Below are 56,614 nucleotides of genomic sequence, written 5' to 3'. Positions count from 1 at the left end.
AAGAACGTATCGCGCAGGCTCTCGCCCTTGCTCGCACTCGACGCGTTGCCACTGATATTGATGACATCGGCGCTCATGTACTTGCCCGCCGCCTCGAAGCTGGAGCGGGTGCGCGTGGAGTTCTCAAAAAACATCGTGATGACGGACTTGCCCCGTAGGGTCGGGACTTTCTTCACATCGCGACGCAGGACTTCAGAGAACGTGGTGGCGTTGTCGAGGATCATCTCGATGGCCTCACGCTCCAGCCCTTCCAGGCCCAGCAGATCACGTCCAGCTAAGTTCAATTGTCTTCTCCCTTGGCAATGGTGACGGCATCTTCGCCGTCGAGCTCGGCAAGCTTCACATTGATGCGCTCGGTGCGCTGGGTTGGAAGGTTCTTGCCCACAAAGTCGGCGCGGATCGGCAGTTCGCGGTGGCCCCGATCAATTAAAACAGCAAGCTGAACCGTGGCAGGGCGACCAAGGTCCATGAGAGCGTCTATCGCGGAGCGGACAGAGCGCCCCGTGAAGAGCACATCATCCACTAAGATCACCGTCTTACCCGTGATGTCAAAAGAGATGCTGCTCGCACGGGCTTCGTGGCGACGGACGGCGTAGTCATCACGGTAGAGCGCGATGTCAAGACCACCGCAGGCCACAGAATGGCCCTCAATACGCTCGATCTGGGCGGCGAGGCGCGCTGCAAGTGGCTCGCCGCGACGGAGCACCCCCACGAGCACGATTCCCGCTGCGCCTTTGTTGCGCTCGACGATCTCATGGGCGATCCGGGTCAGTGCCCGGCGAACATCGCCGCTATCCATCACCTGTGTTTCATTCATGTTTTTATCGCTCAGCCAGCAAAACGCCTCCCTGCCGAGAGGCAGGGAGGCGCAGAAGAAGCCGCTCCAACACCGGTGTTAGAACCAAAATCATCGTCTTACGCATCCTTGTCCGTCTCTCGGGGCGGCTCCCGCCTCACAGGGCGGTTAACAAGGCAATTACTAGTTGTCTGGAACAGTGTAGCACGCACCAAGCGCGCTTGCAAACATGAGCTATTCGAAGGTTTCTCGCTTGGGTTTCCCTGTCTCTTCCTTGGGCTTCTCGCGCTTGATCTCAGGAGCATTCGATGCCGCGATAGTCCCCATTTCCTGGGGGACAGCTTGTTGTGCAACGGCTTGCTGTGCGGCGACTGCCGTGGCGGGTACTGCCTTCGCAACCGCACGAAACGGCAGTGCAACATATAGCTCGACATCGCCGGAGCTCATATCCATCAAGGCAGTGACATTGGATGGGATACGTTTAGGCAGTACCCGATCGTCTACGTTGACCTCACGGTGCCCCATCTCGCCTCCCGGAAGCGACACCTGGTACTTCACACTACGGGCGTAGGTATCCCCATTGAGATTATCCGCAGAGAGAAGCCGTGCCATCACTGGTGCTCCGTTGGTGACGAGGTGCTCCGAGCGCATCAGGTGCTGTCTCAACCGAAAGGGGAAATAGACCAGTCCGGTGAACCCCGCGAGCATCAAAGGAATGCTAAGCGGGATGTTGCCACCGCTCTGCTGCGTGACGGCACGTAGATAGAGAAAAAATCCGATAACCAGCAAAGCCCCCGCGATCCCTGAAAAAAGCGGGACATTGGGGCGGTTACGATCCGGATAATCAGTAAACGACACAATCCGACGGGGTGCGGACTGCATGAGATCGGGTTCGGGAACCCAAGTCTCGTCTATGTTCACATTCATGGACATGGCGAAAAAATCCTCACGAGAGCAACAGGCCCACCGTAGTGAGCATCTGTGTTTTGAGGTGCATTATACGGCAACTACGCCGAATTTGGGAGAAGTTTCTCCATTACCTAGTGGTACCGGTAGTGCCGCCAGCCAGGTTGGCTATCAAGGGTAAGATAGGGAAGCTGTGCAGCCAGTACCGCGACGGCCGTTTCGGAGAGACAGAAGCCACGTGCCCGCGCACTTTCTTGAGCATCTCGCAGAAGATGGAGATGGAAGAGAATGTCCTCGGAGGCGAGAGACAGCACCTGACGGATCTGATAGCGCTCCAGAAGATCTATGGCCATCTGGCAGGCTTCTTGTAGCTCGTCGTCAGGCGCAAGCTCCAGCGTCCGGGTAAACGCCCGGCAAGACGCTGCTAGTAGCCCGGCCTGCTGTAAGATCACTCCACGCTTGAAGTGGTGCCCTGGGTCGTACGGATCTAGGCGTACCATCTCATCGGTGAGGCGTAGCGCTCGTTCATACTGCCCCCGGTGGAGAAAGGCAGTCGAGAGAATATCACGGGCATGGATTGAGCGTGGCTTCAGCGCGAGAAGTGCCTGACCGTGGGGGATCGCATCATCGTAGCGTCCGATCTCCACACAGACATCCGCGAGGGCTTCACGGGAAACGGGACAGTCGGGGACATGGGCCACAGCGGTCTCCAGAATCTCACGGGCCTCCCCTGCACGCCGTCGCTGGCGGAGCAAGTCAGCAAGCCGGAGGTAGCCTCGTGTGGAATCAGGAAGGGCGTGTACCAGTGTCCGTAGTTGTGCCACTGCCTCCTCCACTCTTCCTGATGCCACCAGCGCATCCGCTTGATGCAGCCAGCGCCACTCGTCCACAGGAAGCGGGAGAGCATCTTTTTCTGAAACTAAAATTGTTGCCTTGCCTGTCACCTGTTCTCCTGAAGGCATTATACGCTTTTTTTGATGAAATGCTTCTCTGGCACAGAAATTGCCGCACAATTGCGGGTTTTCTACCAGAAGTAAACAATAGGCACTCGCCCCTGAGAGCCAAAAACCACTCCCTCTAGTTCCAGGCGGCGGCGTTGTTCGGCAGCGAGCACGGGAGAGTAACGGGCAACACGCAACGTCCCATCGCTTCCAACAACCCGGTGCCACGGAACGTGATCCTCTTGGGCACAGTGCGCCATCGCACGTCCCACGGTTCGAGGCCGCACACCTACCCGATCCCCGACTTCTCCGTAACTAAGAACGCAGCCCGCCGGAATGGTTCGAACCAGCGCATAGATCGCCTCAAATCCGTCCATTTCCAGCGGGCTGATTTTTAGATCCTAGTCCAGAATCACGACACGGACACGCTTACGGCCATAGGCATTCGCCACACGGTCTGAGTCAAAGGCGAGGTCAATGCGCATGCCTTTAATGGCACTGCCCACATCCTCGGCAACGCACTCACCGTAGCCTTCGACATGGAGCCGGGTTCCTAGTTTAATGACACGCGGATCCACCGCGACAACACCGTAGCGAACACGGGTGCCCATTTTTGTCCGATTGCCCCACTGCCCATTTTCCCCCGGGCCATAGCCGGTAGCCGTCAGATTAAGGACGCGCTTGCCTTCGTAGCGAGAAAGATTACCCAGGGAACTTCGCGAGCTGAGAGTTCTGCGCGATGCTTCCGTGGTGGCCTTGACGACAATCTTCGCAGGCGCTTTTTTGATGTCACCCGCGAGTGCGACCTTGGGTTCGACCCAAACCTGCAGTCCCTCTGTGATCGGAGTGTGGAGCGGGGTGGAAGTCTGGAGCTGCTCGGTGAGTGAGACTCGCTGCTCCTGGAGAAGCTCGCTGACGGTGGTGGCCGTGGTTCGGAGCACGTGGCTCTCCCCCTTGACGACCAGAATCACGGTCTGCGTCTTGGTTGCGCTTGTCTGTGCATAGGCGGCAAGACTGGTCAGAGCGACCAGAGTTGCGATGCTAGAGCGCGTATAGTTTGTGAAGGGCATGATGCCTCTCTTTCTCGGTGGGGGGGCATGGTGCCACCCTCCGCAGTCAGAGACGAACGCCAATTTGGGTCCGCCAATCGGCAAGATTGCCGACATGGTTGGGTTTCAAAAAGAATTTCCGCTTTTCTTAAAACCGATAGAGTATAACCCTGGAAGATAGTAATGTCAAGTTCACGTTAACAATATACACAGTATCTAATAGTTATTCATAACCTAAACCTAACAAAAACCGTTAAAAAACAGGGGTTTGGCAGGAAACTATCTTCCTTCTGTCGAACCCTAGAATCGAGTATCTAAACCATGTCCTTTGACCCCAAGCGCTATCTCATCAAAGTCCAGGGAAACCGTGAGTACCTGCCTGTCTCTGCCCGCCTCATCTGGTTTCGCAGCGAGCACCCCGACTGGGGGATCGTCACGGAAGCTGTGGAGATCAACCACGAAAAGCAGTTCGCGGTTTTTCGTGCCAGTATCTTCAATGAAGAGGGCCGCCTGATCGCCACGGCAACCAAGAAAGAAGACGTAAAAGGCTTTGGTGACTTTATTGAGAAGGCGGAAACGGGCTCGGTAGGTCGTGCACTGGCAATGTGCGGCTACGGTGCACAGTTTGCCCCGGAGCTAGAGGAGAACGGCCCGCGCCGTGGAGGGGCTTCCGCGGCGCCTCGTATGGCTCCTCCCCCGCCCGGCCCAAGTGGCTACGGGCCGCCTCAGCGTGTTGCTCCCGCGCCTCAAGCCGTACCGCCGATCCCGCGGCCCACGGCCCCTCTCCTGCGCGATGAGATGCCACCGCCATTCGACGAAGACGAAGCCCCGCGTGCGCCGCAGCGATCTATACCCACACCGCAAGCACGACAGCAACCGCACGCCGATCTTCCCGCAGATCTGTCACTCCGCCCTGCGTCCTCTCTGCCTCGCCCCGCACCACGGCCTCTCCCCAGTGAGCCTGCCTCGATGCAGCAGGCTCGCCCTGCGCCCGCCGGTGGCTCGATCCAGCGCGTCCGTGAGCCGGAGCGCAACACGCCCGATCCTGGCGGTAATGAGGAGCTAGACGATCTCGACGATCCGTTCGCCGATGGAGATGCTCCCCCGCCGCCGCCACGGGCGGCGGCTCGTCCTCCTGCCCGCCCCGCCCCGCGTCAGCCCGGCGGAGACACGCTGCTTTAGTTGGAACTCACTCGTCCTTCTGAGCTGAAAGCCCTGCTGGAGAGACACGGGCTTCAGCTCGCCCGACGCTTTGGCCAGCACTTTCTCGTAGACCGCAACCATCTAGAAAAAATCCTCGCCGCCGCCGCGCTCACCCCAAGCGACACGGTTCTTGAGATTGGCCCCGGCGCGGGCGTGCTCACCCGTGAGCTCGCCAAGTATGCCGGGGCGGTGGTCTCTATCGAGCTGGACCGTCACTTGCCCCCCGTGCTCGCCGAGGTGATGGCGGAGTTTGAGAACTGGCGCTTAATCGAGGCCGATGCACTCAAATACAACTGGAGCGAGCTGGGCGCAACCAAAGTGGTGGCCAATATTCCCTATAACATCACCTCGCCGCTTCTGGTGAAGATGCTGGAGTTCCGTCCGGTGTTCTCCTCGATCACGCTGCTCGTCCAAAAAGAAGTGGCGGATCGGGCCAAGGCCACCCCGAACTCCGATGCCTACGGCTCACTCTCCGTGTTTATGCAGTTCTACGCCACCGTACACGTTCCCGCGCTCGTCCCGCGCAACGCGTTCTTCCCGCCTCCGAAAGTGGACTCTGCGATCCTGCATCTGATTCCGCACACCACGCCTCCTGTGGATGTCCCCTCCCCGGAGGCGTTCTTTGCCGTCAGCCGCGCCGCGTTTGGCCAGCGCCGCAAGATGCTACTCGGAGCACTCTCGCACGGAATGAACCGCCCGCGCGATGAGATCCTCGCCGCACTCAATACCGCTAGCGTCACTCCCGACCGCCGCGCTGAGACCCTAAGCCTGGACGAGATCGCTGCGATTGCGCGAGCGCTGGACGCCGATTTCAATCCGTAGTTATCAGGAATTCCACAGCGGCTTCTCGGACGCGCTCATTTGAAGCAGACTCCGTGGTAGCAAGCCACCTTGCAAGAGGTCGCATGGCTTCATCGTTCAGTGTTGCCAGCACCAGCAGTGCCTTGACTTTTTCCTCGGTCGTGCCTTCCTTGACCCAGGAGCGCAGCAGTGCCTTTTCCTGGTTCCGTAGCCCCCTCACTTGCTCAGGGAGAAAAAAGTTCAGACTCGCAAGTGTCTTCAGATGCAGGCTCTCGGCACCCGTACGGATTCCCAGTGTCGGCAGAAGGGCAAGCAGACGGAGGGCAGAGGGAATATCCTCGGTGCTCAGCTCTCGCTCCACCGCATCAACGAGCTGATTTCTTAGCTTCACCGGGAGAGTGACTCCCCAAAGAAATATCCACGTCAGCAGGCAGAGTGCCGGGAGTGTCAAGATGCGCAGTGTCCAAGATGGCCCCCACATAAAATTGATAACGAGTAGTACCAGTATCAAAGGACAAAGAAGCTGCACGACTCGCTTTCGGCGTTGCCAGGACTCTACCTGCCCCTCGATCTGCTTCAGCAGATCCTCCCATGTGAGTGTCCCATGCTTCAAAGGTACCAGTGACATCGCCTACTCCCCCATTGCTTTGAGAAAATCCGTCGCCGCTTCCCGCACCCTCTCGTCGGAGTCTGGGGTTTCCTGGGCAAAGCGTTTCGCCAGTACCGTAGATTTCGTATCCCGTGCGGTGGCGAGCACTAGTAGCGCAGCCACTTGCTGCTCGGGTCGCCTGTTTTTTGCCCAACCACGCAAGTAAGACCGGTGCGCTTTTGTCAGCGCGAGGCACTGAGCCTCATTGAGCTTGGGAAGCAGCCCCCGCAGTGTTGTCTCAAGCTGTTTTCTTGCCACCGAGACTTTCTCATCCAGCCCACCGATAAATTGTGTGACTGCCAGTGTCTTCAATACAAGGGCGACGTGGTCGGTTTTCAGCTCACCGTGCCGTGACGCTACATACAGCAAAAGCTGGTTCCCCTTCCGATGGATCAGGATCTGAACCACACCCGTGAGTACCGTCAGGATCGCTAAAGCCGCAAGTGCAGAACCAAAATACGGAAGTATGCCTGCCGACTGCCCCCGTAGAAACGGTACGGCAATTGCCCCCGCCAGCAGAAGCGCACCTTTGCAAGCCAGCACGCCCCAGAGAAGCCGCTCGTAGGTTCGGAGCGTCTTCAGAGATGCCTCGGTTTCGTCCCTGAGAGGTGGTTCGAGGAGAGTGCGTTGCTGGAGCATGGTTTTAATGCGCGTCGGTGGTCAACGTCTCCAGAGCCCTTCCAGCGTATCCTGCGGCTTCCAGCCCAGAAGGCGCTCGGCTTTGTCGGTGCGACACTGGTCATGGGGAAAGTCCGCGACGCAGTGGAACTCCTCGTAGGGGCTCGGCAGCGACGGCACCTCCAGAGCACACTTAATGGCCCGGGCAGCATCTTGCCACGAGAGCATCATTGCGCTACTGCCGTGCTCGCTCACGGCATCGGGCTGAGCGAAACCATTGAACATGACATTGGGCACTTCCAGATCATGCCACTCTGCAAAAACCCGTAGCGCCTCGTTGCCTAAAAACTTACTATGCCCGTAGAGATAGCGCCCGGGCCGGGTCGGGGAGTCACACGCCAGATGAAAATCGTCGGTGAAGTCGTTCTCACCGTGCAGCGTGATGAGCTGCGGCCCGGTCTGAACCACGCGCCGAATCCCCAGTTGCGCCGCCGCCCGCCCGATATTATAGGCTCCCAGCGAGTTCACCAGAAACGCCTCAATGAAATCGGGGCGCACGACGGTTAAGTTAATGATCGCATCGCAGCCGTTGCACGCCGCCAGCACGGAGCCAAAGTCACGCACATCGAGAAAGACCTCCTCATGCGGCAGGGGTAATGGCTGGGCGAGTGGCGCGTCCGGCGACTGGGACTTGGCCTCCAGCAGTGAATGCAGGTCCGCCAAACGGAGCGTGTAGTGGTCTTTGAGCACATCCGCGACCACGCGACCTATCGGCCCGCCCGCTCCCAGCACCGCCACTTTCTGGATAGGTCGTGACGCAACCGGCGCGACCGGCCCTAAGATCGTGCGCCAGGACTTGCCGTGGTCGCTCGCAGGCCGACCGGGGACGCTTCCCCTATGCACAATGCGCCAGGGAATACTGGCCACCGCAGCCACTTCGAGCAGCGCCTCCCGAAGCTGTACTTCCGCTCCCAAACGCAAAACCGTCACATGAAGCCCTGTCGCCCGTGCCACTTCCTGAAGCGAGAGTTCGCTCAGGTACGGGCAGAGCTGATCTAGTTCGGTCGAGGGCCGCGGTCGCCAGTTCGTACCCAGATGCCAGTTCTGCGGGATGCGGCCAAAAAACGCCAGCGACGAGCACAAGATGATATGCTTCACCCCAGCTTTCACGGCTTCCGTCGCCAGCACGTACATGCCACGTGTCGCACGATCGAAGTCCTCGATGCGACGGGGCACTTGGGCAACGGGCATGTGGATCAAGGTCTCTGCACCGGCAACGGCAGCAGCCACAGACGGACTATCACGGGGATCACCATCAAACAAAATCGTCTTATTCATAGTTATTATCAGTATGTACAGCGTCCACCGGAGAGATCGTAGCACTGCGCCGTCACAAAGCTCGCTGCATCGGAGCAGAGAAAATGCACCACGCTCGCCACTTCGTCCACGGTGCCTGGCCTCCCCATAGGAATTTTTGAGAGGAGTGTTGCCACCACATCGTGGCTCATCTGCTCCAGCATCGGGGTCGCGATCTGCGCGGGCGCGACACAGTTGACGCGAATCCCCTCTTTGGCCACTTCCTTGCCGACCGCCTTCGTGAAGCCAATCACCCCCGCCTTCGCACTGGAGTAAGCCGTCAAGTTCGGGTTGCCCTCTTTACCCGCCACCGACGCGATACTCACAATCGCGCCGCGCTGCGCCTGGCGCATGGGCCGAATCGCCGCCCGGCACAGCCGAAACACACTTGTCAGGCAGATTTCGAGCACAGCATCCCAGTTCTCATCCGTTTGCTCCCAGAGCGGCACACTCGCCCCGGTGATTCCCTGGCAGTTGATCAGTATATCGAGTCGGCCATGCGTCTGGAGCACCTGCGCCACCAGCGCATCCGCCGCGCTGGCATCGCGTAGGTCGGTCTGCAAGTCCGCCGTTGAACCAGGCCGGTCTGCCGTGATCACCGTCGCCCCGAACACCGACAGCCGCGCCGCCACCGCCTGCCCGATACTGCCTGCGCCACCTGCAATCAGCGCCACACGCCCCGTGAGAAGAAGATCGTCCGTCATGCAACCCAAGTTCGGCAGAGAGCCTTTGGCTTCCTCTATGACTGTTTTCGAAGGAACGCCGCCAGCTCCGACAGTTTGTCGGTGTTGAGATAGTCCACGCCCGCACGCCAGCAGACCTCCCAGCCTGCGGGGTTGTCTGGAGCGGCCCAGAAGCGAATCGTGCGGCCTTCGGTGTGGGCTTGCTCGACGAGACTTGCGAGTTTCTCGCGGTCGGCGCGGGTCATGAGGCCAGAGCCGTACCACTTGAACAGAGTAAACCAGCTCTCGCTGATCAGGGGAAAGAGCGCGACGGGCAGATTTTTGCCTAGGTCATCGGGGCGGCCATCGAGGGCAGCGAGGCGGCTACGCTCGGCGGCAAGCACTTCGCGTGGACGGTCGCCGGAGAGGATAATCGTAATGGCACGACGCTGGATTTTCCCGTTCTCGAAGCGCGTCAGCATCGGGGCGTAGGGCTTGAGTGTCTCTTTGAGGGCTGCATAGACTCTTGCCCCCTCAGTCTTAATATCAACGAGCAGTGTCACCGGCGCGGCATCGTGATAGACCTGGCCTCCGTTGGCCTTCACCTGTTGCCAGAGCGGTTCTAAATACAGCGCGGTGAGCGTCCGCTCCGGGCGCAGGTCTTTCTTGTCGTGGCCCACGAGGAGCTGGCCGTTTTCCAAGTAGACATCGGCCTCGACACTACAAAAGCCCTGCTCCAAGGCATCGAGCAGCGGACGGGTATGGGCGTAGTCGTTGTGTGCATGGGCACGCGGCAGAGGTTTGGGCATGGTTTTATCATCCATTCTTTTATGGCCATAATACCTGCGCGGTCACGGCACTGGTGCCGTGAGGGATGTAAAATACACATCATGTTCAAATCGCCCGATCTGATTGCCATTGCTGTCACCGCTCTACGTGATGCGGGGTTCACCCCCACGTTTCCCGACGCCGTAAAGGAGGCAGCGGCACAGAGAGTCGCCTTGCCAACTAACTTGCCGGACCTGCGCCACTTGCTCTGGTCGTCCGTGGACAATGCGGAGTCGCGGGATCTTGACCAGATCGAGGTGGCGGAGCGCCTGCCCGACGGCGATATTGTCCTGCGGGTCGGGATTGCGGAGGTGGACTGGCGCGTGCCTCAGGGCGGCGTGATAGATTCCCACGCGGCCAAGAACACCAGTAGCCTCTACACGCCCGGGCATGTCTTCCCCATGCTCCCCGAGGCACTTTCGACGGAGGCGACCTCACTCGTGAGCGGTGAAGACCGCGTGGCGATGGTGGTCTCGCTTCGTGTCAACCCCGACGGCACGCTGCAAGAGCGGAGCGCAGCTCCCGCGCTGGTGCGCAACCATGCCAAACTTACCTACGATAGAATCGGGCCGTGGCTGGAAGGTAACGCAGAGCTTCCCGACGAAATCGCTGCCGTGCCCGGTCTGGAGACGCAGCTCAAGCTCCAGAACGAGACCCTAGAGCGGTTTCTGGCTCTGCGCGAACGGCAAGGCGCACTGAACTTCGAGAGCGTCGAGACCCAGCCCATCACCGAGAACGGTAAGATCGTGGGCATGAAGACGATTCACAAGAACCGGGCGCGCTTACTCATTGAGAGCTTCATGGTTGCCGTCAATACCGCCGTGGCCGAGCTGCTGCACGAAAGTGGGCGGGCATCTATTCAGCGCATCGTCCGTGCCCCTAAGCGCTGGGATCGCATTATGGAGGTGGCAAAGGCGCTGAACGAACCCCTCCCCGAGACCCCCGACCCACGTGCCCTCTCTGCATTTCTGGAGCGTCGGCGTGCCGCCGACCCGCAGGGCTTTCCTGAGCTCTCGCTCACGGTAGTGAAACTTCTGGGGCCGGGTGAGTACACGCTGGTAAAAGCAGGCCGAGAGAGCGAGGGGCACTTCGGACTGGCCGTGGGCGGGTACACGCACTCGACCGCGCCCAACCGACGTTATGTGGATATTGTGGTGCAACGCCTCATCAAGGCCACACTCAATCAAGCGCCTGCGCCCTACACCCCGGAGGAGCTGGAAGCACTCGCCGCGCACTGCACCGAGCGGGCAAGTGTCGCCGATAAAGTTGAGCGCCGCCTGCGCAAGAGCGCAGCGGCGATCTTTTTACAGCCGCGCCTAGGAGAAATCTTCGATGCCGTCATTACCGGTGCCAAGAACGGGAAAGTCTACGCCCGCCTGCTGGAGCCGCCCATCGAGGGCCGCGTCACCCGCAACGAGCATGGGCTGGATGTGGGCGACCGCGTCTCGGTGAAGCTCATCAAGGCCGACCCCGAGACCGGCTTTATTGATTTTTTGCATCGGGATTAACTGCTCATGACCGATACAGACGATGTGGAGCGAATCGCCCTCTCTTTTCCGGAGACGGTTCACGAAGGGACGGGCTTTCGGGTTCGCAAGAAGGGCTTTTGCTGGTACTACGCCGAGAAAGTGCCCGGCCAGAAAGGCCGTACCCTGCACCTCGATGTACTGGCGGTGCGTGTCGCCAACGAGGACGAAAAACAAGCGCTCATTGCTTCTGACCCGGCCAAGTTCTTCACCGACGACCACTACCGAGGCTTTCCCGCTGTCCTGGTGCGCCTTCCTGCAATCGACACCGACGAGCTTGCGGAGTTGATTGAGGAGGCCTGGCGTATTCAAGCTCCCAAGACGGTAGCGCGGGCGTTTGACCGTCGCTAAACCTCCAATCCGTGACCGCAGGCTTCGCCGCGCTAAACTCCTCGGTGAGCGCCCCTCCTGCCGTCCGTAGCCCACCTAGCGCTTCCTGATCCGGATCCGCCTGAGACACAGCCGTCTTCTTCGCACTTGTTCGATGTCATTTTACGCCAGTTGAGGCGTCGGATTCTTGTTGCTTGTTTGGCACCCAGAGTACCAACGTACTCAACGCCGGGAAACTGTAGGGAAGCAATTGGAGTTTGAATGGCAGATTTTGCTTCAGTGCGTCTGCCAACAAGGTGTCAAGTAACTCGTGTTCCTCACAATACCGCGCAACAAGCTTCATGTAACGACGCAGAAGCAGAATGGAGGGAAAAGTGTTTTTGGTTTGGCACCAGTCCAGAAGATCACGGTCCCGCTTGGAGCTATTGCAGGATCGGCAAGCCCAAACAAGATTGTCCGAATAATCGGCACCGCCCTTTATCTGTGGAATCAGATGATCAATGCTGAGTGCCTCGGTAGTTCCACAGTAACAACATGCTTGCGAGTAGATGAGCTTGACCTTCTCATCATCGTACAGCGTCCGCATCTCCATCTTGCCTGTAGTAAGGCCTTTGAAGAGCCTCGCACGAATCATGTGGTGTACGCGTCCGTATGAGTCAGTGCCCGCTTCAACGGCCGCATGTGCCCGAGCGAGGTTTGCGTATGAGCACGCAATGTGTTGCCTTACGGTTTCGATTGGTGGTATCGGCATGGGTGATAATCGATCGATTTGACAGCGAACTAGTATTTCTGCCGCAGCGGTGTTTGCTTCCTCGTGGGGAGTATTATGCTGTAGCGGTCATAATGATGAACTATTTTACCCTATTTCTCGGTGGCTTTTCGGGATACAAGATAGATATGAGGGGCGGAGATGTCGGCAGGGCGTCTACAAGCAAACGAAGTCCGGGTACCCTTGGGTGCCGCCTAAAAAATCCCAGCCCGGAACGGGCTTTGTTCCCGTCGGAGACGCCTACTTCAGTGGGCGGCCCCGGGATTCATGAAAAAGGCTCGGGTTAAAACACAATCATCCCGCGCCCGACCGCGCCCCCCACAAGATCAGCGTAGGCCGTCTCGATCTGCCCTAGCGCGTAGGTTCGCGTAAGGAGCTTCTCCAGCGGCAGGCGGCCCTGACGCCAGAGTTCGGCGAACCTGGGGAAGTCCCGACGGGGATGGGCGGTTCCGTAGTAGGTGCCCGCGACGGTTTTCTCTTGGCGGGTCCAGGCCGCACCGGGAAGTGACGTGAGCGAGTCGGTGGGCGTGATGCCGGCAAAGACTGCCATGCCACCGGGCTTGAGGGCATCAAAGGCATGACGCTGTAGCTCGGGCAGGCCGACACACTCGAAGGCGAAGTCCACGCGTTTTTCGAGCTTGGGAGAGAGCGAGGTTTCCGTCGCGCCGAGCAGTTTTGCAAAAGCGAGCTTTTCTTCGGAGACATCCACGGCGACAATACGCCCTGCCCCTGCCGCCACCGCGCCTAGAATCGTGCAGAGGCCGACGCCACCGCAGCCAAAAACGGCCACGGAGTCGCCTGCCGAGACGCGGGCTTTATTCAAAACGGCCCCCACTCCGGTGGTCACGGCGCACCCGAGCACGGCAGCGATGGCGGGGGGAATGTCGGGAGGCAGCGGAACCGCGCAGCACTCCGGGACGACGGTGTACTCCGCAAAACAAGCCGTGGCGGTGAAGTGGTAGACCGGAGCGCCGTTCTGTGAGAGACGCGTCGTGCCGTCGAGAAGTGTCCCCGCCCATTTTTGGGCCAGATACTCCTGGCAGAGCGCCGGGAGGTTCTCCAGGCAGCACTCACACAGGCCGCAGTAGGGAGCCCAGTTTAGTGCGACCAGATCCCCCACTTTCACCTGGCTTACGCCCGGCCCGATGGCCTCCACAATCCCCGCACCCTCGTGGCCGGGAACGGTCGGAAGGGGAACCTTGGTCGCGCCGGTTACCAAGTGCCAGTCCGAGTGACAGACACCGGTGGCCTGCATCTTCACCAACACCTCACCAGGCCCAGGATCGGCAAGCTGAACAGACTCAATCACAAAAGGCCGCCCGACCTCACGGAACAGGGCAGCGAAAATAGTGGGCACTATCGAAATCCCTTCTCGCGGAGCAGAGCATCTGCCCAGTCCGCATCCCGCTCCTTCAGAGGGGGATTCGTCGCGCGACGGTAGTCCGTTGCACGAGCAAACGGGCCATCATCGTAGGTCCGGTCGAGCGCCATCTGCAGATCTATGACTTGGTTAGGCAGCCCATCAATCAGTGGCACATGAACCCGTGGGAGGCGCTGGCGCAGGTCAATTGGCCAGAACTCGTACTCCTCGCCCGTTCCGCCGTAGTGCAAACAAACCACATAATCCCATTCTCCCTCGGCTTCGAGATCTTCATAAGGAACAGCAACGGTGTACTCTCCTCCCCGAAGAAGATCAATCTCCAACAAGTGAACATCGCTTGCCAGCAGCTCCGATTGTTTATTTTTGTACTCCTCCCAATCCTTACCCGTGCGCTTATTAGTTGGACTCAGAACCTCAATCACCGTCACGAGTTCCCCACGCACTGTGCGAATCGCCACACGCCGCTGGGGTAAGGGAGTTTCATGTCGCACATAGATCGCAGGGTCAGCCGCGACGCTCGTCCGTGTGGCCGTTCCTCCCCCACTTTGTGGACGGTTCGGCGCGGTCGCAAAACGAATGATGGAGACATCAGGGTTCATACTTCGTTGCGATGAAATCACGACACGATCCTCCATTACCGCCATTAGTCCCACGGGCAGGCTAGTGTTAAGCTGGGACATCAGAGTTGTCAACAAGGCACCATGGACACTTCGCCAAGTCAGCGAATCTTCCAGGTAAGGATCCATTCCAGGGAAAGGCGAGGCCATGCTCTATTTTATCGTGGTGATGACGTATAATGCCTCCGATGAAAGGTATTATTCTCGCAGGCGGTAGCGGTACCCGTCTCTACCCCATGACCCTAGCTGTCTCCAAGCAGCTCATGCCTATCTACGATAAGCCGATGGTCTACTACCCCCTTAGCACGCTGATGCTGGCGGGGATTCGCGACATCCTCTTGATTTCCACGCCCGAGGATCTGCCGCTCTTTGAGCGCCTCCTCGGCGATGGCAGTGACTATGGAATCTCGATGCAGTACGCCGTCCAGCCACGGCCCGAGGGTCTGGCGCAGGCGTTTCATATCGGAGAAGCCTTTGTCGCAGGCGGCCCGGCGGCGCTGGTGCTGGGTGATAATATCTTCTACGGTCACGGGCTTCCCGAGCAGCTCCGTGGGGCCGCCGCGCGCACCGAAGGCGCGACAGTGTTCGGCTACCACGTGAAAGACCCCGAGCGCTACGGCGTCATCGAGTTTGATAAAACCGGCAAGGTCATCTCCCTGGAGGAGAAACCCGAACAACCAAAATCTCACTACGCTATTGTCGGGCTCTATTTCTACGACAGTCAGATCACGGAGATCGCCAAGAACATACAGCCCTCACCACGCGGGGAGCTAGAGATCACCGATGTCAATCGTGTCTATCTGGAGCGCGGGCAGCTACACGCCGATCTTTTTGGGCGTGGCACCGCCTGGCTCGACACCGGCACCCATGACTCACTTCTTGAAGCCAGTAACTTCGTCGCCGCCATTGAGCGCCGTCAGGATCTCCAGATAGCCTGTCTCGAAGAAATTGCCTACCTTTCTGGCTGGATCAGTGCCGATGGTGTCCTGACCCGTGCAGCAAAGCTAGGTAAGACAGAGTACGCGTCCTATCTTCGCCGCCTCGTCAAAGCCTGATCCCTGCGAATGCTATGTTATACTGCCCCTGAGAAAACTATGTCTGAATCGCTTAAACACGCTGACCTTGCGCCGGAATATGCCGCCGCCCTGACAACACAAGAATACACTCGTAAGACGCCTATCGAAGGTGTGCGTGTCCTCCCTCTCCACTTAATGACCGATGATGGAGGCAGTTTTGCGGAGCTTATACGTCTCGATGAGAGTGGGCACCTAATCGCCATCCCCGAGTTTCAAGTTCGACAGTCATCGTACTCTCTGGTGCTTCCAGGCGCAATCAAGGCGTTTCACTTGCACTACAGCCAAGAAGATGTCTGGTTCGTCCCCCCGACGGATCGACTTTTGGTCGGTCTTCTCGACTGCCGCAAAGACTCCCCTACCTCTGGCGTCTCGATGCGCATTATTTTGGGAGGAGGCCGCACACAGCTACTCTATATCCCCCGAGGAGTCGCGCATGGGGGTGCCAATATCGGCACACAAAATGCCACAATCTTATACTTTGTCAACCAGCACTTCAACTTAGACGACCCCGACGAGCGGCGTCTGCCTTGGGACATTCTAGGGAGTGATTTCTGGCAGATGACCCCTGGCTAAACGATGCGTCTTGCCTACGGGGACACCATCCGGGTCTGTGGACTGATCGCGGTCTTACTGATTCATGTCTGCGGCTTCGGGCGGCGCCCGCCCCTGTTGGAGGACACCACAGGCTGGTGGATCTGCAATGCCTTCTCGTCGCTTTCCCAGTGGGCCGTGCCGGTCTTTGTGATGCTCTCAGGGGCACTCTTGCTCAACCCGGATCGGCAGGAAACTCCCCTAGCATTTGCCCGCAAACGTTTCTTGCGCGTGGGCGTGCCGCTTCTCTTCTGGTGCTACTTCTACCTTTCCTGGAGCAATCCTAAGGGCATGAGCCCGCAGAGCTGGGATTTTTTGCGCCAGGGACGACCCTACTACCACCTCTACTTTCTCTTTATTGTCGCAGGGCTCTATCTACTCACGCCGCCGCTCCGCGCCCTGATACGCTTTCTGGGCGACCGAGAGCGCTGGTGGCTGGGAGCCACGGCACTGGGAATGGCGGGAGCGACAGTCTTTTGGCGTCCCGAGGCGGAGGGGCGTGTGGCTTGGATGCTGTTTGTTCCCTACTTGGGCTACTACATCCTGGGCTTCTCCCTCAAGCGACGCACCGGTGATCCGCTCACCCCTCTGCTGGGCCTTCTTGGCTGGCTGCTTGCAGCGGCCTACCTGGTCTTTGGCGAGTGGGTGCGTGCCGCAGATGCCGAGCCCACCGAGGCGCTACGCTACGTGATTCAGGGACATTTTTCGCCCGCCGTGATTATGGAGAGCCTGGGCGTCTTTGCCTGCCTGCGAGAGTGGGTTCGCCGGGAATCACGCTGGGTTCGTGAGCTGGCACAGCTCTCTTTGGGAATCTATCTGATCCATCCCTATCTGCTCGAAGAGCTTGCCAAGAGTGGGCTGAGCAACCGCTGGCATGGCCCCGCTGTCGGGGTGCCGGTTACGGTGGTGGTGCTGCTGGGCTTTAGCACGCTGGCGGTCTATCTCATCCAGCGTGCCCCGTTTGCCAAGCTCTTAATTGGTGGCTAGCTACTCTGGAAGGCCCAGCAGAGATTTCGGTGCCTTGTGCGGCGGCCCCGCCCAGTTCGACTAGGCGACATCGGTAGGCCCGGTGACATGCTCGATGGCTTTCCACTTCCCATGAACCTTCTTCAGAAGCGCGTAGGTCGTCGCTCCATCAAAGAAACCGTGCTCAATCTCGGATTTGTAGCGCGTTTTTTTAAAGTCAATCGGCTTATCGGCGGGCGCAACGCGTCCAGGAGCGGCTTGCGCAGCGGGTGCGTCGGGCCAATCTCGCTCGGTTCAGTACTCTGAAAAAACATAGTCAGATTGTACTCCAATTACGGTTGGCACATAAAGAATTTCAGGTCACTAACCTCAGATGTAGATTTTATAGGTTGCCTGCCCCAGGAGCAAGGAGAGCAGGCTCCAGAGCGCCCCCACGGTGTAGTCGCCGAGAATTAGGCCCAGGAAGAACGGGATGGCGCGACGGTGGGCCGTCATGCCGCCGTAGCGGATGAGCAGCAGCTTGGTAAACCAGGCAACGAAGACGCAGAGCCAGAAGTAGTTCATGGCGTAGCTCACCCCTAGTGCAAAGCCCGTCGGGTGAAACGGCCAGGTAACAAACGCATTGCGCAGCCCGGCGAGCGCGGCAACAACACCCAGCCCGCCCAGAAAGAAGTAGAGATTGGTCGAGCCTGCCGGCTGCCCCGTCTTGATCCAGGAGCTGAGCTGATCGAACGCCTCGCGCCCCACCCAGACTTTGTAGCCCGTCGCCTTGCCCTGCGCCCCGGCATCGTAGGTGACGATGTAGTTAGCGGCGTAAGTGGTAAAGAGCGACACCAGCGCCGCCACCACAAAGACCCCAATGAGCCGAGCCAGCCCCATCTTGCGGCCCTCCGCCATCTTCATACCCTCCAGAAAGTTGGGTATGGGGTGGCACCGGTAGCCCCGGTTGAACCAGTACATCGCCTGCATCCCGATAAGATTGGCATCGCCCAGCGCACGGGTTCCAAAGAGCGTCACCAACATATCGGCAGGCTTCACAAACACAATCTCGTGCGGCGTCCCGAACTCCGCCCGCACCCGCGTGATCGCTAGCGAGAGTGCCATGAGAACGAGGAAGAAGCCTGCGGTGACAGCCGGGCTCATGTTCAGTAAAAAGACACTCCAGCCTGCCAGCAGTGCTCCCGTAAGCGTCAGTCCCAGCCACGCGGCGCGGTCCCAGCGGGCATCGCTGGTCTTCTTTCCCTTCCCAAACGCCGCATCGAAGCCCGCCGTGAGGTGCCGACGGTTCGCCCAGAGAATCGCCGCAGCGACGCCCAGCCACGCCCCGGAGCTGATCTCTTTTAAAAACGGCCAGCCCTGCGCCGCACTGGGGCCATCAAGCCCGGTAAAGCGCCCGACGACGAAGTAGCCGCGTGCCAGCAAGTACGAAAACCAGCACGAGAACGCCAGATCCAAGGGGATGAAATACGCCAGCCCAATTGCGAAGGGGTAGAGCGAGGTCTGCATGCCGTAGGTGCGGATTGCCTCCCAGGGCTGGCTGGTAAAGAATGGCCCGATGTCCACCAGCTTGATCCAAGGTAAGTTAGGCACCTGCGGGTAGAGTTCGTGTGTCCCGTTGAGGAGCCCAATGAGAAATGCGATCCCAAACCCCATCCACATCAGCGGCTGCTTAAAGAGCTGACCACTTGGCTCCGTCATGGCAAGCGGGAGCTGGATCACGGGAAAAGCGAGGCGCTCACTCTCGGTCCATGCACGGCGCACGAGCAGCGTGACAAAGAGAAAGTGTGCAGTGAGTGTCAGAAAAAACAATCCCCAGAGCGTAAGAGGCACGATCCAGTGCACCAGGAACCCCGGCATGCGCTCCAGCGGTATATTGCCTCGGTACCAGGCATTGAGTGCCGCTTCATCACGGACAAACAGCCCGGCGGGGAGCTTGGCGATAAAGACTTCCTGCCACTGGTTCTGTGCCGCAAAATAATACGGGTGCGTGATCACGCCAAAGAGATTCTGAAGCATGTCGTGGCCCGCAAAGGTGTTGGAGATCACCGCCATTAAATAGGCAGTGAGTAGCTCCTCTTGGCGCAGTTTTCGCGTTCCAAGAAGCCTATTGCCCGCCACGAGTAATAGCAGCAAGAAAATAGGCGTGACAAAGAGCGGCAGAGACGAGCCATCGAGAATGTAGTAGCGTACCTCGACTGCCGTCACCCAGATAGCATTCAGTGCCGCCAGAAGCGCCCCGAGCAGCACAGCCCGGAGTGTAATCCCTTGCATCTTTCGATTGTACACGCTTTCCGGAACCCCTGTGGATCGGGTAGTCTTACGGGCATGGAACTCAAGACAAAAGTCAGTGACGCCTCCGTGATAGAGCATCTCGACGCACTCGAGAACGAGACCCGCCGCGCGGACTGCCAGACCCTCTGCCGCTTAATGCAAGACGCCACGGGCGCGGAGGCAAAGCTCTGGGGTAGCAATATTATCGGCTTTGGAAGCTACCGCAGTCAATTCGGATGGCCCGAAGCGGCCTTTGTAGCCGCAGGCTCGATAGCCCTGCCGTTCTGATCGGCAGGGCGGCACAGGCGGTAAAATAGCCCTTGTGAGCTTAGAGTCGTTAGAGATTTTGCGTAATGTCGTGTGCGGCACGAAGTACGAGGGGAAGATTTTTCTCGTCGGGGGGTGGGTGCGCGACAAGCTCTTGGGCAAGCAAGTAGATGTCAGTGACATTGACTTGGTGCTGGAAGGCGATGCGCTAGAGCTGGCTGAGTGGCTCTGGAAGAAGCGTGTTTCGAGCCACGCGCCAGTGCTCTACCCCAGCTTCGGAACCGCCATGGTGCATGTCGGCGACGCACAAGTGGAGCTGGTGACGGCGCGCGCCGAGACCTACCGCCAAGGCTCACGCAAGCCGATTGTGACACCGGGGACACTCTTTACCGATGCGCAGCGCCGGGATTTTACGATCAACACGTTTCTGGAGAGCCTCGACACCGGCGAGATCATTGATCCGCTGGGCGTCGCCTACGATGACCTCCGCGCAGGGATTCTGCGCACACCGCTCGATCCGGTGATCACGTTCACCGACGATCCGCTACGCATGCTGCGCGCCTGCCGCTTCGCCGCAAGATTAGGGTTTGTGATTGCCCCCCCCACCTACCAGGCTCTCAAAGACAATGCCTTTCGGCTCTCACCCGAGCACGGCATTAGTTTTGAGCGGGTGCGTGAGGAGCTGAATAAGACACTGCTCGCGCCCGGTGCCTCGATCGGGCTGGAGCAGCTCCGCGAGACGGGACTCTTGGCGCAATTTGCTCCTGAGCTCGCGGCGATGCACGGTGTCACGCAGAATACTTGGCACGCCTACGATGTCTGGACACACACGCTCAAGGCGCTGGAAAATCTTCCCAGAGAGGCCGATTTGCTGCTACGCCTCGCCACGCTCTTTCATGACATAGGCAAACCGAGCACGCGCACGGAGGATACCAGTGGCGTGCATTTCTATGAGCATGAGCACGTCGGTGAGAGACTCACCCGCGAGGTGCTGGCCCGCCTGAAGTACGCCAACGACGAGATCAAGCAGGTTGCCACGCTCGTCGGGCTACACATGCGCTACGGCTCGTACAAGCCCGACTGGACCGATGCCGCCGTTCGCCGCCTCATTCGCACCGTGGATAGCCACCGCGCCGCACTCTTTACCCTTGGTCATGCCGATATCGCCGCCTGTCGCCCGGATCTGCCGCCGCAGGTGGAGCTTTCGAGCCTTGCGGCCCGGATGGCGGAGATTGATGCGCGCATTGACATCCGCACCGCCGACTCTCCGCTCTCCGGACTTGAGCTCATGGAGCGCTTGGCACTTCCTGCGGGGCCATTGGTAGGAAAACTCAAAAAAGCTCTCACGGATGCCGTCGTTTCAGGGGAGCTTGCGGAAGGCGACAAAGACGGTGCCGAAGCGCTGGCAAGACGGCTGAGGGACAACTAAAAATGCAAAACACGATTTTCGTCACCGGCGGCGCGTCGGGAATTGGACTGGCCGTTGTCGAGGCGGCGCTAGAGCGGGGCTGGCAAGTGGTGGTCGCCGATGTCCAGCAAGCTGCGCTGGAGAGTGCCCGTGAGAAACTCACCCCGTATGAGAGCCATGTACGCTGTGAGTGCCTGGATGTCACTGATGAAGCCGCAGTGATCGCGACAATCACTCGGTGCGATGCAGCGTTCGGGCCGCTGACCGGACTGGTCAACTCCGCCGGGATCGGGCGCGATGTCCCTTGTCTGGAAACCTCAACCGAGCTCTTCCGGAAAATTCTGGACGTCAACCTTATTGGCAGCTTCGTGGTGGCCCGGGAAGTGGCGCGCTGCCTTCAGGCGCGTGGCTGCGCTGGCTCTCTGGTGAATATCGCGTCAGTCTCAGGGATACGCGGAAACGTCGGGCGCGTAGCCTATGGCTCTTCGAAGGCAGCGGTGATCAATATGACCCAGGTCATGGCAGTCGAGCTTGCTCCGTTTAGCATTCGGGTAAATGCCATCGCGCCCGGCCCCATTGAGACGCCGCTGGTGGTGGGAATGCACTCCGCCGAGCGCCGCCAGCAGTGGCTGAGCTCCACCCCACAGCACCGCTACGGCCAAGCGGAGGAAGTCGCTCGCGCCGCACTCTTTCTCTTAGACGAGCGTGAGTCGAGCTTTATCACGGGGCACACACTCTGTGTGGATGGCGGTTTCACGGCAGTTGGGCTGACATGATAGGATAATCCCCGATGGCAGGCAGTAGCTTCGGCACCCTTTTTCGCGTCACCACGTTCGGTGAATCCCACGGCCCGGCAGTAGGCTGCATCGTGGACGGCTGCCCGGCGGGGATTCCCTTTGATCTGGCACAGATTCAGCACGACTTAGACCGGCGGCGGCCCGGCCAGAGCAAGCTCACCACACAGCGCAAAGAGGGCGATGAAGTGGAGGTGCTCTCCGGCGTCTTTGAGGGCTTCACGACGGGAACTCCCATTGCGATGCAGGTGCGTAACACCGACCAGCGCTCCAAGGACTACAGCGAACTAAAAGACTTGTTCCGGCCCAGCCACGCCGACTTTACCTACCACACCAAGTACGGCCCCGGACGCGACTGGCGCGGCGGGGGGCGGGCGAGCTACCGCGAGGCAATCGGTAGAGTGGCGGCGGGTGCCGTCGCGCGGCAGCTTCTGACGCACTGGCACGGCGTTGAGATCGTCGGCTATGTGCTGCAAGTTTCTGATATTCGCGGGGAGATCAACCAGGCCACGGTCACGCAAGCGCAAGTCGAAGCCGAGATCACACGCTGCCCCGATACAATCGCTTCCGAGAAGATGATCGCCGCGATTGAGCAAGCGCGTAAAGATGGCGACTCGCTCGGAGGAGTTGTCGAGTGTGTCGTGCGCAATGTCCCCGCCGGGCTAGGCGAGCCGGTTTTTGATAAGCTCACGGCGAGCTTAGCCCATGCGCTGATGTCGCTGCCCGCAACCCGTGGCTTTGAGATCGGGGAGGGCTTTGCCGCAGCAACGATGCGCGGCACCACCCACAACGACGCTTTCGAGACACGCGACGGCAAGACGCGCACGCGCACCAACCACTCGGGCGGGATTCAGGGTGGCATCTCCAACGGCGAGGATATTATTTTGCGAGTCGCTTTCAAGCCCACCGCGACCATTCATGCCGCGCAAGAAACGGTCACCGTAGATGGTGAACCCACCACGTTCCAGGCCAAAGGCCGCCACGACCCGTGCGTGCTTCCTCGCGCCGTCGCCGCCGTCGAGGCCATGATCGCGCTGGTTCTCGCCGACCACGCGCTCATGCAACGGGCGATGGGTTCGGGCGCATAAATGGGCCCGCTGTTGCGGCAAGACCCATGAATGGGCCTCCAGAGGTGCGTGGATGAGGGCTTGGTTGGAGCACGAGGGGCAGGTGTTTTGGGCGGCAGCTCCCACCGGGCTTGTGCCGGAGACGGCGGTCTCGCGTCTGATCCAGGGGATTTATGAGCACTATCCGCAGCAAGCGCGCTCGATGGTGCGCAATCGTATTTATCTTTCGGGCTCAAAAACACCGTTCTGCGATGGCGTGATCCGTGTCGCAGCCAAGCGCATCACCGTGGGACAGCACTATCCCGGAACTCTGCTAGGCGAGGAGCTTCCCTCGCTTCTGCCCGAACGCACCATGGATACTTTCAATCCCATTTCCCTGGCGCTTTCGGAGGCGTTTGCGCTCTGCAACCAGCTTGAGGCCGAGATTCCACGCCACGAGTCCGAGCGCTACAAAGCGAACCGTCCTGTTGCAGCGCTCGTTCTGGATAGAGACGGCAGGCTTCTGGGGCAGGCGATCAACTCCGGCTCTCAGAACCGCACGCGCCATGCGGAGCTGGAAGCGATCCGCGATGCCTGGGCCAACACCGGGCAGCGCATCCCCGCAGGCGCGACTCTCCTCTCCACCCTCAAACCCTGCCGCATGTGCGCCGGACTCGTCTGGTGGTTCTGCGAAGACCCGTCGCAGCTTCGCGTGATCTACCGCGACTTCGATCCCGGCACCAATGGCCGCGCCACGGTTTTGGATGTGGGGACAGCGGATCGAGTGCGCTGGGCTACACAGGAGCAGCTCGCCATCGAAATCCAGCACCAGGGCTTTGGCACGGCGACGTAACCAAACCACGGAAAATCACGTTACACTATCATATGAGCCAGCCACATCACCCGCACTACGAGCCGCCGAAGCCGTGGATCAAAATTAAACCGATAGAGGTGGTTTTCTGCGTCGCAATTATCGCAATTCTTGCCGCGACACTTATTCCCATAATAAGAAGTGTTTCGATCTCGAATGGTGAAGAAAAATGCATGGAGACAGCACGCCAGCGCTCCCAAGCAACGCTGATGTATGCCGCTGACTACGACCAGACCTTGATGCCTGCCACCCGCTGGCAAGATGCGCTCATACCGTTCCTGCCCGATAAAGCGCTAGAGAACCGCTCTTGCTTGGAGGTGAATTTCCTCGACAAAAACGGCCTGGGTTTTGCAATGGATAGCCATCTGAGTGGTGTCTCTCTGAACAGCCTTGAGAGTTCTTCCCAACGCATCCTCTTTTTTGAGACCAGTCTGCTCCAGCGAAATGCCCACACGCCCGGTACACAGTTCGCGGCCCGGCACCGAGACATGGTCACGAAACAGCCACATCATGGCTATCTCATCACCCTGGAGGGCCAGGTCAGTAGCGCTACACAGCAAGAAGGCGACGCGGCGACCCTACGGGGCATGCGCTAGAAATAACAGTCGGCGTGTGGAAAGTAACTCTGATTGTGTTAAGTGTAACTCCTGGCACGATGAAAACAATGTTGGATGAGTCAACTATTACCCATGACGCACTCGAAGTAACACGCGACGCGGCTGATGCAGCCTCGGGCTTGACAAAAATAAAAGTCAGCGAGATAATTTTAACAGCGCACGCATCCCGTGCAGGAGGTTTATAACATGGCACGACAGCGACGATCTTCGGCGACACTCGACGCGTTCAAGGCGCGGCTCCAGGGAATCAAGCAGATATCCCCCGTTCCCAACCTTCCCCCCAACCTCAGCCTGGCTGCACTCGATACTGCCGCGCTCAGCGCCCAGCAAGCCCTTGATGCTCACAACGCGCTCATTATCGCCCTCGACGACAGCACCAACCAGCTCGCGGCCAAAGAGAGACAGCTTGAAAAGCTCTACACCCAGGCACTCTCCGCCATCGCCGCCCAATACGGCAAAGACTCCTCCGAGTACGAGCTAGCCGGAGGCACCCGCACCAGCGAGCGCAAAAAAAGCACACACACACCGCCAAAACTATGAGCCAACCCCGGCCCCGCTACGAACCTCCCAAGCCTTTGCTGAAACTGCCGCCCAAGGAGGTTCTGGCATGTGTGGTCACTGTCTCCCTACTGACCATAATTCTCCTACCCGTTTTCCGTCAAGCACAGGACATGGGTCGGCAGGCGAGCTGTTCTTCCAATCTACGTTCACGAAGTAATGCCCTGCTCCAATACGCCACCGATAACGACGGCAATCTCCCTCCCGCCTCGCAGTGGCAGACCGTTTCGTCAAACTATTTGAAGGAAGAAAAAGGCTCTTGCCCCTCACTTTCGCACTCTGTTCCCAGCGTGTTGGGCTATGCGATGGATAGCCGCCTCTCAAGCAGGTCACTGGAAAAGATCGGCGCACCGCACGAGACACGCGTTCTCCTCTACGAATCCTCCAATCTCACTCCCAACGCCAACGACCCTGGCATCAGCTTCACCGTCAGGCATGGATACGCATCCATCGCCTTCGTGGATGGTCACGTAAAAATGTACGAACAAGAGCCCGGCGAACAACTGGTTCGGAAAGGCATCCTCGCCCCATGAATACCCCTCGGTACCAACCACCACAGCCACAGCGACGAACGGGATTATTCACGTTCAATCTTAAGGAGCTACTCGTCGTTCTGGGAATCCTGGGAGTTCTCACCGCATTCCTAAAGCCCATCTTTGACCAAGCATCAAGCGCTAGTCGTCCGGGCTGCCTTAGCTATGGGAAGCAACTCAGTCTTGCAGCCATGATGTACACGCAGGACTACGACGAGCACCTGCCTCTTGCCAGCAATTGGTACGACGCGACCTATCCCTACTACAAAAACAAGGCACTAGTTTGCCCTGAGCGCCCTTCGGGTCACGGAGTCGGCTATGCAATGGACGACCGCCTCTCGGGGCGCTCGCTTGACAATGTTGGAGCGCCCCACGCGACTCGCCCCCTGCTCTACGAATCCTCCAACCTCAAACCCAACGCCCACGATGCAATGAGCAGCTTTGCCGGGCGGCACAAAAACAAGACGGGCTGGATAGGATTCGTGGACGGCCACGTAAAAGGCGGCTTCACGAAGCTGCCCTAACAAATAGGCGCGATTCTGAGAGCGAGCCCGACGCGGTACAATAATCCCCGTGAATACATTTAGCGCCCCCCTCTCCCAGTCCGACCCCGATATTTTTGCCGCCATCTGCGCGGAAGACCACCGCCAGGAAGATAAGCTGGAGCTGATCGCCAGCGAGAATATTGTCTCCCGCGCCGTGCGTGAGGCCCAGGGCTCCAGCCTGACCAATAAGTACGCCGAGGGCTACCCCGGACGGCGCTACTACGGCGGCTGTGAGCACGTGGACGTGGTCGAGAACCTCGCCATCGAGCGGGCGTGCAAGCTCTTTAACGCCGAGTACGCCAATGTCCAGCCCCACTCCGGTGCCAACGCCAACATGGCCGTTTTTTTTGCCCTGATGAAGCCCGGCGATAAGTTTCTGGCGATGGATCTTGCGCAAGGCGGCCACTTAACGCACGGCTCCCCCGTGAACTTCTCCGGTTTTATCTATGAGCCCATTGCCTATGGCCTCAACGCCGACGAGACGCTCGACTACGATCAGATTCGCGATCTCGCTAAAAAACACAAGCCCAAGATGATCCTGGGCGGCGCGACGGTCTATCCTCGCATCATTGACTGGAAGATTCTGCGCGAGATCGCCGACGAAGTCGGGGCGGCGTTCTGGGTGGACATGGCCCATATCGCCGGACTCGTGGCGGGTGGCGAGCACCCGTCGCCGCTGCCCCACGCGCATGTCGTGACCACCACAACCCATAAAACCCTGCGCGGTCCGCGCGGCGGATTAATACTCGCCGGAAAAGACACAGAGAACCCGCTGGGCATCAAGAATAACAAAGGTGAGACGCGCCTGCTCTCTGATCTGCTCAACATGGCGGTCTTTCCGGGGATGCAGGGCGGCCCGCTGATGCACGTCATCGCCGGTAAAGCTGTCTGTTTCAAAGAGGCGATGGACCCGAGCTTTGCCACGTACCAGGCCCAGATTCGCAAGAATGCTAAAGCGCTGGCCGAGGCCGTCGTCAGCCATGGCTTCCGGCTTGTTTCGGGTGGCACCGACAACCACCTGATGCTCGTGGACCTGCGTGCCAAGAAGCTCAATGGCAAGCGCGCCCAGGAAGTGCTGGATCTGGCCGGGATCACCGCCAACAAAAACGCCATCCCCAACGACCCCAATCCCCCGTTTAAGACCAGCGGCCTGCGCCTCGGGACGCCTGCCGTCACCACGCGCGGCATGACCGAGACCGAGATGCCGATTATCGCCGAGCTGATCAACCGCGCTCTGGAGCAGCGCCACGACGATGCCCTGATCGCCGGAATCCGCGAGGAAGTCAAGACCCTCTGTAATAAATTCCCGGCATGGGGATAAATCCAGATGGGTTCCCCCGCTGGGCGGGGGTTAGGGGGTTGGATGCGCCCATCGTGGGATGAGTATTTTCTGAGCATTGCCCGTGAAGTGGCGACGCGCTCGACGTGCGAGCGTCGGCATGTCGGAGCAGTGATCGTAAGGGATCGGCGTATTCTCACGACGGGCTACAATGGCTCGCCGCCGGGGCAGCCGCACTGCACCGAAGTGGGTTGCTTACTCGAAGACGGGCGCTGCATCCGTACGCTGCACGCCGAGCAAAATGCGATTGCACAGGCGGCGCTTCATGGAGTTCACACCAAGAGCGCGACGATGTACACGACGTGCCGTCCGTGCCATGTCTGCGCACGTATGATCGTCGGAGCGGGCATTGTGCGGGTCGTGTTCTTTGGCGACGGCCCCGAGGGCTGGGCGCGTGAGGTTCTGGAGGCGGCGGGAGTGGAAATAGTTTGCCTACCAGAGCCCCCCCAGCGTAACGCCGAGGGCTGGGACGCGGTATTATTGCGGTAGATGAATCTTCTCAGTCCGATGGTGTACGCCGCACTGCTGGCCGGTACCGTCACGATAGCGCTCACCCCTCCCATCAGGCGGCTGGCATTTCGCTACGGTGTCATCAAAGTCCCCCGCGCACGTGATGTACACACGGAGCCAACCGCATCGTGGGGAGGAATTGCTATCGTCATCGGCTTTTTCGCCGCTTTTGTCGCACTTCGTCTCTACGGAAACCTGCCTAGCCTGATTGCTACCGACCCGCGCCCACACCTGAAGCCTCTTTGGGGAATTCCCTCACACCCGATCCTGGGGATTTTGCTGGGCGGCGGGATTGTCTCCGTGATCGGAGCGCTCGACGATCAGCGTGATCTCTCCCCTAAGCTCCAGGCTCTGGGGCTGCTCTTTGCGGGCCTGGTTGCGGCGCTCTTTGGAGCACGGATTGAGGGCACGACCAACCCGGTGCCGAACCTCATCCCGGGCTCGTATCTCTCGCTGGGCTGGTTTTCGGTGCCCTTGACAATGTTCTGGGTGTTTCTGGCCACCAAGACCTTTGATTTTCTCGACGGGCTGGACGGCCTCGCGGCGGGGGTCGGGGGGATCGCGGCGGCGACCATGGGGCTAATGGCGGCTTTCTCGCGCACGCCCGAGCCGACTGTCGCACTCCTGGCAGCGGCCACTTTTGGGGCATCCGTGGGCTTTCTTCGCTACAACTACAACCCCGCTTCGATCTTCATGGGGACGGTGGGTTCTTATTTTCTAGGATTTATGCTGGCGATGCTGGCGGTGGTGGGGGCGTTTAAAGTGCCTGTGGCCGCAGCGGTATTTCTGCCCCTGATCGTACTGGGTGTCCCCGTCTTTGATGCGCTCTACGTGATCGGGCGGCGGGCGGCGCAGGGGAAAAAAATCACCGAGGCAGACAAATCCCACATCCACCATCGCCTCACGGAGCGCGGCCTCTCGGTGACAAAGGCGGTCTGGGCGATCTACGGACTCACGTTTGTCACCTGCCTGATCGCGCTCCTGCTGGTCTGGTGGGGCCGAAAGCCGTAGAATGAGCAAGTATGCAGGCACTGCTCTCCCGGCTCTCGTTTCGGCGACCCCGAAAAGACACCCCGCTTCCCGCAATCGAGCTGATCGGTGAGCGTGTTGTCTTGCGTCCCGTGGAGCTCAGCGATGCCCAGGACATGTTCGTCTTTGTCGCAGATCCCAAGGTCGTGCATTTTCTGCCCTGGCAGCCCGCCTCCGAGCTGCGGGGAGTCCAGGCGTTTCTGGACCAGCAACGCGAGCGTCGGCGCAGTGGCGAGTCGCTGGCGTTCTCCATTGTCTGGAAAGCGACCAGCATAGTGATTGGATCCACGGATATTATGCAGCTTCTTGCCCGTGACCGGCATGTCGAGCTGGGCTATATCCTCGCACAAGAGTTCTGGAGCAGGGGCATCATGACCGAAGCCGCCGTACTGAGCCGCGACTATGTTTTTCAGGAACTGAAGCGGCAGAAACTGGTCGCTTTTGCCGACCATGAGAATACGGGTTCACGGCGTGTGCTCGAAAAAATAGGCATGAGTGAGATCGGGAGCGAGTGGCGAACCATCAAGGAACGCAATCGCCTCTACGTCCGCTACGAGCTGACACGCGAAGCCTGGGAGAAATTAGTTCATTGAGTAAGCTAACAGTCGCCTGTATCTTTGGGACACGCCCCGATGCCGTCAAGATGGCCCCGCTGGTCAAGGAGCTGCTACGCTACCCCGAGCAGATCCGGACGGTCGCAATCTCCACGGGGCAGCACCGCGAGATGCTAGATCAGGTGCTCTCGGTCTTTAATCTAAAGCCCGATTACGACTTGGGGCTCATGAAGCCCGGCCAGTCGCTCTCGGAGCTGACCAGCCGTGCGTTAATGGCGCTGGAACCTGTGCTCGAAAAAGAGAAGCCAAAGCTGGTGATCGCGCAGGGCGACACGACAACCACGTTTGCGGCGAGCCTGGCGGCGTTCTATGCACAAGCCGACTTCGGTCATGTGGAGGCGGGCCTGCGCACCGACGACAAGTTCGATCCCTTCCCGGAGGAGATGAACCGGCGGCTGACCACGCGCCTCACGAACTTCCACTACGCTCCCACGGAGCTCTCGCGCGAGAACTTGCTCCGCGAAGGCATCGCCCCAGACACCATTCGCGTGACGGGCAATACCGTGGTGGACGCTCTCCACACGGTCTCACAGCTCGACTACACGTTTGATGATCCCACGCTCGCAGCGTTTGTCGCGCGGCCTGGGCGGCTTATTTTGGTGACCGCACACCGGCGCGAGAACTGGGGCGAGCGGATGGCCAGCGCCTGCTGCGCGATCCGGCGCTTAGTGGAGCAATTCCCCGATGTCCGGGTTGTCTTCCCCATGCACCGCAATCCCGTCGTGCGCGAGGTGGTCATGCCGCTGCTCGCGAATCATGACCGGATCTTGCTCACCGAGCCGCTGGACTACTTCCCGTTTGTGCACGTGATGAAGGCCAGCCACTTCTTACTCACCGACTCGGGCGGGGCGCAGGAAGAAGCACCCGGGCTGGGAAAGCCCGTGCTGATCCTGCGGCTGACCACCGAGCGACCTGAGGGCGTGCACTCTGGCAATGCAAAGCTCGTGGGCACCGATGAGGCCGTGGTCTTCGATACCGCGAGCGAGCTGCTCGCCAACGAAGCATCCTACGCCGCTATGGCAAGAGCGGCGAGTCCTTACGGCGATGGCGACGCGGCCCGGCGTATCCGCGAGTGGATCTTTGAGGCCTATAAACTGTGAGTGAAAAAGATAAAGCGCTGGTGTGGTTCGATGCGGGCTTCAGTGCTTTGGGTAAACGCATCCTCCGTTTGGGTGCATTGGCGGTGCTGGGCTATGTGATCTATCGCAGCCACAGCATTGTCGTGACCCTGATTATGGCGGGCATCCTCGCCTGCGCGGCAAGTGGTCTGGTGGATATTCTCTGCCGCCAGCACCTGTTTCACCTGCTTAAGCCTCATGGCCGCCGTGGCCTAGCCGCCGCGCTGGCTCTCGTGCTGATTGTCGGAGCGTTTTTTGGGGCAGGTGTCCTCTTTCTCCACCCCATTCAGAGCGAGCTGCGCAACTTGCGGGCAAACTGGCCGACCAAGTACCAGCCGGAACTTGCTCGAAAAATGGAGGAGACCAAGCACTGGTATGCTTCGCAACCCGATTGGCTCCATGATCTGGTCACCAAGCAAGCGCCGGAGTGGGTCAATAATCTTTTGTCACCAAGCCTAGATGATGTCAAGCTGAACCAAGCAATCCTGCTCCCGTCTGACCCCTCGCCCTCGGGCTCTCAAACAGCCGAGCAGCCGCCCTCGGTAGCAAGCGAAAAAAACACCCCGGAGGCGACAGCGAATGCCGGTCAAATCCTGCTCGGTTTTCTGGGTAAGCTGGGGGGCTTGCTTAATGGCGTCGTCGAGCTGATCCTGCTGCCCGTTCTCGCGTTTTACTTGCTAGTTGAAGGCCGCGCTCTGCGCAACGAGCTGGTGCGTTTTGTCCCGACCACGAAGCGCCGTACCGCCCTCGCCCTGCTTCGCGAGAGTGCGAGCATCATGCGCGCCTACCTCATTGCACAGCTCCTGCTCGCCAGTATTGCGGGAGTCTTTGTCGGAACGATGCTAGGTGTGCTTCACATTCCCTACGCCTTGGTGCTGGCACTCGTGGCCGCCATAACACGCGCCATCCCCGTTATTGGCCCCCTGCTGGGCGGGATTCCTGTGGGAGTGATTGTCTTCGTCGAGTGCAGCCGCCAGGGCAACTACACACTGTTGGCCATCGTGATGACCTTGTTTACCCTGATGCACCTGCTGGAGAGCAAGGCACTCACTCCCTTTATCCTAGGCAAGGGCCTCAACCTGCACCCGATCATGGTGATTGTCGCACTGCTCATCGGTGGTGAATTCTTCGGCCTGCTAGGGATGTTCCTCGCCGCTCCCGTCACGGCTTTGATCCGTACGGTACTGCTACACATCTACGTCCACCCCAAACGAACACACCACCGGAGCAGCACCCGCCTCGCCCGTGCACTGCGCCACCAGAAAGACTAAGACAGGTGTGAGATATTCCACATTGCGGGGGGGGGTAATCTGATAAAATCTTTACATTAGTTTCGGATGATCGAAACTAAAAACCATTTTTAAAGCGCGGTTCTCGAAGAAGGTAAAATCATGAAGTTCGTATCGTCGTTAGTGATTTCGTTATCGGCTCTTAGTACAGGTTCTATTGCTCTAGGGCAAACTGTAACTTATCAAAATAATCAGACGGTGACGGGTGCTGTTGGAAATGTTTACAAATCTGATCAATCCAGTCATTCACAAAATGATCAGGGGCATAATGCCTCAATCAGCGGGAAAATCCGGGCTAATTTATATTTTTTCGGAAATGATATAGTCCCTCTGTATATCAGTTATCTTATTCATACCTCGACTTTTAGTAGTAATGGAAGTAATTTCTCAACAATAGGAGGCATGCTAGATACGTCTATTGATGATTTATTCGTTGATTCTCCTGACCCTGGCTTAAATTTTCCCGCCGGGTCAACAACTGGAGGTGTTGGTTTTTCGTTTAATATCGAGCTTCGTGGTGTTAATATTTCTCGCCAAGGCCAGACATGGCAAACTTCGGATGGTGTTCTTCATGGAAATACCATCTATTCATATGGGACTGATCATCATAATATGTTGGGTGATTATTTTTCTTTAGATACCCCAAACTGGCAAGATTTCAACGGCGATATTTTTGGCACATGGTTTTATGTGGGAAGTTCCACTTCATGGTCACCTGCGTATTCCGGCGCGAATAGTATTTGGAACACTATTAAAATGCCTATAGCAGGCATGCGGCGCTACACTATAGATTCCTTCTCGCCGCCAAAATGGATAGGAATACCAAACCTAGTAACGGAATTCCCTGTAATCTATACTCATCAAGATACGTATGGCCCTGCAAAAGCCAAATATATTTTACATGTCCATGAAATCTATGACGATATCACGTCAGCTGGATTTACTACTGAAGAAATAGTCGAACCGTCAACCGGAGGCAATCCATTAACTGGAGCTTATGATGGTACTGGGAAGACACATAGTGTGACTATTCACAAGGGTGGAGATTGGTCATTTTCTGGTGGTTTTCCAATAGGTTGGGCTGGATTTGATATAGGTATGACTCAAGGTGCTCCCGAAGAAAATGTGTCAGTTAATGATCCTACCCTAGCAGAGGGTGCCCGTGCTGTATTGTTGTTGAGAAAGATCACCTATCACAAGAATTTCGACTTCAGGCAATATAATGCTGAAGGTGAGATACTTGCAAATCCCAGTGATCCAACATCTAAGCATCAACTATCCGCATCGCGACCTGATGGTGAAACACCACAATGGTACTATTTTTATGACAACGAAGATTGGCGACAGAAATTTTTAGGTGGCGGTGGTTTAGGAGGTATCTGGGGATAGATTAAGTTTTCCAATGCTTTGAAAATACTATCGTAATATTATGCAAAAATATAAAGCCATCGAAGAAATTACAGAGGGTTGGTGTGAAGATTGTTTCAAAAAAACTAATCTGACCCTCATAAAAATGTTCATACCATTGGTAAGTCAATTTGTAGATATTGATAAACAGAAGCAAATCAGTATGAATTTTAAACCCGAAGCAGATACACTTGCCAAATTTTCTTTTATACAATGTCTACTTTCATGGCGTCAGATGTCTACTAATGAGTGGAAATCACTAGGGGCGAAGACAGGAGTTAGCAAAGAACAAATCGCTCATTGGGCCAATGAAGCTAGAGAGGATAGTATTAATAACAAAAACGTGAAACCCTTATTTTTAGTCATGGCTGGATATTTTCATTACAAACAATTCAATTATTCTAAATCTCTAGAACTTTGTGAGAGAGCATTAAGACTACAGCCCGGTCTTAAATCTGCGCATATAATCTGCGCAGAATCATACTCGAACAAAAACATAAGTGAAAACAACCAAACTATAAAATCAACTAATGCAAAAAAAGCATTAGAGCATCTAAATAGCTACACAAAAATATCAAAAGATCAAAATAAAAAAATCATGTACGTTCATATTTATACGGATTTAAAAAACATCAACAAAGCTATTTATTACCTTGATGCTCTTATAAATGAAGGAATGCAATTAAATAAACCTAAGGATGAGATAGATAGATATATTAGATGGAAAAGAACTCTGGTTTCTAAAGCATCTGAGAACAAAATTTAAAATTTAAGTTTGGACTATTTCTAGCATCATGATAGAATCAGATTTTGCTACGATTTTATCAATCACCGTGGCAACGAAAGGAATAGTCCTTTTTGGAACTGTTTATTAAAGCCATTGTCCTGGGAATCATCCAGGGCCTCACGGAGTTTCTCCCCGTCTCGTCGTCGGCGCACCTGGATCTGATTCCTCGAATGCTCGGCTGGGGCGATGCGGGAGTCGCTTTTACGGCAGTGATCCAGCTCGGGACACTGCTCGCTGTCTTTGTCTACTTTCGCAAGCGTATCGGGCAGACCCTTGCCGGAATCTGGCGGGCGCTGAAGCAAGCGCCGCCGCCGCCAGGTGAGCCACGGACGACCTCGTGGGAAGTGCAGCTCCTGCTCGCAGTCTGTGTTGGGACGATTCCCCTGGCACTACTGGCGCTGGCGCTGAAGAAGTACATCGAGACGACTCTGCGTGAGCCGGTTCCCGTTGCCAGTATGCTAATCCTGATGGGGCTGGCGCTCTGGCTGGTCGAGAAGGGCACGGAGAAGCTGCGTGAGCGGCCCCTCACCGCTATTACCTGGCGCGACGGGTTGGCGGTTGGGCTGATGCAGGCGCTTGCCGCGATCCCTGGTGTCTCACGCTCCGGCTCGACCCTCATCGGCGCGTTTGTGCGCAAGTTCGACCGTGATGCCGCTCTGGAGTTCTCGTTTTTACTCTCGCTCCCCGCAGTGCTTCTCTCGGGTCTCTTTGAGCTAAAAGATGTCATTAAGCCCAAGACGACGGAAGTGGCGCTACCAGGCACGATGCACTTCAGCACTACCGAGACACTTGTCGCAACCATTGTAGCTTTTGTGGTCGGCTATGCCTCGATTGCCTGGATGCTCAAGTACCTGGCAAAGCACTCGACACTCTTTTTTGTGATCTGGCGGGTCGTACTGGGTGTGGTCGTGCTGACGATGCATGGCATGGGTAAGCTGCCGTAGATGCCGACACTGGCTCTGTGGCAGTGGGCACTCCTGGCGTTTGGCGCTTTCTCCGTGGGAATCTCCAAGACCGGCGTACCGGGCCTAGGCATTGTCAGCGTGGTGATTTTCACCCTGCTACTGCCCACGAAGTTCTCGGTGGGCGCGGCCCTGCTCGTGCTCATCTGCGCGGACTTATTGGCCGTCGCCGTGCACCGCAAGAACGGGGATGTGAGACAGATCCTGCGCCTGGTGCCCTGGAGCGTGGTCGGGATCGCGCTCGGGGCGCTCTTCCTGAATCGGATGGATGATAGGCTGCTCAAGCCGGTTCTGGGCGCAGTGCTCTTTGCCATTTGCCTGACGGGAATCTGGCGTAGTCAGCAAAAAGACGTACCGAAAGTCCCTGCCTGGGCCGCACCGCTCGCCGGGCTTGCGGCAGGCTTCACGACCATGATCGCCAACGCCGCCGGCCCCGTCACGACACTCTACCTGCTGGCCATGCGCTTGCCCAAGGAAGCGTTTCTCGGAACAGCTGCCGTCTATTTTTTTCTGATCAACTGGATAAAGGTCCCCTTCAGCATCTTCCTCAGCCACAACATTACGTGGGAGAGCCTGCGCTTCGCGGTCTGGCTCTTTCCCTACGCGATTCTGGGGGGCTTGGTCGGTAAGCCGCTCTCGGAGCGTATCTCTCAGCAGCGCTTCGAGCAGCTTGCACTGGCGCTCACCGCCCTAGGCAGCCTCTGGATGCTGGTGCGTTCCCTAATCCCCTAGCACCCCTTCGTCGCTGAGGAGCGTGCAGAGAATCGGATCGTGGAGCAGCGCAAGGAGATCGCAAGGCTTGCCCTTCAGCAGCGCGGCGCGCTGTACAAAGCGGATCCCGTGGCTGTAGTCCACGTAGGTCTCGCGGTGGACAATGGTCAAGGGCTGGATGGGCTGACCGTCGAGCTTGTGCCAGCCGTAGATAGCCACTTTATGCGGCTTCTCTTTCAGGCGATTGGTGAGCACCACATCCTTCTTGATCCCCGCCACCAGCAGCCCGAGCGGCTTGCCCGCGCGTTGCTCCTCGATAATCTTGTGGTGCTGCACAAACGTACTGGCCGCCTCCCGCGCTTCGGTGAGGGGGCGGGGTTCCAGCTTGAGCCCCGCTTGCTGATAGATTGCGTCTACCAAGAACCTTGTCGGTAGCGTACAGCCAAAAGCATCCGTAAGAAGCTGCGCCGTCATGGGCGTGAGGGGCGTGCGGATAAAGTCTGTGTCGCTACCAACGGCCAGATAGTCGGGCAGGACATAGCACGTTAAGCTTCCTAAAACAACGGGCTGGACAGTCCGCAGAAAGTTCGGCAGATTCCCCCGTAGCAGCTCTTGTGCGAGAACGTTCTCACGCTCCGCAACGGTGAGCGTCGCCAGCCGTGCAAAGATCTCACTGCCACCTGGGGCGCTTGCCAGGCGTGGCGGAATCCCGGCGGCAGGCTGGACGAATTTTGGGTAGCGACGTGGCTCCGTGAAGGGCTGATTGGGATCGAGCACGCCGAGCAGGCCATTCCACTCCCCTACCAGTGCCGTGTGGAGAATACTATTCTTGGGGTTCTGGTGGACACGCAAGGCGAGCTGCCCCCCAAGGCCCATCTGGCTGATCACCGGCCCCATCTTGCTCTCGGTCAGCGGAAACTCTCTTGCAAAGCGTGCCCGCATCCGCCCTGTCGCCCGAAACGTCCCCCCCTCCGGGCCGACCACTTTCTTGCCACTCAGCAGGATCTCTCGGTCGTCGTAGGCGAGCACGGTGAGTCGTCGTTTTCTGTCGCCACGCAGCCAAGTGAGTAATTTATCGCCGTGCCGATCCGTGTCGCTGTAGGAGTAGTTGGCATCGAGAAAGCCGATGGTGTCAACAAAGTCTGGGATGGTCTCGCCGCCATTGAGGAAGCCAAATAAGAAACTCCCGCCGCCGCTGTGCCCCGTGAGTGCGACGCGAGGGCTGGGAAAGAGCGCACGTAGCTCGTCTACAAAGCGCCGGATCAGTGCCGCGTTGTCCGAGTGCTTCTGTCGCCACGCGGGCCAGCTCAGGCCACTGGCTTCCAGGCAGGCCAGCGCGATATTGTCGCCGGGGGTCTGTTCCCGCAAGAGCCGAATCTGCGCCGCGACGTGCTGAATATCAAAGTGCCAGTCGGTCTTATTTGTTTTCTCAGAGAGCTGGCTCCCTAACGTCTGCTCAATCGTATTCCCGTTGGGCGTCGTGAAGACCACCAAGCGCGTCGGTTTTGCCGGATCGAAGGCAAGCGGCGCGTTGAGCACCGCTCGAACATCGGGTAAAAGCCAGGTCTCACGCACCTGCTCGGCGAACCAGGGGCTCGCGTGGAAACCGGGCAGGAGCGTCACAAGCTATAATCCCAGAGAAAGACTGTAACCATTCTTCTCTTCAAGTGCAAGTTTTGGGAAAAACAACCCCGATTGTGCCACAAGCACTTCAGGTAGTGGCAATCGCTCTAAACTCCGAGGTTCGACTTTAATTGCACCAGCACCGTAGGATTTCCCTACTTGAGCAAGGTTTGCAACCGTCCCCGGGTGTTGTAAAACTTTCCAGAGTGCATCAATGTAGGCGGGATCACTACGCTTCGGATAGATGCACAAAAAACCAGTAAGAGGAAGCGCTTCTGCATCATTTCGAATAAAGCGTACATTACGTCGCCCTAGATAGGCAAACAGAAACGGTGGAGGCGTGCGCTGCTCCATTTTATACCAGGGCTTACGCTGGCTTATCAGGGCACGCTGAGGTAGTCCCAGTGCTTCCCCCTGCTGAAGATAGACTTGTACTTTCTTTGGAAATGCACTCAAGGGCCGATTATCCGGGGCAAAAAGCAAAGTTGGGCGCCCCTTGACATCCAAAGCCTCCAGATGCGCCAATGTCAGATGGTCGCTACTGATATCACGAGTTCTGCCAATCGCATCTTTCAAAAATTCATCCGGGATTTCCAGTGCATCCGCTTGCTCTTGAGTCAAAAAGAAAAATGCATTGTCACCAGTGGCAATTCCTCGCATAACGCGGGCGAAGTCTCCGAGAATCGGCCCGATAGGTGCATCGAGGTCGCGAGGCGGACGGGAAAGGCCCGTTACTAATGCCTCCCCCATAGAACGCTCCGTCTGCTCGATACTCGGTGCGCTCCCTCCTTCGACCCAGTGTCGTAGATCATCGGTATGTGCTTGTGTGCAACGCAGCCAAGTGAGTACTTTCGCAGGAGCGGTCTTTGAAATCAGAAAGACAATGGCATTGGTGTCCACACCAGGAAATGGAGTTGCTTCAGGTGCAAATGTAATCGTCGTCTCTAATTGAAAGTTTTTTGTCACCCACTCCCAGAGTGGCTTTGCAAAGACACCTTCACACACATCAGCAGGCAAAATAAATGCCAAACGTCCACCGGGGGCCAGTAAAACAAGTGCCCTCAGGAGAAAGTAGACATGAAGCCCTGCCCGACCATCCAACGGTTTTCCTAATAATTTCGCTCCAAATTCTTTCAGGCAAGCTTTCGTCTCCGCACTCAGCCGATGATGCCGAAGGTAGGGCGGATTGGCGATAATCGCCGGAAAGGGGCCAACAGGGGGAATGGTGGCAAAATCACATAACTCTACGCCTTTGAGATCATCGTCCGTGAGTCCGGTTCCACGAGCCTCCTCCAGTGCAGCAGGATCAATTTCACGTCCGAGCAGAGTAATCGGTGATCCTTTAGCAACTCGCCTGACTGCGCGAAAAAAAGCGCCGCCACCAACCGCAGGATCGAAGACGGAGTCAGTTCCTCCTGCCAGAACATAGGCTGCCATTGCATCGGCAACCCAATCAGGCGTCCAGAACTGTCCTTTTGCCTGAAGAACTTCACGCCCCGGCCCGAAAGTAGGTAAGTGCTGATGGCGCTTCATTGAGCCACCTCATCAAGTAGTTTCAGCGCCGAATCAGCAAGTTTAATTTGCCCTCCTTCAAAACGAACAAAGGGCAGGATATGACCATTTGCATCCGTAATGGAGTCTGCAATCAGAGTAACTTCGCCTTCAGTTTCCCCCAGTGGATAGGCATAGTGATGATAGGTTTTGTAAATTACCTTTTGCGTCGTCGCTCCGTTAGGTGCTTGGAAAATTTGCTTCGTTCCTTCAATCAGCCCTTCCACAATTAACTCCTCAAGCCTATCAAACGAAATCCCAAAAGCCCTATCATAGAATGCGTGCCAGATATGAATGGGAATATTTTGTTGCTCTTGCCATCCTCGTAAAAAATTACGATCCTCTTCTTTAACAATAATAGTAGGAGTAACACAGCTCTTCTTTAATCCTGGTTTCCCACCCAAACGCCGCTGAGGTCTCAGAGACGATTGGTAATCGGGCATTTTGTGAGCTACCCATAAACTGTTCTCGCACTCTACTGCGATCAGAACATAGCCAAGCAATTCCTGGATACGTAAGTCGGTCTCTGGGATAAAAGGTAACTCCTCAATCCCACCAAGAGAATCCACTATTGCATCTACTGCTAAGTAGTTGGACTGACGAAATATAAGAAGATCAGGCCGCTTGACTTGCCCCAGCCCCGCAGCCTCCAAACGCTCAAAATAGAGTTCAAAAGCCCGAACGTCTTCCGCTGGTGCTGTTCCACTAGGGCCATAGGGCAGAGCAAAGTAGCGTTGTGTCTCTTCCACCGCCTTGGTAAGACGGTGCTCACTCCAGACTCCCTGAGACCAGCGCATCAAAAAATCACTACCACGCAGTCGGCGTGGATTTAGCAAGAAGTCAGCCCAAGCGATCGGAGCAAAACGCAGCTCTCGCTGAAGATCAGCAGAAGCGACCGAGAGGGCACGTTCAAAAGGATGGTGTGCCGCTAATTTGATATTTGCCATTTATTTGGGATCCAGCATAAACTGATGCGCACGCGGTTTGGCGGCATCGCGCTGGGCTTTGGTGAGCGGCTCGTCGGCAGCGTCCAGGTTCTTCAGAAGAGGGGGGAGGAACTGGCTGGCCTGTGGGTCATTGGCTTGCGGCACTTGGTACTCACGCCAGCGGCTATTGTGTACGTTGGCGCGGAGCTGGGTAAGTTTGCCCACGAGAAGCGCTTGCTGGAGCATGGGCGTGTTCAGAGTCGCTAGATTTATCCCAGCGGCGAGCTGCTCTTTGGTAAACTCTCCGATACTCTTGCCGTCAATTTTAAGCGTGTAGCGTGGCGCGGAGAGATTGGTGACCATGAGCATTTCTTTGTCAAGTGCCTCCACAAAGTCCGATGAGGCAACGGCGAGGTTGTAGGGGGCGGCTGCGTTGGGATCGGGCGAGCCGAGCGGGAAGGGCAGCGAGCCCTCGGTGGCCGTCCACGCGACAGCCCCGTCTTTTGTCGTCACTGCCTTACTCACTTTTGCGTTCTGCGCCGTGCTCTTGCCGCTGGCAGCGTCCACACTCACCGAGGAGACGAGTGCGGGAGCGTTCCAGGACTTCAGAAGGCACTCCGCCATGATGAGCTGACCGCCCCAGCCAGGGTGTACCCGGTCCGCGATAATCTTGGCGGCGTTAGTCGCATCCGTGGCGTTGGCTTTCTTGAGCATCGCCACCACGGGATTGTTCAGGTCCGCCACGCCCGCGCCCTGCTCCCCGGCAAGCTGCCCAACAAAGCTGGCATAGCGCAGCAACACGGCGTTGTAGCCACCAGGAAAGCCCTCAGGCCGCGTCACATCATCGTAGGGTGAAGGCTGAATCAGCGTTAGGCGCACGCCGGGGTTGTCTTTCTTGACTTTCTCAACTAAGTGCTTGTAGCCATCGGCGTAGGTCTGGAAGATTCCGGCATCAAAGAGGCGGTAGCTGGCATCGTTCATCCCGAGCATCACGGTCACCACGGTGGGCTTATAGGCCGTCACATCGCGATCTAAGCGCAGGTCAATCGGGCCGCCCCCGCCGCCGGTCACTCGATCCCCGCCCCAGCCAGAGTGGACAAAGCGCACATTGAGGTTCGGGAAGCGCGTCACAATGTACTGCTCCGTAAGCAGGGTGTACATGCGCTGGTCAGTAATGCTATCGCCATAGAAGACCACACGGTCGCCGTTTTTCAGGGCGAAGGGTGCGTTCGTGGTCTGTGCCCGTGCCGGAGTCGTCAAAGTGAAAAGTGTGCCGCAGGTCAGCGCGGCAACAAAAAGTCGGGGTAGATTTCTCATGCCGTAGCATTTCGCGACTTGTACGAAAAATCCTGCGTTATCGCCGCCGCAAACGCTGCCCCAGATCATCGAAGAGGGTGTAGACACAGGGGACGACATAGAGCGTGAGCACGGTAGACGTAATCAAGCCGCCGATCACGGCAGTGGCGAGCGGGGCCTGGGTCTCGGAGCCTTTGCCCAGTGCCAGCGCGAGGGGAAGCATTCCTAAGACCGCCGCCGACGTGGTCATTAAGATGGGGCGCAGACGTGTGGGGCTTGCGGTGAGAATGGCTTCGTTGCGCGGAGTTCCTCGCTCGCGCAGCTGGTTAGTGTAGTCCACGAGCAGAATCCCGTTCTTCACCACAATACCGACAAGCATGAGTAGTCCAATAAAGGCCGTGATGCCAAACGCGCGGCCCGTCAGAAAGAGCGACAACACCACGCCCACAGCGCAGAGCGGCACTGAGGTTAAGACAATCAGAGGGTAGATAAACGACTCAAACTGCGACGCGAGCAGCATGTAGATCAAGGCGATGGCAAGCACGACCGCGATGCCCAGCCCGGCGAACTCCTCGCCGCGCCGCTTCTGGTTGCGCCCGAAGTCCCAGTGCGTCCCCTGCGAAAACTCGATTTTCTTCAGCGCCTCGGTCACATCGGCCTCGACCTCGCTCTGCGAGCGGTCTACCAGGCGACCGTTCACCGCAATATAGCGCTGCCGATCCAGGCGCGTCACTTCGTTGGGGCCAACCGTCTCAAAGGGCGTCGCCACTTGCCCAAGCAGAATTGGCTTGTCCCCACTTCCACTGCGCGGGGTGAGCGGCAGATTGACCAGCGCCTCTTTGGACTTGCGGTTCGCCTCAGGGAGAATTACGTAGATCGGGTACTGATAGCCTTTTTCCAGGTAGTAGCCCGCCAGTGCGCCGCCCGTGCTGGCACTCAGTGTTTGGGCGATATCCATGAACGAGATACCCAGCGCGGCGGCTTTATCGCGGTCCACTTTCCACTGAAGCTCAGGAGTCGCGTCTTGCACGCCCAGATCTAGCGCCTCCAAGCCCGGTATGCTCTTAAGGGCATCCATCACCCGCTTGGCCTGCTCGGCCACGGCCTGTGGGTCCTGGCCAAAAACATCCACCTCCATGTTGGTCGCGCCGCCGGTGAGTAGCTGCGTCACAAGATCATAAGGCGAGACGGTCGCGCGAATCCCGGGAATGCTCCCAAGGCTCTTCTGCACGGTTTTAATGATGTCCTGCGTGGCGTGTTTTCGATTCTCTTTCAGGTGGACGGTCGCACTGCCAATATGCCCCGCCTGATCGCGCACCGAGCCGCGCAAGCTGAGAGTCGCTCCGGACGCCGCAAAGACCGTATCCACGTCGGGGTTGGCCAGAAGGCGCTTCTCGACTTCCTTCATCGTCTCGCTGGTCTTGGTGAAGGCCGTGCCGATGGGCAGCTTCACGCTCACGGTAAAGTCGCCGCTATCGGTCTGAGGCAGCAGCTCGGAGCCGATCAGCGGGACAAAGAGATAGCTACACAGCGAGATGCCCGCCGCGCCCGCCAGCACCCACCAGCGATGCCCCAGCGCCCAGGTCAGGCGCCGCCGGTAGTTGGCATCCAGAGTGTCTAAGTAGCGCCCGGCCCAACCAGAGAGGCCACGTGGGCTCTCGCGCTGCTGCTCCAGCTCCTCGCGGTGGATCAGGCGCGATGCCAACATCGGCACAAGCGTGGTCGCGTCGAGCAACGAGACGGCCATAGAAAACACGACCACGAGCGCGAACTGTGTAAACATCTGCCCCGTCTGGCCCTTGATCAGCAAGATCGGCAAAAAGACCACCATCACAGTGATTGTCGAGGCCACCACGGCGCTCGTGATCTCGCTCGCCCCGGAGACCGCCCCCTCCGTGGCGGACTGCTTATCGCGCTCGATGTGCCGGAAGATATTCTCCAGAACCACCACGGCATCGTCCACGATTAGGCCCGTCGCCAGCGCAAGCCCCGAGAGTGAGATCGTATTGAGCGTGAAGCCGCAGAAATACAGCAGCGCGAATGTCGAGAAGATAGAGACGGGAATCGAGAGTGCCACGACCAGCGTGCTGCGGACATTGCGCAGGAAGAACAAGAGAATCAGAATCGCTAAGACGCCGCCAATGATCGCCGTGTGCTGCATGTCTTTGACGGAGTTTTCAATAAAGCCAGACTGATCGTAGGCAACCCGAAACATCAGCTCAGGATAGAGCTTCTTGACTTCCTCGATCTTTGCCTCGACAGCTTGTGCGGTGGCAACGGTGTTGGCCTCGCTCTGCTTGGTGATGGCAAAGCTCGCGGCGGGCTCACCGTTGAGTCGGGTGAGGATGCGCGTCTCTAAGTGGCTGTCGCGCACTGTTGCCACATCGCTCAGCAGCACGCGCTGTCCGTTGACCTGCGCCAGCGGAATCTTTGCCGCGTCTGCCAGACTCGTGAAGCTGCCCACCGAGCGAATCGTAAACTCCCGGTCGCCCTGCCGCGCGATCCCGGCGGGCTGATTGATGTTCTCCTGAACCAGCCGCCGCTGCACTGTGTCCAAGCTCAGGCCATAGGCTTGGAGTTTCACGGGGTCCACTTCGACAATAATCGAGCGCGTCTGGCCGCCCGTCACTGTTGCCGTCGCCACACCATCCGCAGACGCCACAAGCGGCGAGATCTCATTGGCGAGTAAACTACGCAGCTTCACGATATCTTCTATGCCGGAGACGCCATAGATACGAATGGGGAGCGTCGCGGGATCGAACTTGAAGACCACCGGGTTCTGGAGCGTCGGATCATCGGGGAGCTGCTGGCGGGCGCGCTGAACCAGCTGCAAGACATCAATGGCCGCCTGCCCGATATCCGTGCCCCAGTTGAACTGGATTCGCACCGACGAGCTGCCCAGCGTGGAGTTAGACGTGACTTGCTGAATACCCGGAGCGGAGGAGACGGCTTGCTCGATAGGCCGCGTGACCTGAGTCTCCATCTCCTGCGGGGCGACATTGGGCCAAGTGGTATTCACAACCACAATGGGAATCGTAATTTTTGGCAGCAAGTCTACGGGGAGCTTTGTCAGGCAAACGACGCCCAGCAAGACCAGCGCCGCAATGCGCATGACAACCGCAATGGGCCGCTGCACCGAGAAACGTGCCAGATTCACTTCTTCACCTCCGTGGACGGTGAACGTCCGGCTTTGGGGCGTTCCGCCGCATCTTCGGTGGATTTATCTTTGCTGGCTTTTTTGACTTTATGACCGTCTCTGACAGGGCTGTAGGAGAGCATCACCACGTGCTCCCCTGCGGCAACCCCGGAGAGAATCTCGACATCGCTGCCGACTTTCGCCCCAAGCGTGACGGGGCGAACCATTGCCGTATTTTCCGAGTCCACTACCGTTACCGTGGAGCCCTTGGGCGTGGTTTTTACGGCATCGCTGGAGACAACCACGGCGGCGTTGATCGTCCGTAGCTCTAAGATCAGCCGGGCGAACATGCCGGGGCGGAGCTTGCCGTTGGTATTGTCGAGCTTGAAGCGAATCAGGTACTGGCGGCTCTGTGGATCGGCGGCGGGGTTGACCTCCGTGACAGTGGCCGTGAGTGGCTTTCCGGGCAGCGCATCTAAACGAATCTGTGCCCGTGTCCCCACTGCTACCGTGGCGCTCTGCTCCACGGGAACACTCGCGCTGACATAGAGCGAGTCGAGCTGCGCGATGGTCAAGATCGTCTGTCCCGCCGTCACGCTCGAGCCTTCGTCCACGGGCCGCGCCGTCACAATGCCCGAGAGTGCGCTGCGTAGCTCCGTCTCTCCCAGGCGAGCGCGGGCCTGCGCCAGTTGCGCCTCAGCGGCGGCAATGCCCTGCTTCAGCGCGGCGATATTCTCCCGCGAGGCAACGGTCTGAGAGCGATTCGAGCTCGCCAGCGTGAGCGCCGCCGTTGCTTGCTTCTTCGCCGCTTTGGCTGTCTCGATCTCACTGAGCGCGCCTTTTTCGGCGACCGTCACTTGCTGCTGTGCGGCGTTTAAGAGCGCTTTCTGTGATTCGACGGCAGCTTCCGCCGTGGCAACGCGGCCTTTAGTGGTCTCGACCACATTTCCCTGCACCTCAAACGCCGTCCGGGCATCGTCCACGGACTGGGCCGAGACAAAGCCTTTTGCCAGCAGCGACTCGGCTCGGGCAAGCTTGGCTTTAAGGTTTGTCTGGTTTGCCAGGGCACTGGCCTGGTCGTTCTTCGCATTCGCCACGACAACTTGTGCGCTCTGCACACGGGCATCCGCATCGGCGACAGCGGCTTTTGCGGCGGCGAGCTGGGCGTCACGGGTCTGCTCCGCCCGATTGAGGGTTGCCTGTGCCCCCTCCAGCGCTGCCCGTCGCGTATCAATTCCCGTCAGCACCGAGACGCGCCCGGTGTCCACGGTTGCCTGCGCCTGCGCCAGCCGTGCCCTTGCTTCCGCCACGGTCGCCTCTTGTTGCAGCACGGCGTCTTTGAGTTCCACCGGGTCAATGCGCACCAGCACCTCGCCCGCCTTGACCGCACTTCCCTCACGCGCCGCAAGAAACACCACCCGCCCCGAGGTGCGCGCCGCCAGCTTCACCGTACGGGGCGATTCCAGCGAGCCAATCACTTCGAGTGTCTGCACCAGGCGCTTGGGCCCCGCTGTCCCGAGCACCACACTGGGCGCTGCGCCTTTACGCGCGGCTTGCGACTTGACCAGATCCGCCGCCACCGTGCGCTTGTCCTGGAGCCGCCAGGCAATACCGCCCGCCAGGCTGGCGATAAGCAGTGTGTAGGGAAGAAGCGAGCGAAGTTTCATCTGCACTTACTGTACTCCCTTCCCGCAAAAATGAAAAGTGTTTTAGGCCAACCTTAGTATCATTTACGGAAGCGACCTCAAAAAGTCAGGACCACCGCCCCAAGGGTGAGCCCGGCTCCGGTGCCCGCGATTAAGACACGCTGACCGCGCTCAAGCCGCCCCGTTTCCCAGGCTTCGCAGAGCGCCAGCGGGATCGAGGCGGCGATGCAGTTGCCTCTTTCTGGGAGGTTGATGAAGAATTTCTCCAGCGGCAGGCCACAGCGGCTCGCCACAAATGCAATCCCCCGCCCACTGGCCTGGTGCGGAATGACAAGATCCAGGCTCTCAACACCCACGCCCGCCTCGGCAAGAAACTGCGCCAGAAACGGGGGCATGTACTGTGACGCCAGCCGAAAGATCTGCGGACCGTGCATCGCAAAGAAGTTCATCTCCCGCGTCGTGGCCGGGTCGCTCGGGTGCCGACGGCTCCCGCCTCCTAGAAACTGCGTGAGCGTGGCCCCACTGGCGGCGTAGGTGGAGAACGCACTGTGATGCAGGCAGCTTGCCTCCCCCGGCGGTGTTGCGATAAGAACTGCGGCAGCGGCAGCGTCTCCGATCAGAGCCGCGCTCTCGGGCTCACTTGGGTTGAGGGAGTGTGCTGTCATCTCGCTGGAGAAGAGCAGCGCGTTTTTGTAGACGCCGGAAGCTAAGAGTGGCGCGATGAGCTGGAGCGCCACGGGAAACGAGAGGCAGGTTGCGGAGATGTCAAAGCAGGCGCTCTTGCCCTCGGGTGCTCCAAGCGCACGCTGTACCAGTGCTGCCGTGCAGGGGATTAATTGCTCCGGCCCCGACGACGCACCGACGATCAGATCAATGTCCGCGATGGTCTTACCCGCATGCTCAAGCGCTTGCCGGGAAGCGGCGGCGGCCATCCTCGCCGTAGACTCCCCGCTCGGGGCACGGCGGCGCTCGCGAACTCCCGTCGCACGCTCAATCCACCCCTCACGCAGGCCGAGTGCTTGCTCTAGCTCCGCATTCGTGACAATGGTCTCTGGGAGAAACTTTCCGAGCCCGGCTATTTTCAGCATGGTTTACTCTCGTTCTGAATACGGCGGCGCTTGGCTCCCAAGACACGGGGCGGAAGCTGTGCCTCAAAAGTGAGCATCGCGGGACGGCAGTCGTAGGAGGCCAGAATGCGCGTGAAGCTTGCGCGTACGGCATCCTCGACAAGCACTCTATTTGCCTCCAGAGTAAGCTCTAAAAACACACACGCCTCACCGGGCTGACGCTGGCGTACGGCATAGTCTAGAATCTGACCCGACGCGAGCAAGACGGCGCGCCGCACGGTATCGGGATAGAACGGCACCCGCTCCTCATTTTCTTTCAGAAAATAACAGAGATCGTCCTGGCGTCCCTCGATCCGCTCGATCACCCGAAACGCCGAGCCACAGGCGCAGCGCCCCGGTGGTGCGAGGGTCAGCACATCCCCGAGCCGGTAGCGAATGATCGGCTGTGTCGTGCGCCAGAGATCCGTCACAAGAGGCGCAGCACGCCCCTCGCCCAGCGCCTCGGTCTGGATAACAACGAGATCCTCCATAATATGCAATCTGTGATGCGGGCAGCTCACAGCGAGCAGACCCTCGGTGCACTGGTAGATCTGATCCAGCGCGGCAAGTTCAAACGCTCCGGCGATCTGCTCGGCATCCTGGGGTTCCAGCACCTCGGCTACGGAGAATATCCGCTCGGGCCGGATGCGCAGCCGCCCCGCCCGGTGCTCATCGGCGAGCTTTGCAAGCAGTGTCGGTGGCCCCAGCAGAATATGCGGCTGCTCGACGTTGAGTGCGGCAACCGCCTCGGGCAGTGGCTGCATGAGATCGTGGTAGTTTAGAGTCACGGAGCGGCTTCGCGCCCGCTCGTAGAGATTGCTCGTCGCCCGGTGAAACAGTGTCACACGCCAGCCGCGCCGCCGCCAAATCGGCCCGGGGAGCACCCGCGCCAGAATTGCCCCGGCCCAGGCCGCCTGCTCTTGCGGCGAGACCAGAAACATCCCCCGGTGCCCCGATGTCCCCGTGGAAAGCCCTACCGTCAGATCCGTCCCGGGCACGGTCGGGCGAAAATCCCGGCTCGTCTCGGCGACGATAGCCCGCTCCATTGCCACGTCACCGTCTACGCCGCGTGTGTTAAATGCGGTAAAATTCGCCATCATGAGCCGCTTGTCCACCGTTGGCAACGCCTGCCACTCCGACAAATCCGAGCCCTGCCAGTGCTGCCGATAGAACGGTGAGTGTGTGCTGGCAAACGCCACTTGCCGCCGCACGAGTGTGTCTTGGAATTTCGTGAGGGCAGTGCCCTCAAGCCGCGTGAAGCGCCAGTGTGCGCCGAGATAGTGGCGTAAAAAAGTTAAGAGCATTGCGTTCTCCTCAGTGCTTGCTGCGCCGCCCGCTCCAGCGCGAGTGGCAGGCGCACACCAGATTCCTCGGCAGCGGCCAGGCTCTCTGCGGGGGCCTGGCCATGCGTGTGCCAGAACAGTACCCGCTTGCCCTGCCGCTGCGCCCGGTCCGCCTGTAGCGCCGCCCAGGCGCGGGCACTAAAATGTGCATCGAGAGAGAGCCCAAGCGCCTGTGCCTGAGTAAGCGCTGCAAGCACGGGTGGGGAGACGATCCCCAGTGGCTCTCGGTCAAAGCCGAGACGGCTCTCACAGGCGAGCGCGGCGACGCTCTCAGGCAGGCAGCGCTGCGCTTCGGGAGAGAGTGCGCGGAGCCGCTGGAGCGCCCGCTGCGGCGTCGGCAGAAAGACACGAGCACGTTGCCAGGCGGGTGTCACGGTCTCCACGGCGATGAGCTTGGGCCGTGGCTCCAGCCCAGACAGAGTAAGTCCCATCGCCAGCCCGAGCGCCGTGCCCTTGGTGGCGACCGCGATATAAATCATTTCGGGGTTTGGCAAGCTACCCTGCGCCACCTGCTCGGCCAGCTCCAGCCCGGCATTGACATAGCCTAGCACCCCGGCGACCGTCGAGCCCGCCGGTGGGACAAGCGGCATTCGCAGCAGGGGGAGTGTCCTTGGCCCCAGCAACACTTGCCGCGCACCCAAATGCGCCTGGAGCAGGAGCTCTTTATACTCGTTCTCTTGAATCGGCGTCGGGACAAAGCACAGTGTCACATCCAATCCTGCGGCACGCCCGTAGATCGCCGCCGCCGTGCAGTGGTTGCTACAGAGGCCGCCAAATGTCAGAAAACCACGCTTGCCTTGCGCCTTCAGCTCCCCCAGAATCCACTCGAACTTGCGGGCCTTATTGCCGCCGTAACGCGGGCACGCCAGATCATCGCGCTTCACCCAGAGACCCAGCTCTTGAAGAAACGTCACCGGCGTCGGCACCGCAGGCAGGAGCGGCGTCCACGGAAAATGCGGCGTCAGCTCTGGGAAACGGCGCAGGAGCAGCGGCAACTCGCTTATCCGTTCCACGTCATTTACCCGTTCCACTCGATATCGTGCGTTGAGAAAGCCATCGTGCTCAGTTTTTTCTTTTTTGCTTGCCAAGCGTAGGAAAGATAGATTCGCAAGGCGGCGCGTGCGGGGCCAGGGTCATTGGGATCACTCAGAACATCTGGGGTGGTAAAAACATCGCGCCAGTTGCGCTCTCGCCCCAGCAAGAGCATCGCCGCCTTGAGCTGCCGCCGCCCGGTGCCCGGCACTACTTTCTCGGGTGCCTTGTCGCCACCCAATAGAGTTTTCCAGCACGCGGCAAACGCGGGCTGATGGGAAAGCAATGCCAGCCCCATCGTGGCTCTTGGGTTGATCTCGATGAGAACCAAGCGGCTTGCTACTTCCTCGATAAAGTCTAGCGAGAGCGAGCCGGTGTAGTGCGTTGCCGCCGCCAGTTTCTGTGCCGCCGCCAGTGACGCGTCATACAAGGGGCCATGCACGGCGTCGTAGAAGATTCCCGCCCCCAAGCCGACGGTGTAGAGCGTGCGGTAGGCGGCGTGGGCGAGAACTTGCCCGTCATGGCAGAGGCTATAGGTGCAGAGTGCCTTGCCCGAGATCCACTCCTGCCAGACCCACTCACCGTCGTCCGGGAGCTTTTTAGCTTCGGCTTTTTGACGTTGTGCTTGCGTGCCCCGGAGCGGAATCACATGGCTGGAGAAACGCGAGTACGCGCGTTTAAGAATACCATCGCGCGTGAGATCCGCCTTGCCACAAGTCTCTGGCGTGGCTAGTCCAAGGCTTGCAGCAAAGGCGATGCCACGCCCTTTGTGATGGAGCTTATCTAAAACCTCAATATCAGGACAGAGCAGGCGCACCGAGGGCGGCAAGTTCGTGCGCCCCGCCGCCAGCGCGAAGGTCTCCTCGCAGGTCGGGATAATCGCATTGAGTTGCTTCTCGCTCGCAAGGCGTGCAAGCAGGGTAAGGCAGTCTTGGGAAGCGAAGCGCGGCGAGGGCAACCTAAAATCCTCGGTGACGGCGCGGCAGTTTTGCCCAAAGTTGGGACGGAGGCTATCGGCGGTGTAGACCGTGGCCCCAGCGGCGTGTAGCGAGCGGGCGAGCAGAATTGCCACGGGCGCACGGCTCCCCGTTATCAGCACTCTCACGGATCTGTCTCCGTGCAGTGGGTGGGGTAGAGTAAGACCTCCGGGTGGGCAGCGGCGAAGGCATGGAGTTTAGCCAGCGTCGCGCACACTGCTGCTCCCTTATCGGTGAAGAGATTCGTAATAGGATGCGGCGGGCGGTTTTCACGGATCGCCTGGCGGCAGTAGGCGGCGTCCGCGACGAGAAAAACGGTACCCCTACTTGTCTGTGCGAAAAGCCCGAGCTGGCCGCGTGCGTGGCCCGGCAGACGCACGAGCCGGAGGAGACCATCGCCAAAGAGATCGTGCGTTGGCCCAAAAGGAGCCAGCTCAGGGCCGGTAAAGTACTCCAGAAGCGTCGCACGCTCGGCAAAATCTGTCGGCAGAAGCTCTGGGAGAAAAGCGCGCTTCAGGGCACCAAAGCCCCGGCGATTCTGTACTTCCCACAGTCCCTCGGCACTGGCAATAAAGTGAGCACACGGAAAGTCTTTGAGCCCAGCGATATGATCCGCGTGAAAATGGCTGACGATTATTGCGTGGATTGCGTTGGGAGCGATCCCCTCACGACTCAGTTGCGCCATGAGGCTCTCCTCGGGCGAGGTAAAAACGGGCGTGGCACGCAGATAGAGCTTATACGGAAAGCGGGACGCGGCGGCGAAGAGGTGTGTAGCCGCGTAGCCCGTGTCAAAGAGAATCCGGCCTTGCGGGTGCTCAAATAGCGCGGCGCGTGCCGGGCACTGAACCGATACCCCTCGTCGTCCGCCGCGTAGGACATGGCTCTCGTCTGCGAGGCAGTAGCCCGTGGTCAGCATTTTGAAGGTCATGTGAGCGCCTGGATCGTCCGGGCGATCCCCTCGGAAAGTGTGAGTTGCGGCATGTAGCCCAGGAGTTTTCGGGCGGGCTGGGTGTCATAGGTCTGGGTGCGGGCTAGAAGCTGCACTGTGTAGCGTGTGAGGAGTGGCTCCTTACCCGTACGCTCCGCCTTGCGCTCCATCAGGCTCGCCGCGAGGAGTGCCAGCGGCAAAGGAATCGTGCGGGGCTGCCACGGAATCTTCAGCCCCGCCAGCACCTGCGCAATCACCTCCCAGAGCGGCACCACCTCGTGGTTGGTAATCGTAAAAGTCTTCCCTAGCGCCGCTTTTGGCGCATCGGCGGCGCAGAGCAGCGCGGCGACCGCATTGTCTATATACGTCAGCTCCACTAAGTTTTTGCCCTCCCCGATGCGCGGCAGACGACCCGCGCGAGCCGCCGCGATCAGACGCGGCAAGAGCGAGGTGTCTCCCGGCCCGAAAACAGCCTTGGGGCGTAGGATCACGCCGCTTAGCCCGCTGCCCTCCGCAAAAGCCGCATTCACTCGGTCTTCCGCAAGCTTCTTGGTCTGGGAGTACACCGAGGCAAAGCGCTTCGGATAGGGCGCATCGTCGGGGAGCTGCCACTGATCGCACCCGGTAAACACTACACTCGGCGACGAGACATGCACCAAGTGCGCTATTTTGTGCACTCGGCAGGCCGCTAGAATATTTTCGGTGCCTCCCACATTGGTGGCATGGAACTCCACCGAATCGCCCCACGGTGCCGAAAATGCTCCTATATGAAAGACCATGTCCACACCCTCACAGGCCGCCACTACGCCGTCCCGGCTGCGCAGGTCGCAGGAAATGGCGCGGGCTCCCGCCGCGAGCAGACTCTCCGCACGCGAGAAGTCACGGCCCAGCAGGTGCACGCTCCACCCCCGCTCCAGCGCCACGCGAGCCAAGGCGCTCCCGATAAAGCCGGTTCCCCCGGTAATGAGCACCGCCCTGGCCCCTTGCATACCCCTATTTTACTCTACCCGGCCTTAGACATAGCCGTCTTCTGGCAGAAGCCCGTGCGCCTTCAGGATTTCTCCACCGCTCGCAATAAGGTGCTGGGGCAGGCGCACGCCGCTGTAGAGAAGCGGTGGCTCAACTTTCAGAGCGAGTTTACCGTGCGCCATCCAATGATCCAAAACTTTGTTGGCATTGGCAAAAACGTTGCCGTGCGGAAACTCGGCGACAAGCGCGAAGGCGGCGCTCACGGCGCTGATCAGCGTCTGGGAGAGAGCCTCGGCGTCGGTGCGTGCGCCGGTTTCCAGTAATCGCAGCATCTCTGATAATTGGGGGGCGAGGACATTTGCAGTGCTCAGGAGAAAGCCATCGTAGGGGCCGCCGTTGGTACGTGGCCAGGGAGCGTAGCCGCCTTTCTCCGCGCCGCGCACCAGAAAAACGCCCCCAAAGTCGAGGCTGCTACTCGCCACACGGTCTTCGCCGCTGGTGTCTTTGAAGAGTAGAATATTGGCAAACTTGGCGGTGAGCGTGGCGACGGTATTTGGAGCAAGCTCGTTTTGCGTAACTTGCGGGAGCTGATACAGCGCCGTGGGCCAGCCGCGAGCGAGTACCTTAGAAAGCCCATCATAAAGAGCTTGTTGGGTTAGCTCGCTGCCCTTAGGCGGACAGATCGTCACCCCAACCACGGCGGGATGGGTGCGCAGCGGCTCCAGCGCATCTAGGCAGGAGAGCATCTCGTCCACGGAGGTTTTCAGCACACCGATCAGCACACGCATCCCTTGCTCTCCCGCAGCCGCAAGTACAATATCCAGCAACCTGCGAATATCGGTGTCGGTCATCTCCCAGCCCTCACCGGTGGAGCCGGGCACGAGAATGCCTTTGACGTGCGGCGCGAGTGCGATCAGGTGCGCCTGGATGCGCTCCGGGTCAGGGGTGTGCGCGGCGCGAAAGTGCGTGAGCGTCGGGCACCAGAGGCGCGGGATGCCAGCAGGAAAGAGCTGGGCTTGGAGCGCTTGACGCTGGGCGTTGACGCTGCTCATTCTTGCGTGCTGACTTTCAGTGCGCGGATCGTCCCGGCAAAGCGCGGCATCCCCTCGTAGGTGGGATCAACGGGGTTGGCACTATCGAATCCGACGCTGAACGGCTCCTGGGGCTGGCGGTTGAGCGGGCCGCTGAGTTTTCGGGTGGCGACGGTCTGTCCGTTCACTTTCAGGCTGAGCATGCCATCGGCGGCGATGCGTGCTTCGAGCGCGGCGTTCTCGGGGAGTGTGCCGGGAGAAGTTAAACGAACCAGCTCCGCGCCAGACGGATGGACGGCGAAGACCACGTAGCCCTCTTTGAGGTAGAGCGCGTAGCCGGTGCTCATGCCGCCATGGGCGACCAGCACGCCGCTCGGGGGCTTACCGTCCAGGCTGCAAGAGATCGTCAGTGGACGGTTGACAATCTGCGGCGCCTGTGTGCCACTGAGCGTGTCGCCTACTTTTAGCGCGTCCAGCGTGACAGGCTTTGCCGGTACCGTTTTGGTCGCCTCCTCGAAGGGGTAGAGTGTCACCGGGTTCTGCACCACACCCGCCGGGCGTACGCCGGGTTTCCCCTGCCCCAGCTCGGAGGCCATCTCCACAGCCAGCGCCTTCAGTCGCGCCACCACCTCCGGGTGCGCGGCGGCGACATCGGTGCGCTCTCCGATCTCGGTGTCTAGGTTGTAGAGACGGGGGCTCTCTAGCGATGCGGGAACAGTCTGACCTGCTTTGCCCATACCCTCGCTCTGGGATGCGATGGCGAGCTTCCAGGGGCCGGAGCGGATCGCCTGAAGATTGTAGCCATTGAAGTAGTAGCGGGCCTCGTGCGGGGATGCTTTGGTCTTTCCTAGCAGCAGCGGCGCGATGTCTTTGCCGTCGATCTTGCGATCCGTGGGCACGCTACCTCCAGCAAGCTTCACAAAAGTCGGGAGGAAATCAATGGTTCCGGCCACGGCATCACAGGCGCTTCCTGGCGCGATCTTTCCGGGCCACGCGGCAATCGTCGGCTCACGAACCCCGCCCTCCCAGGTGCTCCCCTTGCCGCCGCGCAGAGGCCCTGCCTCGCCGCTGTCTTTGCCTTGGGTGAGCCACGGCCCATTATCCGAAGTGAAGACCACGAGCGTATTTTTCTCCAGCCCGAGCTTTGCCAGCGTCTCTCGCACCCGCCCGACACTCCAATCTACTTCTTCCACCCAGTCACCGACACGCCCGTTGGCGGACTTGCCCACAAACTTCGCGCCCGGATGGATCGGGGTGTGGATCGCCGTGTGCGGCAGATAGAGAAAGAAGGGCTTCTTTTGGTTTTCCGTAATGAACTTGATTGCCTCGTCGGTGTAGCGCTCCGTAAGGCGGCTCTGCTCCTCGCCGGTGAGCAGCTCGATCACTTTGTCGTCGCGCAGCAGCGGCACGACGGGTAGCTTGCCGCCCTTGGCCTTATGGAGCATGTCATTGGAGTAAGGAAAGCCAAAGTAGTGTTCAAAGCCGTGGCGCGTGGGCAGAAACTCCGGCTGGTCGCCGAGGTGCCACTTGCCGATGCACATCGTGGCGTAGCCCTGCGCCTTCAGTAGTTCCGCGACCGTGTGCTCGTCTTTGTTAATGCCGTTTTTCTCGCCCGGAAAGAACACCCCCGGAATCGAGACACGCGCCCCGTAGCAGCCCGTGAGCACCTGCGCCCGCGAGACCGAGCAGACCGGCGCGGCATAAAACGATGTCAGCTTCATGCCCTCGTGGGCCATCTTATCGAGGTTCGGCGTGCGATTTTTCGTCGAGCCAAACGGCCCGATGTCGCCGTAGCCCATGTCGTCAATGAAGATCAGGACGATATTGGGTTTCTCTGGCCCCCTAGCCCCCGCAGGGCGGGGGAATAAAATGAGGAAGAGGCTCAGCAAGACAAAGAGCGGGAAGCTCTCGGAGGCCAGATGCGCGAGATTCTTCTTCGTCTTCTCAAACACCGGCTGGTGAAACCCCACCGGGAGATTGACCTTCAGGACGCAGTAGCCCTGCACCAGAAAGTCCCGCATCGCCGCATTGTCAAAGAGAAACGTCTCCAAACCCATCTGCCCCACTCCTTCGCGCGTCACAGTTGAACGCTTGCAGAATGATAGCAGATTCTAGGAATAAGAACCAAGCCTTCCTGATTTAGGAAGTCGTGCGACGCAGGCGCTCGACCAGTGCCCGCTTGCGTGCAAGAATTGTTTTCGGTAGGCTCTTGCATAGGATAATTATACCTTTGGCACGAAACCTCTCACCCTGACTTCCTCCCCTTTTGCTCATCGCCCGCGCGCCGCAGCAGGGTGACGCCTAACAGGAACGGCATGATCCATGGAACGATTGGAATTCCCGCGATGAAGCCCGGACGGGTGTACCAGGGTGTCACCAGTACCGTCGGATCCGGGAACGACAGGCCCCGGGTCATGAGGAACAGCAAGGCAACCAGGTTCAGGATCACGTATGCGCGAGTCGCTCCACGACCGAGCCAGCCGGTTCGTCCGAGCGAGGCCACGAACGCTGCCGTCGAGAGATAGGCCAGTGCGCCCGCGACGAAGAGTAGAGTATCAAACACGTCGCTGAGTGAGACAAGCGTGGGAGGTATGTGCCCGGTGCGCATCTTCGCGGACCAGCCACCGATCTGGGTGACCAGCCAGATGAGATACGCCGGCCCGCCGAGCAGCGTCGCGGAGAACCCGAGCGTCGAATAGAGGCGCTCACCTGCGTCCCGGAGGGACTCGCCAAGAACGATGAATCCGCTCGTTACACCCACTAACCCGCCGAGCAGAACCAGGTACCGAATCAAGTTCTCCGCTGGTGTTGCATCCCAAGGCCCGGAAAGACCCACCCAGAGAACCGATACGAGCGCGAATGGCACCATCAGAAGTGCGCCAGCCACTGCGGGCCGGCGATCCCCTCCCACACTGCTTCCCGCTCCCTGTGCGCCGAGAATCCACGCAGCCACGACAACAGCCGCGAAGAGTAGGCCGCCTGCGGCCTGATAGACACCCGGGATGCGTAAGCCTCGCACCATGGCGACAGTATCAAGAATCGGGAGGGTGCAGAGGAAGACGTAGCTCACGCGTCGGGTGATGTGGTTCATGTAATCAACTCCATCGTCCTGGTACGCCCAACTCGTATTTCTGCCGCAGCGGTCAGAGTGGCGATTTTGGGGGATTATACCACAAATGCAATACTCCACTACTTCTTCGCCTCGCTGGTTCAGGGGAACCGCATTTGTTTTTTTGAAGACCGAATTTCCCAGTTTTCAGGCGTTTGCCCAAGTTTGCTATGAATGCTGAAAATGCCTTTCCCATCTAC

General features: G+C 58.8%; 57 protein-coding genes (1 of these 57 cut by a window edge). 27 read left to right on the top strand and 30 right to left on the bottom strand.

The genetic code is table 11. The features are described from left to right. The 6 genes from ACH2ED_RS10795 to ACH2ED_RS10770 form a co-directional block, all read right to left on the bottom strand. On the bottom strand, positions 1-284 hold the start of the coding sequence (locus ACH2ED_RS10795) for an aspartate carbamoyltransferase catalytic subunit (RefSeq protein WP_395090913.1). 640 nt of this gene lie to the left of the window's left edge; the window shows 284 of its 924 coding nt (coding positions 1-284); the start codon lies at positions 282-284; the stop codon falls past the left edge of the window. Further along, entirely contained in the window at positions 281-817 is a 537-nt protein-coding gene (pyrR, locus tag ACH2ED_RS10790; protein WP_395090912.1) for a bifunctional pyr operon transcriptional regulator/uracil phosphoribosyltransferase PyrR, read from the bottom strand. The genes ACH2ED_RS10795 and pyrR overlap by 4 nt, the downstream gene beginning before the upstream one ends. A 213-nt stretch (positions 818-1,030) precedes the next feature. Further along, the gene (locus ACH2ED_RS10785; protein ID WP_395090910.1) at positions 1,031-1,729 is read right to left on the bottom strand and encodes a hypothetical protein; all 699 of its coding nucleotides are present in this window, start codon (positions 1,727-1,729) and stop codon (positions 1,031-1,033) included. Between the two features lie 107 nt (positions 1,730-1,836). Beyond that, positions 1,837-2,664, bottom strand: a complete 828-nt coding sequence (locus ACH2ED_RS10780; RefSeq protein WP_395090909.1) for a tetratricopeptide repeat protein — start codon at positions 2,662-2,664, stop codon at positions 1,837-1,839. A 62-nt stretch (positions 2,665-2,726) separates the two neighbouring features. After that, positions 2,727-3,020 (bottom strand): MGMT family protein, encoded by a 294-nt coding sequence (locus ACH2ED_RS10775; RefSeq protein WP_395090907.1) that lies wholly within the window; start codon positions 3,018-3,020, stop codon positions 2,727-2,729. A 24-nt stretch (positions 3,021-3,044) separates the two neighbouring features. Beyond that, positions 3,045-3,713 carry a 3D domain-containing protein gene (locus ACH2ED_RS10770; RefSeq protein WP_395090905.1) on the bottom strand — a complete coding sequence of 223 codons (669 nt, stop codon included), beginning with the start codon at positions 3,711-3,713 and terminating at the stop codon, positions 3,045-3,047. 300 nt (positions 3,714-4,013) lie between these two features. Here ACH2ED_RS10770 and ACH2ED_RS10765 point away from each other — a divergent pair, with 300 nt between their 5' ends. Further along, positions 4,014-4,874: a hypothetical protein gene (locus ACH2ED_RS10765; RefSeq protein ID WP_395090904.1), complete on the top strand. Its 861-nt coding sequence runs from the start codon at positions 4,014-4,016 to the stop codon at positions 4,872-4,874. Next, on the top strand, positions 4,875-5,717 hold the full coding sequence (rsmA, locus tag ACH2ED_RS10760) for a 16S rRNA (adenine(1518)-N(6)/adenine(1519)-N(6))-dimethyltransferase RsmA (RefSeq protein ID WP_395090902.1): 843 nt from the start codon (positions 4,875-4,877) through the stop codon (positions 5,715-5,717). Here the strand turns inward: rsmA and ACH2ED_RS10755 are convergent. From ACH2ED_RS10755 to ACH2ED_RS10735, 5 genes are read right to left on the bottom strand one after another with little or no spacing between them, the layout of a single operon-like run. Then, the gene (locus ACH2ED_RS10755; RefSeq protein WP_395090900.1) at positions 5,707-6,324 is read right to left on the bottom strand and encodes a hypothetical protein; all 618 of its coding nucleotides are present in this window, start codon (positions 6,322-6,324) and stop codon (positions 5,707-5,709) included. The two genes, rsmA and ACH2ED_RS10755, sit on opposite strands and share 11 nt — an antisense overlap. Before the next feature lie 3 nt (positions 6,325-6,327). Further along, positions 6,328-6,984, bottom strand: a complete 657-nt coding sequence (locus ACH2ED_RS10750; protein WP_395090899.1) for a hypothetical protein — start codon at positions 6,982-6,984, stop codon at positions 6,328-6,330. 21 nt (positions 6,985-7,005) lie between these two features. After that, positions 7,006-8,301: an NAD-dependent epimerase/dehydratase family protein gene (locus ACH2ED_RS10745; RefSeq protein ID WP_395090897.1), complete on the bottom strand. Its 1,296-nt coding sequence runs from the start codon at positions 8,299-8,301 to the stop codon at positions 7,006-7,008. Between the two features lie 8 nt (positions 8,302-8,309). Further along, the gene (locus ACH2ED_RS10740; RefSeq protein ID WP_395090895.1) at positions 8,310-9,023 is read right to left on the bottom strand and encodes an SDR family oxidoreductase; all 714 of its coding nucleotides are present in this window, start codon (positions 9,021-9,023) and stop codon (positions 8,310-8,312) included. Between the two features lie 35 nt (positions 9,024-9,058). Further along, on the bottom strand, positions 9,059-9,790 hold the full coding sequence (locus tag ACH2ED_RS10735) for a phosphatidylinositol-specific phospholipase C/glycerophosphodiester phosphodiesterase family protein (RefSeq protein WP_395090893.1): 732 nt from the start codon (positions 9,788-9,790) through the stop codon (positions 9,059-9,061). A gap of 81 nt (positions 9,791-9,871) precedes the next feature. Here ACH2ED_RS10735 and ACH2ED_RS10730 point away from each other — a divergent pair, with 81 nt between their 5' ends. Together ACH2ED_RS10730 and ACH2ED_RS10725 are read left to right on the top strand one after the other, a co-directional pair. Beyond that, on the top strand, positions 9,872-11,317 hold the full coding sequence (locus tag ACH2ED_RS10730) for an RNB domain-containing ribonuclease (protein ID WP_395090891.1): 1,446 nt from the start codon (positions 9,872-9,874) through the stop codon (positions 11,315-11,317). 6 nt (positions 11,318-11,323) lie between these two features. Then, a complete protein-coding gene (locus tag ACH2ED_RS10725; RefSeq protein WP_395090890.1) occupies positions 11,324-11,686 on the top strand; it encodes an MmcQ/YjbR family DNA-binding protein in 363 nt (120 codons plus the stop codon). 136 nt (positions 11,687-11,822) lie between these two features. On the opposite strand, the gene ACH2ED_RS10720 is transcribed toward ACH2ED_RS10725, so the two are convergent. The 3 genes from ACH2ED_RS10720 to ACH2ED_RS10710 all read right to left on the bottom strand — a co-directional run bounded on the left by ACH2ED_RS10720 (position 11,823) and on the right by ACH2ED_RS10710 (position 14,582). After that, positions 11,823-12,299 (bottom strand): HNH endonuclease, encoded by a 477-nt coding sequence (locus ACH2ED_RS10720; protein ID WP_395090888.1) that lies wholly within the window; start codon positions 12,297-12,299, stop codon positions 11,823-11,825. A gap of 418 nt (positions 12,300-12,717) precedes the next feature. Next, complete coding sequence (locus tag ACH2ED_RS10715; protein ID WP_395090886.1) at positions 12,718-13,791, bottom strand: alcohol dehydrogenase catalytic domain-containing protein; 1,074 nt, start codon at positions 13,789-13,791, stop codon at positions 12,718-12,720. Further along, positions 13,791-14,582 (bottom strand): DUF4058 family protein, encoded by a 792-nt coding sequence (locus ACH2ED_RS10710; RefSeq protein WP_395090885.1) that lies wholly within the window; start codon positions 14,580-14,582, stop codon positions 13,791-13,793. The genes ACH2ED_RS10715 and ACH2ED_RS10710 overlap by 1 nt, the downstream gene beginning before the upstream one ends. A gap of 29 nt (positions 14,583-14,611) precedes the next feature. Between ACH2ED_RS10710 and rfbA the strand changes: the two genes are divergently transcribed. The 4 genes from rfbA to ACH2ED_RS10690 all read left to right on the top strand — a co-directional run bounded on the left by rfbA (position 14,612) and on the right by ACH2ED_RS10690 (position 17,371). Further along, positions 14,612-15,487: a glucose-1-phosphate thymidylyltransferase RfbA gene (gene rfbA, locus ACH2ED_RS10705; protein WP_395090883.1), complete on the top strand. Its 876-nt coding sequence runs from the start codon at positions 14,612-14,614 to the stop codon at positions 15,485-15,487. A gap of 39 nt (positions 15,488-15,526) precedes the next feature. Continuing rightward, a complete protein-coding gene (locus ACH2ED_RS10700; RefSeq protein WP_395090881.1) occupies positions 15,527-16,081 on the top strand; it encodes a dTDP-4-dehydrorhamnose 3,5-epimerase family protein in 555 nt (184 codons plus the stop codon). A 3-nt stretch (positions 16,082-16,084) separates the two neighbouring features. Then, entirely contained in the window at positions 16,085-17,086 is a 1,002-nt protein-coding gene (locus ACH2ED_RS10695) for an acyltransferase (protein WP_395090880.1), read from the top strand. Between the two features lie 87 nt (positions 17,087-17,173). After that, a complete protein-coding gene (locus tag ACH2ED_RS10690; protein ID WP_395090878.1) occupies positions 17,174-17,371 on the top strand; it encodes a hypothetical protein in 198 nt (65 codons plus the stop codon). Positions 17,372-17,434: 63 nt separating this feature from the next. Here ACH2ED_RS10690 and ACH2ED_RS10685 read toward each other — a convergent pair whose 3' ends face one another. Then, entirely contained in the window at positions 17,435-19,336 is a 1,902-nt protein-coding gene (locus tag ACH2ED_RS10685; protein WP_395090877.1) for a DUF6785 family protein, read from the bottom strand. Positions 19,337-19,390: 54 nt separating this feature from the next. On the opposite strand from ACH2ED_RS10685, the gene ACH2ED_RS10680 reads away from it, so the two are divergent. The 19 genes from ACH2ED_RS10680 (at position 19,391) to ACH2ED_RS10590 (ending at position 35,762) form a co-directional block, all read left to right on the top strand. Further along, complete coding sequence (locus ACH2ED_RS10680) at positions 19,391-19,624, top strand: hypothetical protein (protein WP_395090875.1); 234 nt, start codon at positions 19,391-19,393, stop codon at positions 19,622-19,624. Between the two features lie 34 nt (positions 19,625-19,658). Continuing rightward, complete coding sequence (locus ACH2ED_RS10675) at positions 19,659-21,032, top strand: HD domain-containing protein (RefSeq protein ID WP_395090873.1); 1,374 nt, start codon at positions 19,659-19,661, stop codon at positions 21,030-21,032. Between the two features lie 2 nt (positions 21,033-21,034). Continuing rightward, positions 21,035-21,787 carry an SDR family NAD(P)-dependent oxidoreductase gene (locus tag ACH2ED_RS10670; RefSeq protein ID WP_395090872.1) on the top strand — a complete coding sequence of 251 codons (753 nt, stop codon included), beginning with the start codon at positions 21,035-21,037 and terminating at the stop codon, positions 21,785-21,787. A gap of 14 nt (positions 21,788-21,801) precedes the next feature. Then, the gene (aroC, locus tag ACH2ED_RS10665) at positions 21,802-22,893 is read left to right on the top strand and encodes a chorismate synthase (RefSeq protein WP_395090870.1); all 1,092 of its coding nucleotides are present in this window, start codon (positions 21,802-21,804) and stop codon (positions 22,891-22,893) included. A 52-nt stretch (positions 22,894-22,945) separates the two neighbouring features. After that, a complete protein-coding gene (locus tag ACH2ED_RS10660) occupies positions 22,946-23,704 on the top strand; it encodes a Bd3614 family nucleic acid deaminase (protein WP_395090868.1) in 759 nt (252 codons plus the stop codon). Between the two features lie 191 nt (positions 23,705-23,895). After that, positions 23,896-24,318 carry a hypothetical protein gene (locus tag ACH2ED_RS10655; protein WP_395090866.1) on the top strand — a complete coding sequence of 141 codons (423 nt, stop codon included), beginning with the start codon at positions 23,896-23,898 and terminating at the stop codon, positions 24,316-24,318. Positions 24,319-24,525: 207 nt separating this feature from the next. Then, positions 24,526-24,879 (top strand): hypothetical protein, encoded by a 354-nt coding sequence (locus ACH2ED_RS10650; RefSeq protein WP_395090864.1) that lies wholly within the window; start codon positions 24,526-24,528, stop codon positions 24,877-24,879. Continuing rightward, positions 24,876-25,430: a hypothetical protein gene (locus ACH2ED_RS10645; protein WP_395090862.1), complete on the top strand. Its 555-nt coding sequence runs from the start codon at positions 24,876-24,878 to the stop codon at positions 25,428-25,430. Before ACH2ED_RS10650 ends, ACH2ED_RS10645 begins: the two co-directional genes overlap by 4 nt. Further along, entirely contained in the window at positions 25,427-25,954 is a 528-nt protein-coding gene (locus ACH2ED_RS10640; RefSeq protein WP_395090860.1) for a type II secretion system protein, read from the top strand. Before ACH2ED_RS10645 ends, ACH2ED_RS10640 begins: the two co-directional genes overlap by 4 nt. 49 nt (positions 25,955-26,003) lie before the next feature. Beyond that, on the top strand, positions 26,004-27,296 hold the full coding sequence (gene glyA / locus ACH2ED_RS10635) for a serine hydroxymethyltransferase (RefSeq protein WP_395090859.1): 1,293 nt from the start codon (positions 26,004-26,006) through the stop codon (positions 27,294-27,296). 42 nt (positions 27,297-27,338) lie between these two features. Then, entirely contained in the window at positions 27,339-27,803 is a 465-nt protein-coding gene (locus ACH2ED_RS10630; RefSeq protein ID WP_309686678.1) for a dCMP deaminase family protein, read from the top strand. Continuing rightward, positions 27,804-28,835 (top strand): glycosyltransferase family 4 protein, encoded by a 1,032-nt coding sequence (locus tag ACH2ED_RS10625; RefSeq protein ID WP_395090858.1) that lies wholly within the window; start codon positions 27,804-27,806, stop codon positions 28,833-28,835. An 11-nt stretch (positions 28,836-28,846) separates the two neighbouring features. Then, the gene (locus tag ACH2ED_RS10620; protein WP_395090857.1) at positions 28,847-29,446 is read left to right on the top strand and encodes a GNAT family N-acetyltransferase; all 600 of its coding nucleotides are present in this window, start codon (positions 28,847-28,849) and stop codon (positions 29,444-29,446) included. Then, positions 29,443-30,567 (top strand): non-hydrolyzing UDP-N-acetylglucosamine 2-epimerase, encoded by a 1,125-nt coding sequence (gene wecB / locus ACH2ED_RS10615; RefSeq protein ID WP_395090855.1) that lies wholly within the window; start codon positions 29,443-29,445, stop codon positions 30,565-30,567. The genes ACH2ED_RS10620 and wecB overlap by 4 nt, the downstream gene beginning before the upstream one ends. Further along, entirely contained in the window at positions 30,564-31,856 is a 1,293-nt protein-coding gene (locus ACH2ED_RS10610) for an AI-2E family transporter (protein ID WP_395090854.1), read from the top strand. The genes wecB and ACH2ED_RS10610 overlap by 4 nt, the downstream gene beginning before the upstream one ends. 120 nt (positions 31,857-31,976) lie before the next feature. After that, complete coding sequence (locus ACH2ED_RS10605) at positions 31,977-33,263, top strand: hypothetical protein (RefSeq protein WP_395090852.1); 1,287 nt, start codon at positions 31,977-31,979, stop codon at positions 33,261-33,263. A 40-nt stretch (positions 33,264-33,303) separates the two neighbouring features. Then, positions 33,304-34,047, top strand: coding sequence for a hypothetical protein (locus tag ACH2ED_RS10600; RefSeq protein WP_395090851.1), 744 nt, complete (start codon positions 33,304-33,306; stop codon positions 34,045-34,047). Positions 34,048-34,139: 92 nt separating this feature from the next. Next, positions 34,140-35,012: an undecaprenyl-diphosphatase UppP gene (uppP, locus tag ACH2ED_RS10595; protein WP_395090849.1), complete on the top strand. Its 873-nt coding sequence runs from the start codon at positions 34,140-34,142 to the stop codon at positions 35,010-35,012. Then, positions 35,013-35,762 carry a sulfite exporter TauE/SafE family protein gene (locus ACH2ED_RS10590; RefSeq protein WP_395090847.1) on the top strand — a complete coding sequence of 250 codons (750 nt, stop codon included), beginning with the start codon at positions 35,013-35,015 and terminating at the stop codon, positions 35,760-35,762. Here ACH2ED_RS10590 and ACH2ED_RS10585 read toward each other — a convergent pair. From ACH2ED_RS10585 to ACH2ED_RS10515, 15 genes are all read right to left on the bottom strand, one after another. Then, a complete protein-coding gene (locus ACH2ED_RS10585; protein WP_395090846.1) occupies positions 35,751-37,364 on the bottom strand; it encodes a hypothetical protein in 1,614 nt (537 codons plus the stop codon). The genes ACH2ED_RS10590 and ACH2ED_RS10585 overlap by 12 nt on opposite strands. Positions 37,365-37,367: 3 nt before the next feature. Beyond that, a complete protein-coding gene (locus tag ACH2ED_RS10580) occupies positions 37,368-38,897 on the bottom strand; it encodes an Eco57I restriction-modification methylase domain-containing protein (RefSeq protein ID WP_395090844.1) in 1,530 nt (509 codons plus the stop codon). Then, entirely contained in the window at positions 38,894-39,862 is a 969-nt protein-coding gene (locus tag ACH2ED_RS10575; RefSeq protein ID WP_395090842.1) for an AccI family restriction endonuclease, read from the bottom strand. The genes ACH2ED_RS10580 and ACH2ED_RS10575 overlap by 4 nt, the downstream gene beginning before the upstream one ends. Continuing rightward, positions 39,863-41,158: an SGNH/GDSL hydrolase family protein gene (locus tag ACH2ED_RS10570; RefSeq protein ID WP_395090840.1), complete on the bottom strand. Its 1,296-nt coding sequence runs from the start codon at positions 41,156-41,158 to the stop codon at positions 39,863-39,865. A gap of 37 nt (positions 41,159-41,195) precedes the next feature. Further along, a complete protein-coding gene (locus ACH2ED_RS10565) occupies positions 41,196-44,294 on the bottom strand; it encodes an efflux RND transporter permease subunit (protein ID WP_395090838.1) in 3,099 nt (1,032 codons plus the stop codon). Continuing rightward, positions 44,291-45,940, bottom strand: a complete 1,650-nt coding sequence (locus ACH2ED_RS10560) for an efflux RND transporter periplasmic adaptor subunit (RefSeq protein ID WP_395090837.1) — start codon at positions 45,938-45,940, stop codon at positions 44,291-44,293. The genes ACH2ED_RS10565 and ACH2ED_RS10560 overlap by 4 nt, the downstream gene beginning before the upstream one ends. Before the next feature lie 77 nt (positions 45,941-46,017). After that, positions 46,018-47,007, bottom strand: a complete 990-nt coding sequence (locus ACH2ED_RS10555; RefSeq protein ID WP_395090835.1) for a 3-oxoacyl-ACP synthase III family protein — start codon at positions 47,005-47,007, stop codon at positions 46,018-46,020. Continuing rightward, the gene (locus ACH2ED_RS10550) at positions 47,001-48,329 is read right to left on the bottom strand and encodes a F390 synthetase-related protein (protein WP_395090833.1); all 1,329 of its coding nucleotides are present in this window, start codon (positions 48,327-48,329) and stop codon (positions 47,001-47,003) included. Before ACH2ED_RS10550 ends, ACH2ED_RS10555 begins: the two co-directional genes overlap by 7 nt. Continuing rightward, entirely contained in the window at positions 48,320-49,381 is a 1,062-nt protein-coding gene (locus tag ACH2ED_RS10545; protein WP_395090832.1) for a pyridoxal-phosphate dependent enzyme, read from the bottom strand. Before ACH2ED_RS10545 ends, ACH2ED_RS10550 begins: the two co-directional genes overlap by 10 nt. Before the next feature lie 5 nt (positions 49,382-49,386). After that, positions 49,387-50,505 carry a hypothetical protein gene (locus tag ACH2ED_RS10540; RefSeq protein ID WP_395090830.1) on the bottom strand — a complete coding sequence of 373 codons (1,119 nt, stop codon included), beginning with the start codon at positions 50,503-50,505 and terminating at the stop codon, positions 49,387-49,389. After that, positions 50,502-51,305: an MBL fold metallo-hydrolase gene (locus tag ACH2ED_RS10535; RefSeq protein WP_395090828.1), complete on the bottom strand. Its 804-nt coding sequence runs from the start codon at positions 51,303-51,305 to the stop codon at positions 50,502-50,504. Before ACH2ED_RS10535 ends, ACH2ED_RS10540 begins: the two co-directional genes overlap by 4 nt. Further along, on the bottom strand, positions 51,302-52,294 hold the full coding sequence (locus ACH2ED_RS10530) for an NAD-dependent epimerase/dehydratase family protein (protein ID WP_395090827.1): 993 nt from the start codon (positions 52,292-52,294) through the stop codon (positions 51,302-51,304). The genes ACH2ED_RS10535 and ACH2ED_RS10530 overlap by 4 nt, the downstream gene beginning before the upstream one ends. Before the next feature lie 24 nt (positions 52,295-52,318). Further along, positions 52,319-53,326, bottom strand: a complete 1,008-nt coding sequence (locus ACH2ED_RS10525; RefSeq protein ID WP_395090825.1) for a dihydrodipicolinate synthase family protein — start codon at positions 53,324-53,326, stop codon at positions 52,319-52,321. Next, entirely contained in the window at positions 53,323-55,386 is a 2,064-nt protein-coding gene (locus ACH2ED_RS10520; protein ID WP_395090823.1) for a sulfatase-like hydrolase/transferase, read from the bottom strand. The genes ACH2ED_RS10525 and ACH2ED_RS10520 overlap by 4 nt, the downstream gene beginning before the upstream one ends. 164 nt (positions 55,387-55,550) lie before the next feature. Continuing rightward, positions 55,551-56,396 carry a hypothetical protein gene (locus ACH2ED_RS10515; RefSeq protein WP_395090821.1) on the bottom strand — a complete coding sequence of 282 codons (846 nt, stop codon included), beginning with the start codon at positions 56,394-56,396 and terminating at the stop codon, positions 55,551-55,553. Positions 56,397-56,614: the final 218 nt, after the last annotated feature.

Origin of the sequence: Armatimonas sp. (assembly GCF_043757465.1) — a bacterium.
In the GTDB taxonomy this organism is placed as follows: Bacteria; Armatimonadota; Armatimonadia; order Armatimonadales; family Armatimonadaceae; genus Armatimonas.
The sequence above is the reverse complement of the archived record's forward strand: the minus strand, read 5'-3'. Positions and strand labels throughout refer to the sequence as shown.

Bases quoted from the DNA above. Each gene is read 5' to 3' on its own strand.
- rfbA (WP_395090883.1), top strand. From the start codon at position 14,612: ATGCCTCCGATGAAAGGTATTATTCTCGCAGGCGGTAGCGGTACCCGT.
- ACH2ED_RS10655 (WP_395090866.1), top strand. From the start codon at position 23,896: ATGGAGACAGCACGCCAGCGCTCCCAAGCAACGCTGATGTATGCCGCT.
- ACH2ED_RS10620 (WP_395090857.1), top strand. From the start codon at position 28,847: ATGCAGGCACTGCTCTCCCGGCTCTCGTTTCGGCGACCCCGAAAAGAC.
- ACH2ED_RS10525 (WP_395090825.1), bottom strand. From the start codon at position 53,326: ATGAGCAGCGTCAACGCCCAGCGTCAAGCGCTCCAAGCCCAGCTCTTT.
- ACH2ED_RS10685 (WP_395090877.1), bottom strand. From the start codon at position 19,336: ATGCAAGGGATTACACTCCGGGCTGTGCTGCTCGGGGCGCTTCTGGCG.
- ACH2ED_RS10775 (WP_395090907.1), bottom strand. From the start codon at position 3,020: ATGGACGGATTTGAGGCGATCTATGCGCTGGTTCGAACCATTCCGGCG.
- ACH2ED_RS10765 (WP_395090904.1), top strand. From the start codon at position 4,014: ATGTCCTTTGACCCCAAGCGCTATCTCATCAAAGTCCAGGGAAACCGT.
- ACH2ED_RS10535 (WP_395090828.1), bottom strand. From the start codon at position 51,305: ATGACCTTCAAAATGCTGACCACGGGCTACTGCCTCGCAGACGAGAGC.
- ACH2ED_RS10570 (WP_395090840.1), bottom strand. From the start codon at position 41,158: ATGAGAAATCTACCCCGACTTTTTGTTGCCGCGCTGACCTGCGGCACA.
- ACH2ED_RS10770 (WP_395090905.1), bottom strand. From the start codon at position 3,713: ATGCCCTTCACAAACTATACGCGCTCTAGCATCGCAACTCTGGTCGCT.
- ACH2ED_RS10555 (WP_395090835.1), bottom strand. From the start codon at position 47,007: ATGCTGAAAATAGCCGGGCTCGGAAAGTTTCTCCCAGAGACCATTGTC.
- ACH2ED_RS10515 (WP_395090821.1), bottom strand. From the start codon at position 56,396: ATGAACCACATCACCCGACGCGTGAGCTACGTCTTCCTCTGCACCCTC.
- ACH2ED_RS10625 (WP_395090858.1), top strand. From the start codon at position 27,804: ATGAATCTTCTCAGTCCGATGGTGTACGCCGCACTGCTGGCCGGTACC.
- ACH2ED_RS10680 (WP_395090875.1), top strand. From the start codon at position 19,391: ATGGAACTCAAGACAAAAGTCAGTGACGCCTCCGTGATAGAGCATCTC.
- ACH2ED_RS10605 (WP_395090852.1), top strand. From the start codon at position 31,977: ATGAAGTTCGTATCGTCGTTAGTGATTTCGTTATCGGCTCTTAGTACA.
- ACH2ED_RS10590 (WP_395090847.1), top strand. From the start codon at position 35,013: ATGCCGACACTGGCTCTGTGGCAGTGGGCACTCCTGGCGTTTGGCGCT.
- ACH2ED_RS10550 (WP_395090833.1), bottom strand. From the start codon at position 48,329: ATGCTCTTAACTTTTTTACGCCACTATCTCGGCGCACACTGGCGCTTC.
- ACH2ED_RS10700 (WP_395090881.1), top strand. From the start codon at position 15,527: ATGTCTGAATCGCTTAAACACGCTGACCTTGCGCCGGAATATGCCGCC.
- ACH2ED_RS10720 (WP_395090888.1), bottom strand. From the start codon at position 12,299: ATGATTCGTGCGAGGCTCTTCAAAGGCCTTACTACAGGCAAGATGGAG.
- ACH2ED_RS10640 (WP_395090860.1), top strand. From the start codon at position 25,427: ATGAATACCCCTCGGTACCAACCACCACAGCCACAGCGACGAACGGGA.
- ACH2ED_RS10730 (WP_395090891.1), top strand. From the start codon at position 9,872: ATGTTCAAATCGCCCGATCTGATTGCCATTGCTGTCACCGCTCTACGT.
- ACH2ED_RS10725 (WP_395090890.1), top strand. From the start codon at position 11,324: ATGACCGATACAGACGATGTGGAGCGAATCGCCCTCTCTTTTCCGGAG.
- ACH2ED_RS10530 (WP_395090827.1), bottom strand. From the start codon at position 52,294: ATGCAAGGGGCCAGGGCGGTGCTCATTACCGGGGGAACCGGCTTTATC.
- ACH2ED_RS10670 (WP_395090872.1), top strand. From the start codon at position 21,035: ATGCAAAACACGATTTTCGTCACCGGCGGCGCGTCGGGAATTGGACTG.
- ACH2ED_RS10645 (WP_395090862.1), top strand. From the start codon at position 24,876: ATGAGCCAACCCCGGCCCCGCTACGAACCTCCCAAGCCTTTGCTGAAA.
- ACH2ED_RS10740 (WP_395090895.1), bottom strand. From the start codon at position 9,023: ATGACGGACGATCTTCTTCTCACGGGGCGTGTGGCGCTGATTGCAGGT.
- ACH2ED_RS10785 (WP_395090910.1), bottom strand. From the start codon at position 1,729: ATGTCCATGAATGTGAACATAGACGAGACTTGGGTTCCCGAACCCGAT.
- ACH2ED_RS10735 (WP_395090893.1), bottom strand. From the start codon at position 9,790: ATGCCCAAACCTCTGCCGCGTGCCCATGCACACAACGACTACGCCCAT.
- ACH2ED_RS10580 (WP_395090844.1), bottom strand. From the start codon at position 38,897: ATGAAGCGCCATCAGCACTTACCTACTTTCGGGCCGGGGCGTGAAGTT.
- pyrR (WP_395090912.1), bottom strand. From the start codon at position 817: ATGAATGAAACACAGGTGATGGATAGCGGCGATGTTCGCCGGGCACTG.
- ACH2ED_RS10690 (WP_395090878.1), top strand. From the start codon at position 17,174: ATGCTCGATGGCTTTCCACTTCCCATGAACCTTCTTCAGAAGCGCGTA.
- aroC (WP_395090870.1), top strand. From the start codon at position 21,802: ATGGCAGGCAGTAGCTTCGGCACCCTTTTTCGCGTCACCACGTTCGGT.
- ACH2ED_RS10660 (WP_395090868.1), top strand. From the start codon at position 22,946: ATGAGGGCTTGGTTGGAGCACGAGGGGCAGGTGTTTTGGGCGGCAGCT.
- ACH2ED_RS10560 (WP_395090837.1), bottom strand. From the start codon at position 45,940: ATGAAACTTCGCTCGCTTCTTCCCTACACACTGCTTATCGCCAGCCTG.
- ACH2ED_RS10575 (WP_395090842.1), bottom strand. From the start codon at position 39,862: ATGGCAAATATCAAATTAGCGGCACACCATCCTTTTGAACGTGCCCTC.
- ACH2ED_RS10755 (WP_395090900.1), bottom strand. From the start codon at position 6,324: ATGTCACTGGTACCTTTGAAGCATGGGACACTCACATGGGAGGATCTG.
- ACH2ED_RS10695 (WP_395090880.1), top strand. From the start codon at position 16,085: ATGCGTCTTGCCTACGGGGACACCATCCGGGTCTGTGGACTGATCGCG.
- ACH2ED_RS10630 (WP_309686678.1), top strand. From the start codon at position 27,339: ATGCGCCCATCGTGGGATGAGTATTTTCTGAGCATTGCCCGTGAAGTG.
- ACH2ED_RS10780 (WP_395090909.1), bottom strand. From the start codon at position 2,664: ATGCCTTCAGGAGAACAGGTGACAGGCAAGGCAACAATTTTAGTTTCA.
- ACH2ED_RS10750 (WP_395090899.1), bottom strand. From the start codon at position 6,984: ATGCTCCAGCAACGCACTCTCCTCGAACCACCTCTCAGGGACGAAACC.
- ACH2ED_RS10600 (WP_395090851.1), top strand. From the start codon at position 33,304: ATGCAAAAATATAAAGCCATCGAAGAAATTACAGAGGGTTGGTGTGAA.
- ACH2ED_RS10650 (WP_395090864.1), top strand. From the start codon at position 24,526: ATGGCACGACAGCGACGATCTTCGGCGACACTCGACGCGTTCAAGGCG.
- ACH2ED_RS10745 (WP_395090897.1), bottom strand. From the start codon at position 8,301: ATGAATAAGACGATTTTGTTTGATGGTGATCCCCGTGATAGTCCGTCT.
- ACH2ED_RS10710 (WP_395090885.1), bottom strand. From the start codon at position 14,582: ATGGCCTCGCCTTTCCCTGGAATGGATCCTTACCTGGAAGATTCGCTG.